Annotated in this window: 35 protein-coding genes (1 of these 35 running past the window's edge); 21 read left to right on the plus strand and 14 right to left on the minus strand. The window is 62.3% G+C overall.

The window, feature by feature from the left end; genetic code table 11:
* Window positions 1-99 precede the first annotated feature (99 nt).
* The 3 genes from JF545_RS02035 to JF545_RS02045 all read left to right on the plus strand — a co-directional run bounded on the left by JF545_RS02035 (window position 100) and on the right by JF545_RS02045 (window position 3,096).
* Window positions 100-807 (plus strand): GntR family transcriptional regulator, encoded by a 708-nt coding sequence (locus JF545_RS02035; RefSeq protein WP_315899971.1) that lies wholly within the window; start codon window positions 100-102, stop codon window positions 805-807.
* 147 nt (window positions 808-954) lie between these two features.
* Window positions 955-2,220: an ArgE/DapE family deacylase gene (locus JF545_RS02040; protein ID WP_206938066.1), complete on the plus strand. Its 1,266-nt coding sequence runs from the start codon at window positions 955-957 to the stop codon at window positions 2,218-2,220.
* Window positions 2,221-2,412: 192 nt separating this feature from the next.
* Entirely contained in the window at window positions 2,413-3,096 is a 684-nt protein-coding gene (locus tag JF545_RS02045; protein WP_206938068.1) for a lysozyme, read from the plus strand.
* A gap of 9 nt (window positions 3,097-3,105) precedes the next feature.
* Here the strand turns inward: JF545_RS02045 and JF545_RS02050 are convergent, their stop codons facing one another.
* Window positions 3,106-3,735, minus strand: a complete 630-nt coding sequence (locus tag JF545_RS02050) for a TetR/AcrR family transcriptional regulator (protein WP_206938071.1) — start codon at window positions 3,733-3,735, stop codon at window positions 3,106-3,108.
* A 420-nt stretch (window positions 3,736-4,155) separates the two neighbouring features.
* Here JF545_RS02050 and JF545_RS02055 point away from each other — a divergent pair, with 420 nt between their 5' ends.
* Complete coding sequence (locus JF545_RS02055) at window positions 4,156-5,274, plus strand: HlyD family secretion protein (RefSeq protein ID WP_206938072.1); 1,119 nt, start codon at window positions 4,156-4,158, stop codon at window positions 5,272-5,274.
* Window positions 5,271-6,830 (plus strand): DHA2 family efflux MFS transporter permease subunit, encoded by a 1,560-nt coding sequence (locus tag JF545_RS02060; protein ID WP_224852023.1) that lies wholly within the window; start codon window positions 5,271-5,273, stop codon window positions 6,828-6,830. Before JF545_RS02055 ends, JF545_RS02060 begins: the two co-directional genes overlap by 4 nt.
* A gap of 37 nt (window positions 6,831-6,867) precedes the next feature.
* On the opposite strand, the gene JF545_RS02065 is transcribed toward JF545_RS02060, so the two are convergent.
* Window positions 6,868-7,335 (minus strand): DUF3592 domain-containing protein, encoded by a 468-nt coding sequence (locus JF545_RS02065; RefSeq protein ID WP_206938074.1) that lies wholly within the window; start codon window positions 7,333-7,335, stop codon window positions 6,868-6,870.
* Between the two features lie 51 nt (window positions 7,336-7,386).
* On the opposite strand from JF545_RS02065, the gene JF545_RS02070 reads away from it, so the two are divergent.
* Both JF545_RS02070 and JF545_RS02075 read left to right on the plus strand, forming a co-directional pair.
* On the plus strand, window positions 7,387-7,848 hold the full coding sequence (locus JF545_RS02070) for a TerB family tellurite resistance protein (RefSeq protein ID WP_242520562.1): 462 nt from the start codon (window positions 7,387-7,389) through the stop codon (window positions 7,846-7,848).
* A gap of 246 nt (window positions 7,849-8,094) precedes the next feature.
* Window positions 8,095-9,423 carry an FAD-dependent oxidoreductase gene (locus tag JF545_RS02075; RefSeq protein ID WP_206939190.1) on the plus strand — a complete coding sequence of 443 codons (1,329 nt, stop codon included), beginning with the start codon at window positions 8,095-8,097 and terminating at the stop codon, window positions 9,421-9,423.
* A gap of 196 nt (window positions 9,424-9,619) precedes the next feature.
* On the opposite strand, the gene JF545_RS02080 is transcribed toward JF545_RS02075, so the two are convergent.
* Entirely contained in the window at window positions 9,620-10,150 is a 531-nt protein-coding gene (locus JF545_RS02080; RefSeq protein ID WP_347401298.1) for a hypothetical protein, read from the minus strand.
* 302 nt (window positions 10,151-10,452) lie between these two features.
* Between JF545_RS02080 and pyrC the strand changes: the two genes are divergently transcribed.
* From pyrC to JF545_RS02095, 3 genes are all read left to right on the plus strand, one after another.
* Window positions 10,453-11,493 carry a dihydroorotase gene (gene pyrC, locus JF545_RS02085; protein ID WP_206938083.1) on the plus strand — a complete coding sequence of 347 codons (1,041 nt, stop codon included), beginning with the start codon at window positions 10,453-10,455 and terminating at the stop codon, window positions 11,491-11,493.
* A 517-nt stretch (window positions 11,494-12,010) separates the two neighbouring features.
* Entirely contained in the window at window positions 12,011-31,000 is an 18,990-nt protein-coding gene (locus JF545_RS02090; RefSeq protein ID WP_206938101.1) for a VCBS domain-containing protein, read from the plus strand.
* A 182-nt stretch (window positions 31,001-31,182) separates the two neighbouring features.
* Window positions 31,183-31,515: a tryptophan synthase subunit beta like protein gene (locus JF545_RS02095; RefSeq protein ID WP_206938103.1), complete on the plus strand. Its 333-nt coding sequence runs from the start codon at window positions 31,183-31,185 to the stop codon at window positions 31,513-31,515.
* A 150-nt stretch (window positions 31,516-31,665) separates the two neighbouring features.
* Here the strand turns inward: JF545_RS02095 and JF545_RS02100 are convergent, their stop codons facing one another.
* The 5 genes from JF545_RS02100 to JF545_RS02120 are packed head-to-tail and all read right to left on the minus strand — an operon-like array spanning window position 31,666 to window position 37,655.
* Window positions 31,666-33,594 (minus strand): bifunctional diguanylate cyclase/phosphodiesterase, encoded by a 1,929-nt coding sequence (locus JF545_RS02100; RefSeq protein WP_206938112.1) that lies wholly within the window; start codon window positions 33,592-33,594, stop codon window positions 31,666-31,668.
* 45 nt (window positions 33,595-33,639) lie between these two features.
* Window positions 33,640-34,353: a transglutaminase-like cysteine peptidase gene (locus JF545_RS02105; protein WP_206938116.1), complete on the minus strand. Its 714-nt coding sequence runs from the start codon at window positions 34,351-34,353 to the stop codon at window positions 33,640-33,642.
* Between the two features lie 19 nt (window positions 34,354-34,372).
* Window positions 34,373-35,542 carry a cation diffusion facilitator family transporter gene (locus JF545_RS02110; RefSeq protein ID WP_347401299.1) on the minus strand — a complete coding sequence of 390 codons (1,170 nt, stop codon included), beginning with the start codon at window positions 35,540-35,542 and terminating at the stop codon, window positions 34,373-34,375.
* Window positions 35,539-36,708 carry a 1-acyl-sn-glycerol-3-phosphate acyltransferase gene (locus tag JF545_RS02115; protein WP_206938124.1) on the minus strand — a complete coding sequence of 390 codons (1,170 nt, stop codon included), beginning with the start codon at window positions 36,706-36,708 and terminating at the stop codon, window positions 35,539-35,541. The genes JF545_RS02110 and JF545_RS02115 overlap by 4 nt, the downstream gene beginning before the upstream one ends.
* The gene (locus JF545_RS02120; protein ID WP_206938126.1) at window positions 36,705-37,655 is read right to left on the minus strand and encodes a recombination-associated protein RdgC; all 951 of its coding nucleotides are present in this window, start codon (window positions 37,653-37,655) and stop codon (window positions 36,705-36,707) included. The genes JF545_RS02115 and JF545_RS02120 overlap by 4 nt, the downstream gene beginning before the upstream one ends.
* Window positions 37,656-37,971: 316 nt before the next feature.
* On the opposite strand from JF545_RS02120, the gene JF545_RS02125 reads away from it, so the two are divergent.
* The 8 genes from JF545_RS02125 to JF545_RS02160 all read left to right on the plus strand — a co-directional run bounded on the left by JF545_RS02125 (window position 37,972) and on the right by JF545_RS02160 (window position 50,314).
* The gene (locus JF545_RS02125; RefSeq protein WP_206938128.1) at window positions 37,972-38,394 is read left to right on the plus strand and encodes an acyl-CoA thioesterase; all 423 of its coding nucleotides are present in this window, start codon (window positions 37,972-37,974) and stop codon (window positions 38,392-38,394) included.
* 181 nt (window positions 38,395-38,575) lie between these two features.
* Window positions 38,576-41,362, plus strand: coding sequence for a DNA gyrase subunit A (gyrA, locus tag JF545_RS02130; RefSeq protein WP_206938130.1), 2,787 nt, complete (start codon window positions 38,576-38,578; stop codon window positions 41,360-41,362).
* Window positions 41,363-41,462: 100 nt separating this feature from the next.
* Window positions 41,463-42,566, plus strand: coding sequence for a 3-phosphoserine/phosphohydroxythreonine transaminase (gene serC / locus JF545_RS02135; RefSeq protein ID WP_206939192.1), 1,104 nt, complete (start codon window positions 41,463-41,465; stop codon window positions 42,564-42,566).
* 106 nt (window positions 42,567-42,672) lie between these two features.
* Window positions 42,673-43,767: a prephenate dehydratase gene (pheA, locus tag JF545_RS02140; protein WP_206938132.1), complete on the plus strand. Its 1,095-nt coding sequence runs from the start codon at window positions 42,673-42,675 to the stop codon at window positions 43,765-43,767.
* A 2-nt stretch (window positions 43,768-43,769) separates the two neighbouring features.
* On the plus strand, window positions 43,770-46,067 hold the full coding sequence (locus tag JF545_RS02145) for a bifunctional prephenate dehydrogenase/3-phosphoshikimate 1-carboxyvinyltransferase (protein WP_206938134.1): 2,298 nt from the start codon (window positions 43,770-43,772) through the stop codon (window positions 46,065-46,067).
* Entirely contained in the window at window positions 46,064-46,756 is a 693-nt protein-coding gene (gene cmk / locus JF545_RS02150) for a (d)CMP kinase (protein WP_206938136.1), read from the plus strand. The genes JF545_RS02145 and cmk overlap by 4 nt, the downstream gene beginning before the upstream one ends.
* Before the next feature lie 185 nt (window positions 46,757-46,941).
* Window positions 46,942-48,618, plus strand: coding sequence for a 30S ribosomal protein S1 (gene rpsA, locus JF545_RS02155; RefSeq protein ID WP_206938138.1), 1,677 nt, complete (start codon window positions 46,942-46,944; stop codon window positions 48,616-48,618).
* Window positions 48,619-49,936: 1,318 nt separating this feature from the next.
* Window positions 49,937-50,314, plus strand: a complete 378-nt coding sequence (locus JF545_RS02160; RefSeq protein ID WP_206938140.1) for a histone-like nucleoid-structuring protein, MvaT/MvaU family — start codon at window positions 49,937-49,939, stop codon at window positions 50,312-50,314.
* 840 nt (window positions 50,315-51,154) lie between these two features.
* Here JF545_RS02160 and JF545_RS02165 read toward each other — a convergent pair.
* Window positions 51,155-51,961, minus strand: a complete 807-nt coding sequence (locus tag JF545_RS02165; protein ID WP_206938142.1) for a helix-turn-helix transcriptional regulator — start codon at window positions 51,959-51,961, stop codon at window positions 51,155-51,157.
* Between the two features lie 359 nt (window positions 51,962-52,320).
* On the opposite strand from JF545_RS02165, the gene JF545_RS02170 reads away from it, so the two are divergent.
* On the plus strand, window positions 52,321-52,617 hold the full coding sequence (locus JF545_RS02170; protein ID WP_206938145.1) for a hypothetical protein: 297 nt from the start codon (window positions 52,321-52,323) through the stop codon (window positions 52,615-52,617).
* A 288-nt stretch (window positions 52,618-52,905) separates the two neighbouring features.
* Here the strand turns inward: JF545_RS02170 and JF545_RS02175 are convergent, their stop codons facing one another.
* From JF545_RS02175 to JF545_RS02190, 4 genes are all read right to left on the minus strand, one after another.
* Window positions 52,906-53,790, minus strand: coding sequence for a DNA replication terminus site-binding protein (locus tag JF545_RS02175; RefSeq protein ID WP_206938147.1), 885 nt, complete (start codon window positions 53,788-53,790; stop codon window positions 52,906-52,908).
* 4 nt (window positions 53,791-53,794) lie between these two features.
* Window positions 53,795-54,031 (minus strand): DNA gyrase inhibitor YacG, encoded by a 237-nt coding sequence (gene yacG, locus JF545_RS02180; protein WP_206938156.1) that lies wholly within the window; start codon window positions 54,029-54,031, stop codon window positions 53,795-53,797.
* 179 nt (window positions 54,032-54,210) lie between these two features.
* Entirely contained in the window at window positions 54,211-54,813 is a 603-nt protein-coding gene (gene coaE, locus JF545_RS02185) for a dephospho-CoA kinase (RefSeq protein WP_206938158.1), read from the minus strand.
* 48 nt (window positions 54,814-54,861) lie between these two features.
* Entirely contained in the window at window positions 54,862-55,701 is an 840-nt protein-coding gene (locus JF545_RS02190; protein WP_206938160.1) for a prepilin peptidase, read from the minus strand.
* A 181-nt stretch (window positions 55,702-55,882) separates the two neighbouring features.
* Here JF545_RS02190 and nagZ point away from each other — a divergent pair, with 181 nt between their 5' ends.
* Both nagZ and JF545_RS02200 read left to right on the plus strand, forming a co-directional pair.
* A complete protein-coding gene (gene nagZ, locus JF545_RS02195; protein WP_206938162.1) occupies window positions 55,883-56,896 on the plus strand; it encodes a beta-N-acetylhexosaminidase in 1,014 nt (337 codons plus the stop codon).
* 22 nt (window positions 56,897-56,918) lie between these two features.
* Window positions 56,919-57,497, plus strand: coding sequence for a hypoxanthine-guanine phosphoribosyltransferase (locus JF545_RS02200; RefSeq protein ID WP_206938164.1), 579 nt, complete (start codon window positions 56,919-56,921; stop codon window positions 57,495-57,497).
* A gap of 159 nt (window positions 57,498-57,656) precedes the next feature.
* Here the strand turns inward: JF545_RS02200 and JF545_RS02205 are convergent, their stop codons facing one another.
* Window positions 57,657-57,671, minus strand: partial view of an AMP-binding protein gene (locus tag JF545_RS02205; RefSeq protein WP_206938166.1) — the end only. The gene runs 1,695 nt beyond the window's last position; only the last 15 of its 1,710 coding nucleotides appear in the window; its start codon lies off the right edge, out of view — the gene reads right to left on this strand; its stop codon occupies window positions 57,657-57,659.

Below are 57,671 nucleotides of genomic sequence, written 5' to 3' on the forward strand. Positions count from 1 at the left end.
ACTGTTGTTGATGGTCGACTCCGTGCATACTGGATCGGTACGGTACCCGCTGTGCCAGCTTCCTGGGCCATGGCCCACGCTTCAACGCAAAGGATGACCATGCCTTCAGATGCCTACCCCGCCCCCTTCGTGATTCAACGCAACCTGGTGGATCAGGTGGTGGATTACCTGACCGAGTCGATTCTGGCGGCGCGCTTTGCGCCGGGGGAGCGACTGTCAGAAGCCGGACTGGCCAGCGAGCTGGGCATCAGTCGTGCGCCGGTGCGCGAGGCCGCCAGGTTGCTGGAAAGCCGCGGGCTGCTGGTGTCACGGCCACGACGTGGCTTCTTTGTGCGTAGTCTGGATGTGGCGGAGCTCAACGATGTCTTCGACCTGCGCATCGGTCTTGAGCGACACGCCTTCGAGCGGGTGATGCTGCGTTTTGATGAGGACATCGAGCAGAGCCTCAAGCAGCAGATCGAACGGTTGTGTGATGTCGCCTCGGGTCACGATGAGAGTGCCAAGATCGAGGAAGATATTGCCTTCCACCGGCGGGTTTTCGAGCTTGCCGGCAATCCCCGCCTGCTGCGTGCCTTTGACGACCTTAGCTTCGAGCTGCGGCTGTGTATCACGCTGATTACCCGCACCCACGACACCCCGGAGAGCATCGCCGCCTCGCACTGGCGCCTGCTGGATGCCCTACGCAGTGGCGACCCGGAGCGTTGCCGCGAAGAGGTCGACTATCACATTGGTGTAGCGCGTGATTCCGTGATCGAGCGTCTCGCCGACGGCCATAACAGCGCCAACCACCCAAACAACCACCAGTGAGATTGATGTAGATCAATCCCTGCTAATTCCGCGGTCCTACAGGCTTGTGCCCATCCTGCTCGAAAGTGCATAACTGGTGTGCGAGATGGATCATCGGCACCGGCCTGGCCGCTTCGACACTCATCTCAACCTTGGATATTTCCGCCAATGACAACGTCCCTACTGTCTGCTGAGGCGCTGGACGCCAACGAGCAGCGGCTGCTCGATGTGTGTGACGAACTGATGCCCGACACCCTGGCCCTGACGTCGGACCTGGTGCGCGAGTACAGCGTGCTGGGGGCTGAAACCGGTGTCTTGCAGGTGATGGAGCAGCACTTGCTGGGCATGGGCCTGACAGTAGAGCGGGTGCCGCTGCCGGATTCTCCGCCAGGCGCTGCTGACGATCGCTACAACCTGGTGTCGGTGATCAACGGTACATCGAATCGGCCGCACCTGATCTTCAACGGGCATCTGGACGTGGTCCCCGCGGAGCCTGTGTCGATGTGGACTAGGTCGCCGTGGGAGCCATGGCAGCAGGATGGTTGGCTCTACGGACGCGGCGCCGGTGACATGAAGGCGGGCATTGCCGCCATGGTCACCGCGGTGACCGCCATGCAGCGGGCAGGATTCGATATCCGCTTTCCGCTCACGCTGCAGACGGTCATCGAGGAAGAGTGTACCGGTCACGGGGCTCTGGCCTGCCTGGCGCGGGATGGACGGGGGGATTTCGCCCTGATTCCCGAACCCTTTGGCGCCACGCTGACCACTGCCCAGGTCGGGACCCTGTGGTTCAAGGTGACGCTGGAAGGGGTGCCGGCCCACGTGCTGGACACCTCTGCGGGCAGTAATGCGATCGAGGCCATCCAGGCGGTGATCGCGCCGCTCAAGGCGCTGGAAGCCGAGCTGAATGCCGGGCGCGAGGCACCCTATGACGCCGTCGAGCACCCGTTCAACTTGAATATTGGCCGCATCGAAGGCGGCAACTGGGCCTCCAGCGTGCCCTGTCATGCCACCCTGGAAGGGCGTATCGGTTTTCCGCCGGGGGTGGCAGCGGAGGAGATCATGGACAAGGTGCGCCAGTGCGTCGATGCCGCACGAGAGGGCATGGGGTCTGGGATTTCGGCACCGGAGGTCAGTTTTCACGGGTTCCGCTCCGAGGGGCACCAGGTCAACCTGGATCATCCGGGTGTGGCGCTGCTGGCGGACTGTCATCGGGCCCTGACCGGTGAAGCATTGCCGTCGGTGGCATTGACCTGCACCACCGACCTGAGAGCGTTGAACCGCTATGGTATCTCTGGCACGTGCTATGGCCCCGTGGCCGAGCGCATCCATGGCGTGGATGAGCGGGTGGATATTGCGTCCATTCGTCATACCCTGCGGGCCTATGCCTTGTTCCTGTATCGCTGGGGGCAAGCGGCCGATGGCGTTGCCTAGCCGAGATCCGTCGACCTGAGATCTCGCTGCGCGCACGCCCCTGCCGAGGCCAGTCGGGTTGATCTGGGGCGGGCACCGGACATATCGGTGCCGTGCCGTCACATAACCTTGTCCTGAGTCGGGATGGCTGACGTCGTTGACTGTCACCCTGCGGGACATGGCTTCACGGAATGAAGTGCGCAGGAGGATGCCATGGTCACCCAGGCAGGGAGTAGTGAAGGGCGCGAGCAGCAGGACGTCGCCTACACCGGTCGCCACGATGAGGCCGGTAGTGATGACAAGGAGGGCAGCCGTAGCTGGCCGCTATCACTGTATGACGAGCTGGCGGCGTACATTCAGCCGCCCCCCAGCAGGCTGAGCCCGCGTGGCCGGCGATGGTTGATCGACGCGGAAGGGTGTCGCCTGTTGCCCTATCACGACCTCACCGGTGAGACGATCGATGAGTGGCAGCCCGGCGCCACCATTGGCGTCGGCCACCTGATCGAGGAGGGGCAGTGGTCTCGGTTTGCTCGGGGGATTGATCTGAACTGGGCGGATTCGCTGCTGCGTCGAGATCTCCAGGACATCGAGCAGGGCGTGCTGGCGCGGCTGGAAGCGTGTCGCCCCTGGGTCGGGGCGGCGGGTTTGGGGCAGCATCAGTTCGATGCCATGGTGCTGCTGGCATTCAATATTGGCGTGGGCGCCTTCAGCCGGTCCTCCCTGGCCAGCATGCTGTGCGACCCGACTGCCGATACGCCCTATGCCACGCTTGAAGACGCCTGGCTTGCGTGGAATCGAGCAGGGGGTCAGGTGCTGGCTGGCCTCAAGCGTCGACGTGCCGGCGAATGGAAGATCTTCAGCGCCGCGGATTATGGACCGGCCATCGGTAACGATTGACCCCGGGACTTACTGCCCGCCGAGCCCGCCGAGGAACAGCTGGGTGCACAGGCGAGCGCGCTCGTCCCTGGCCTGGGCATCGAGCTGGGGCGGGCGACCCACCAGGGAGTCGAGCATCCACTCGCCCAGTACCATGCCGGTAAAGATGCCGGCGGCGGCGCGCGGGTCCTTGACCGTCAGTCGACCCCGCTGATGCTGGGCGTTGAGGTAGTCGGCCAGTTCGCGGCGGGTGCGGTCGGGGCCGTGGTCGAGAAATAGTGCGCCAAGATCCGGGGCGCGTTCGGCCTCGGCAGCGATGCCACGAATCAGGCGGATGTTGGCGGCGGGCAGGGCCAGGTCCATGAGGTCTCGGGCGAGTTCCGTCAGCACCTCTTCCGGCGGTCGCTCGCCGGCCTGACCCAGGCGACTCCACACGCTGGAGGCCTGGGCCTCCATCGACGCCACGAACAACCCTTCCTTGTTGCCGAACAGCTTGTAGAGCGTGCTCAGCGACCCTCCCGCTCGGGCCACGATATCGTTGACGCTGGCACCGGCGTATCCCTTTTCGAGAAAGACCTCCCTGGCGGCTGCCAGCAGGCGCTGTCTGCGGGCTTCTCCTCGGGGGGTAAAGCCCTGATGGGCTGAGTCGTTGGCCGACATCTGCTCGTCCTCTTGCTGATGGTCCCCCGCCGTCCGATGGCTGGGTTCTGCTTACGTTACCTGCTTGCCTATACCTGCTGACTTACATCGGCGTACTGATATCCGCTTCCTTTCCCCGTTTCGTGCTGCGGTACATGCCCCGGTGTTGCGGACCTCGCCCATGTTGCTGCTGTTGTTCATGTTACCGATGCCGATGCCGATGCTGGCGAATGGCCCAGCCACCGCAGACAGCAGCGGGGTGATCGACGCAAAAAGCACCGCGACGTAAAAGTGTAGCATGCGCTACACTAATGCGGTTCATGAATTTGCGCTGTCCAGGGCCGCGCCTTGCTGCCCCCTCCCGGTGCTTCGATGACGAAGCGCGTGGGTCGACACAGGCGGCAACCAGACAAGCGTAAGACAGGGTACGTGGGGGACGAGATGACGCGTGGCAAGAAGGCAATCGTGGCACTGGCCGGGCTGATGGCCTTGGTGGCGCTGATCTGGTGGGGCATGAGCTGGTGGTCGACGGGCCGTTACCTGGAAGAGACGGATAATGCCTATGTGCATGCGGATGCGGTCAGTCTGCGTGCTGAACTATCGGCGTTGATCCGGGAGCTGCCGGTGATGGATAACCAGCAGGTGCGCGCTGGTGATGTTCTGGTGAAGCTGGATGACACCGACGTCAAGCAGCAGCTGGCCCAGGCCCTGGCTGACCAGCAGGTGGCTCATTCCCAGCAGGTCCAGGCCAGCCGACAGATCGAACGACAGCGTGCGGCCATCGAAGAGGCGCAGGCCCAGGTGGTTTCTGCCGAGGCGCAGCATGCCCAGGCGCTTCGTCATCTGGAGCGATCGCGCTCGCTGGCGTCACGCCAGTACGCCTCGGAGCAGCAACAGCAGGACGACGAAGCCAGCGTCAACGTGGCCGCGGCCAACCTGGCGGCACGCCGGGCGGCACTGACCTCGGCCCAGCGACAGCTGGACGTTGCGCTGGCCGACGAACAGGCGGCGCAGGCGCGTGTCGTATCCGCACAGGCGGCAGTGGAGGTCGCCCGACACCAGCTGTCAAAGGCGACGCTGCGGGCCCCGCGCGATGGCGTTGTCGGTGCCATCACCGCGGAGGTCGGGGATCTGGCGCAGCCCTCGCTGACCCTGATGCACCTGGTGCCGGTCGAGTCGGCCTACGTGGTGGCGAACTTCAAGGAGACCCAGACGGAGCGCATGCGCATTGGTCAGCCGGTGCGACTGGTGGTCGATGCCTATCCCCAGGTCCACTTCGAGGGGGTGGTCGACAGCCTGGCGCCGGCGACGGGGTCCCAGTTCAGTCTGCTGCCCCAGGACAATGCCACCGGCAACTTCAACAAGATCGTGCAGCGGGTGCCGGTCAAGATTCGACTGACCGGGCCTGAACAGGCACTGGGCGTGCTGCGTGCGGGGTTGTCTGTGGTGCCTGAAGTCGACACCCGCTCCCTGGACGGTGATCCCTTGGGTGCGCGGCACCAGGCCGAGCGTGAGCAGACGCCGCCGGTAGCGGCGACGCTGGCAGGGCCAGGCGCGTGAGTCAGTCCCCAGCGCTTGCCTCCGCGGCGCCTTCGGGCGCCGATGAACTTCCCCCCTGGCCTCAGCGTATTGGCTTTATTGCAGCGGTATTCGGCATGTTCATGGCGATTCTGGATATCCAGATCGTGGCCAGCTCGCTGAACGAGATTCAAGCCGGCGTTGCCGCCAGCAGTGAGGAGATCTCCTGGGTCCAGACGTCCTACCTGATCGCCGAGATCATCATGATTCCGCTGTCCGGGATGCTGACCCGGATTCTCTCGACGCGGGTGGCCTTTGTGCTGTCCAGCGTTGGCTTCACCCTGGCAAGCCTGGGATGCGCGCTGGCGACCAGCATCGAACAGCTGGTCATCTTGCGGGCACTGCAGGGATTTCTTGGCGGGGCGATGATCCCGATCACTCACGCCATCAGCTTCTCGATCTTTCCGCGTCGGATGATGGGCGCCGTTCAGGCCGTGATCGGCATGGTGGTGACCATGGCGCCGTCGGTGGGTCCCACGGTGGGGGGCTACATCACCGAGATCGCCAGTTGGCATTGGCTGTTTCTGGCTAACGTGATTCCAGGTGTGCTGGTCAGTTGGGCGGCGTGGCGATTCTTGGATATCGACAAGGGCGACCGCAGCGCGGCCAGGCGTCTGGACGTGCTGGGGCTGGCGCTGATGGCGGTTTTTCTGGGGTGCCTTGAGTACGTGCTGGAAGAGGGCCCCGGGGATGACTGGTTCGATGATCACCTGATCCTGATGCTCTCGCTGACCTGCGGCCTGGCCGCCATCGGCTTCTTTGTGCGTACGCTGCGCCATCGGTATCCGATTGTGGGCCTGCACGCGTTTGCCAACCGCAACTTTGCGCTGGGCGCCGGCCAGGGATTTGTGATCGGCATCGCCCTGTACGGGCTGGTCTACCTGATGCCGCTGTTCTTTGGTTATGTGCGCGGCTTTTCCAGCCTGCAGATCGGTCAGGTCATGTTCGTGACCGGGGTGGCGATGTTCTTCACCGCACCCGTGGCCGGTCGGCTGTCCGGCAGCGTTGACCTGCGCGTGCTGATGTTTGTGGGCTTTGTGCTGGTGGGGGTGGGCTCGATCATGAACGCCTGCCTGACGTCAGAGTCCGGGTTCGAGCAGTTCTTCTGGCCCCAGATCGTGCGCGGGGTGGGGCTGATCCTGTGCATCATTCCGGCCTCGCGCATTGCGCTGGGGACCTTGCCGCGTGAAGAGGTGGGCAACGCCAGCGGGCTGTTCAACGTCATGCGCAACCTTGGTGGGGCGGTCGGTCTGGCGCTGATGGACACCGTTCGCGACATCCGCGAGGACTATCATTGGAGCCAGCTGATCGGTGCAGTAAATGAGGGGCGTGGTGTCGTGCTTGAGCGGTTGCAGGGATACGAGAGCTTGCTTGCCGGTCATGTGGCGGATCCGCAGCAGAGCGCGCTGGCGCTGGTCGGGCAGACGGTGGCGCGTGAAGCCCAGGTACTGGCGTTCAATGACATCTTCTTGTGGCTGGGTGCCCTCTACCTGCTTTGCGCGCCGGTGGTCCTGCTGGTTCGGCGGCCAGAAGCCTGAGCCGCCACTTGCGATCATTGCCTGGGACTTGCCAGGGTCAGGTCTTGGTCGTGTAAAGCGCGAAGGCGCCTAGGCTTGCCATCAGCAGGAATCCCGCCAGGCCCAGGCGTCCCCAGGGCAGGCTGGCCGTGCCCAGGTGGATGATGGTCGGGTCTCTAGGCGAGTAGCGCACCGTTATCTGACTGCCGACGGGGTAGGCGGCCAGATAGGCCTCGGCGTCCTCGCGGCGTTCGAAGGAGGGAACGCCATCAAAGCCACTGTTGTCGGAAGTTACAAGGCGACCCTCGAGTTGGCCTTCGACGGCCACGCGTGCCAGATATCGCTTGGCCTGTTCATCCCGCTCGCGCTGATGGCGCTGTGCTTCGGCCAGTCTGACGCCGGTGTCGGTGACGGTGACCTGGGCGCTGGGCCAGCGGTTGACGTCCCGCACCTTCCAGGCCCCGGCGCCTGCAACAATGGCGCCAATCAGGGCAGCGAGTGACACGATCAGCAGCGGATGAGGCATGGCGGTATCCTGCTAAGACATTGAGATGGTGGTACAGGCAAGGAGATAACGATGACGATGATGGCCTCCCTGAGGAATTGGATCAACGATGTGGCGCAGCCGGAACACGCCCAGGCAGACGTCGACCTGTCCTTGGCCACGGCGGTTCTGCTGTGTGAGGTGGTGCGGGCAGACTATCGCATGGATGACAGCGAGATCGCGCTGATGCGCGAGCAGCTGCAGCAGCGCTTCGAGCTGGACCCGGCAGCGTTGGACGAGCTGATGTCGTTGGCCCGCCAGGAGGCGGAAACGGCCGTTGACCATCACCGTTTTGTGCGTGAGCTGAGAGACCGAACCGGGTATCAGGAGCGGGTCGCCTTGGTGCAGCAGATGTGGGCGCTGGCCTTTGCCGATGGAGAGAAGGATGCCCTGGAAGAACATCGCATCCGTGCCCTGGCCGAGTTGCTGCATGTCAGCCACGGCGATTTCGTGCGCACCCGTATCGCCGAGGAAAATCGCGCCGCGGCGCGGTGATCAACGGACGGATGCCTGCATCAACCGAACCTGAGCAGCGACGGCATGGATAAGCTCAAGCGCGCTTGGTTTTTTCGTTTTCGGGGTCTCTCGCTTACGGGGTCTTTTGCTTTCAGGGTCCTTCGCTTTCAGGTCTGTAGCTCACAGGGTCTGTCGATAGCGTTATCGTCTGTCGGAGAAATTGTAGTGGGTGAGACTGGCTTTTGAGATAGGTACACTGGATCATCCTGTTGAACGCGATCAGGGATAGTAAAGTTTTCTGATTCAGCCAGTGCGAGTCGAGACAAGGAGACGCAGATGTCGCGCAAGATGGTGGTAGTGGGTGCTGGGATGGTGGGCGTGTCCGTTGCTTGGCATCTGAGTCAGCGAGGTCATCAGGTGACCCTGGTGGACCGTCGCGAGCCGGGGCGTGAGACGTCCTATGGCAATGCCGGCATCATCCAGCGCGAGGCGGTTCGGCCCTATGCGTTTCCTCGCGACCTCGGCACGCTGCTGCGGGTGGCTCCGAATCGGCAGATCGATATCCGCTACCGCCCTGGTGCGATGATGGCCAACGCGGGTACCTTGCTGAAGTACTGGCAGCATTCAGCGCCGGCGCGGTATGAGCGAATTGTGCCTGAGTATGCGTCCTTGATTTCAGGCTGTCTTGACGCCCATGCCGCCATGATTGCGGCATCGGGCGCTGAGGAGTTGATTCGTCGCGACGGTTGGCTGGAGGTGTATCGCAGCGAGGCCGAACTGACGGCGCGGCACGCCCAGGCTCAGGCCGATGCGCAGCGCTTCGGGATTCGCTTCAAGCGACTCGACAGCGCAGAGCTTGCCCAGCTGGAACCCGGCCTGGCGAGCGGCGCTGGCAACGACAGCGGCAAGGGGCTGGCCGGGGCCATTCACTGGCTGGACCCCTGGACGGTGGCCAGTCCGGGGGATCTGGTCGCTGCTTACGCACGGGCCTTTGTCGAGTCCGGGGGCGAGATCGTGCAGGCCAATGTGGACGCCGTGGAGCGCACTGGCCAAGCCTGGCGGGTGTCACTGGGTGGCGGTGCAGTCAGCCGCCAGCTGGACGCTGACGGTCTGGTCATGGCGCTGGGGCCTTGGACGCAGGAGTGGATGACGGCCTTGGGCTTGAGGATTCCGCTGTTCGTCAAGCGCGGTTACCACATGCACTATGCCCAGCCTGACGAGCGGGCGCTCGGTCACTGGGTCATGGACGCCGAGGTCGGCTATCTGCTGGCGCCGATGCGCCAGGGCGTGCGCTTGACCACCGGGGCCGAGCTGGAGCGGCTGGAGGCGCCGGCGCACCTTGACCAGCTGGAGGCGGCGGAGCGCAAGGCGAGGGAACTCTTCCCGCTGGGGCAGCGGCTGGAGTCCACGCCCTGGAAGGGTGCCAGGCCCTGCACGCCAGACATGAAGCCAGTGATTGGCCCGGTGCCGGGACAGGATGGCCTGTGGCTGGCCTGTGGTCATGGGCATCAGGGCTTCACGCTGGGCCCTGTTACCGGCAAGCTGCTGACCCAGCTGATCGAGGGGGAGCCGGCGGATATCGATATGACGCCCTTCAGGGTCGATCGTTTCTAAAACGCTGTCCCGTTCAGAATGCAAAAGGGCCACGATGTTCGTGGCCCTGTTTTCTTCTTACCGTTTCCTTCTCACCGCTTTCTTATCACCCCCGTTTCCTTCTCACCGCTTTGCGGTCTTTCGTCTGGCGCTCTCGCTTTCCAGGCAAAGCCCATAAGGGCTGCGTGAGGTGGCGTTGTCATGGTGAGGGGCGGGTTCAGCTGTTGTCTTTCTGCCGTTCGGTGGCTGTTGATTCGCCGGAAGTGGGGGGCAATGCGCTGGCGCTTGCAGCGCTCACGTCAGGGGGGCTGTCAGCGTCGTCATCGCTGCGCTCGCCACGGCGTTCAGCGATGGACCTGGCCAGCAGTTTCATCAGGAGGGTGACGAGAAAGACCAACCAGCTGGCGGTGGCCAGGACGTTGAACAGCAGCATCTTCTGCGCGCCGCTCAATGGCGTGATCAGGTGATCGATGACGATGGCAAACAGAAACGCCAGGTTCAGCGGTAGCGCCAGAATATGCATCCACATCTCGGTGCGCCGCTTGCGCACGTGATAGCGGCTCAGCATGACGCGCACCGGGCGATGCACAAAGCTCAGCAGGATCATGGTGCCTAGTATCAGCAGGGCAGCCAGTGCCGGCTCGGCGCTATCGATATGCAGTGATACGCTGATCGACCAATACAGCATCAACCACATCAGTCCCGCCAGGGTGGCGACCAGGTCGGCGTAGTGACGTACCTTGGGCATTGAGCTCTCGCTAGGGCTAGTCGGTAAAAACGGGGCGCAGGGGGTTCCTGGGTGACAGGCGAGGCCTATTTATTGGCCCTGAATGCCTCGTTCACTCTTCATGGCCACCTGGATGGCCACTGCCTTGTTCCGCGTCTTGTGTCGGCCTGTCCTGCCGGCGCCTTTCGCCTGTCAGGATAGTGCTCGCAGGAGACACTTGCGCATGATACGCGAAATATCGTGCTTTTGTGGCGATGAGCGGAGGTCGATCGCTTTGCGGTATACTGCGCCCGACCTTGAACCACTCGATGACAGGACAACAAGTGACTTCCATTACCTTGACCCGCCCGGATGACTGGCACCTTCACCTGCGCGATGGCGTCGCGCTTGAGTCAGTGGTAGGGGACACCGCGCGCCAGATGGGGCGTGCCATCATCATGCCCAACCTCAAGCCACCGGTGACAGTGCTGGAGCAGGCGCTGGCCTACCGCGAGCGTATTCTGGCGGCGTTGCCGCAAGGTAGCCAGTTCGAGCCGCTGATGACGCTGTATCTGACCGACCGTACCACGGCGGACGATATCGAGCAGGCCTGGGCTAGCGGCAAGGTACAGGCGGTCAAGCTGTATCCGGCAGGGGCCACCACCAATTCTGATTCCGGCGTGACCGATCTGAAGCATTGCGACGAAGCGGTGGCCACCATGGCTCGTCTGGGCATGCCGCTGCTGGTGCATGGCGAGGTGACGGACCACGAGATCGATATCTTTGACCGGGAGAAGGTCTTTATCGACCGGGTGATGAAGCCGCTGCTGTCACGCCACCCTGAGCTCAAGGTGGTGTTTGAGCACATTACTACCGCCGATGCGGCGAGCTTTGTGGCCCAGGCCCCGGCCAATGTGGGGGCAACCATCACCGCCCATCACTTGCTGTATAACCGCAACCACATGCTGGTGGGCGGGATTCGTCCTCACTATTACTGCCTGCCGATCCTCAAGCGTGAGCGTCACCGTGAGGCATTGATCGAGGCAGCGACTTCTGGCGACACCAGCTTCTTCCTGGGCACCGATAGCGCTCCTCACGCTCGCCACGACAAGGAGAGCGACTGCGGTTGCGCCGGCGCTTACACAGCGTTGACCGCGATCGAGCTGTACGCGACGGCATTCGAGCAGGCCGGAGCACTTGATCGCCTTGAGGGTTTTGCCAGTCACCACGGCCCGGATTTCTATGGGCTGCCACGCAACGTAGATCCCATTACCCTGGACAAGACCGAGTGGCAGGTGCCTGCCGAGCTGCCCTTCGGCGAAGGGAAGACCCTGGTGCCGCTGCGTGCCGGCGAAACCCTTGGATGGAAGATGCGGGAGCAGTGATCCTCCCGCTATCGTTGGCTTGGTGCTCGCGATGACGTGATCAGAAAACGACGGAACGCGCGGTACATCGCGTGTTCTGGCCAAAATGGCGCGCCCTCAGGGGCGCGCTTTTTTTATGCGCATAGTTTTCCCGCTAAGGCCTGGCATTCGAGCCGAAACAGGATCACGAGACATAAATTGTTGTACGTGGTGCGCTGCGTTGTACATGAAAAATGCAGCAGGCGACATCGCTGACGGTGGGGCAAGCCAACCAGCTAGTACCAGAGGTCGGGGGAGTTTTTGTGCAGTCTGGCTTTTCTCATGACGCAGATATTTTTGTAAGCACGCTAATAGGCGTGAAAAAGCAATAGCATAGGAGAAGAAAAAGGGGAAGACGGGGTGGTGGAGAAAAAGAGGTAGCTCATTGTCCTCTGGTACAGTATTGAGATATCTCGTGCGCATGTAATGTCGTATCTGCACAACTGTGTGCGTGTGCCAAAAATTATACAGCCCCCAAACGCTATAGAGAGACGCCCCTATGATCATTGCCACCGTCGTTCAGCTTGTTGGTCAAGCTTGGGCCCGTGACGCAGAAGGTAACCTGAGAGCCCTGGCAGAGGGTGACCAGCTTCGCGAGGGCGAGGTGGTGATTACCGGCAATGGGGCGCGCGTCAGGCTCGAACAGGTGGACGGTGCGCCCTTGGTCGAGATGGAGAGCAATGCTCAGATTCTGCTGACTCAAGATATCGCTGAAGGCAGTAGCGAAGGCGAGCAAGCGCCGGTACTCGAGGACCCTGACGTCGCCAGGGTGCTGGCGCTGCTGGAAGAAAGCGATGGGGATCTGCTGGATATCCTGGAAGCACCGGCTGCGGGGGCTGCTGGTGGCGCTGGGGTTGAAGGCGGGCATGATTTCGTGCGTCTGCTGCGTATTGTTGAGGAAGTGACGCCGCTGTCGTTCGAGTATGGCTACCAGCGAGTAGACGACGAGCTTCCTCAGCAGGAGGGCGGCGGTTCAGACGACGTTGATGAGCCGGTCACGTTGACTGGCTTGGACGGCCCGCAGGGGGGTACTGGCGGTGCAGTGGGCACTGGCGGCGCAGCCGTGGGCTTTGCATCCGCTGAGCAGACCGTCAGCGAGTCCGGGCTTGCCACAGGTAGCTCGCCCGCTACCGGCAGTATCGTCAGTGGCAGCTTTGGGGTCAGTGCGCCCGACGGTTTAACCTCCATCACGGTGGGCTCCAGTGGTCCGATCAGCCTGGACCGGCTGAATGGACTTGCCGGTAATCCGCTGGTCATCAATACCCCTCATGGCACCCTGACGCTGACCGGTTATACCGGAGGTGCCACGGGTGGCACCGTCAGCTATACCTTCGAGCTCACCACGCCGGTCGATAATGACAGCGCGGATGGTGCCACCGGTGACGGCCTTGTAGAGAGCATCGTGATCACTGCCACGGATACCGATGGCAGCACCACCAGCGGTTTTCTCGATATCGCGATTCTCGATGATGCTCCTCAGGCCTTCGACGATACCGCCGAGACCCAGGAAGACACCCCGATCACCTACAACGTGCTGGCTAACGACGTTGAAGGCGCGGACGGTGCAACACTGACCACTGCGACGTTGCGTGACCCGAGTCAGGGCAGCGTATCGATCAATGCCGCGGGTGACGTCACCTTTACCCCGGCGCCGGGCTTCGAAGGCGAAGCGCTGATCGACTACACCATCACCGACGCCGATGGTGACACCAGCGACGCGGTGTTCAGCGTCACGGTGGCGGAAGACTCCACCCCGACCATCAGCGTGCCGGATGACTCCCCGAGCACCGAAGGGGGCCAGTTCACCGTCAGTGAAGCGGGCCTGGCGGGCGGCAGCGCCGCGGGCGACGGCAGCCAGACCACCAGCGGCACGCTGCCTATCACTACCGGTGGTGACAGCCTGGCCTCGTTGGTCATCAACGGCGTTAACGTCACCGCTGGTGGCACCGTAGTGGGCGACTTCGGCACGCTGACCGTCAGCGTCTCCGACGCCGGCGACTACAGCTGGAGCTACACCCTCGACGACAGTACCCAGGATCACACCAGCCAGGGCACCGGAAGCGATGACCTGGCGGATCAGTTCGCGATCACGGCCACGGACAGCGACGGCGACGAAGCTTCCACCGACCTGACCATCCAGGTGCAGGACGACGTGCCGGTGGCGGTGAATGACAGCGCCAATACCGCGGAAGACACCCCGATCACCTATAACGTGCTGGCGAATGACACCCAGGGCGTAGATGGGGCAACGCTGACCGCAGCAACGTTGCGTGACCCGAGTCAGGGCAGCGTATCGATCAATGCCGCGGGGGATGTGACCTTTACCCCGGCACCGGGCTTCGAAGGCGAAGCGCTGATCGACTACACCATCACCGATGCCGATGGTGACACCAGCGACGCGGTGTTCAGCGTCACGGTGGCGGAAGACTCTACGCCGACCATCAGCGTGCCGGATGACTCCCCGAGCACCGAAGGCGGTCAGTTCACGGTCAGCGAGGCGGGCCTGGCGGGCGGCAGCGCTGCGGGCGACGGCAGCCAGACCACCAGCGGCACACTGCCCATCACTACCGGTGGTGACAGCCTGGCCTCGCTGGTCATCAACGGCGTCAACGTCACCGCTGGCGGCACCGTAGTGGGCGACTTCGGCACGCTGACCGTCAGCGTCTCCGACGCTGGTGACTACAGCTGGAGCTATACCCTCGACGGCAGCACCCAGGATCACACCAGCCAGGGCACCGGCAGCGATGACCTGGCAGATCAGTTCGCCATCACGGCGACTGACAGCGACGGCGACGAAGCCTCTACCGACCTGACCATCCAGGTGCAGGATGACGTACCGGTGGCGGTGAATGACACCGCCAATACCGCGGAAGACACCCCGATCACCTATAACGTGCTGGACAACGACACCCAGGGCGTAGATGGGGCAACGCTGACCTCAGCAACGTTGCGTGACCCGAGTCAGGGCAGCGTATCGATCAATGCCGCGGGGGATGTGACCTTTACCCCGGCACCGGGCTTCGAAGGCGAGGCGCTGATCGACTACACCATCACCGATGCCGATGGTGACACCAGCGACGCGGTGTTCAGCGTCACGGTGGCGGAAGACTCCACCCCGACCATCAGCGTGCCGGATGACTCCCCGAACACCGAAGGTGGCCAGTTCACCGTCAGTGAAGCGGGCCTGCCTGGCGGCAGCGCTGCGGGCGACGGTAGCCAGACCACCAGCGGCACGCTGCCCATCACCACCGGTGGTGACAGCTTGGCCTCGCTGGTGATCAACGGCGTTAACGTCACCGCTGGCGGCACCGTGGTAGGCGACTTCGGCACGCTGACCGTCAGCGTCTCCGACGCTGGCGACTACAGCTGGAGCTACACCCTCGACGGCAGCACCCAGGATCACACCAGCCAGGGCACCGGCAGCGATGACCTGGCGGATCAGTTCGCGATTACGGCGACAGACAGCGACGGCGATGATGCCTCCACCGACCTGACCATCCAGGTGCAGGACGACGTACCGGTGGCGGTGAATGACAGCGCCAATACCGCGGAAGACACCCCGATCACCTATAACGTGCTGGACAATGACACCCAGGGCGTGGATGGGGCGAATGTCTCTGCGGCGACCCTGCGCAATCCCAGCCAGGGCAGTGTGTCCTTCAACAGTGACACAGGTGAGGTGACCTTTACCCCGGCACCGGGCTTCGAAGGCGAAGCGCTGATCGACTACACCATCACCGACGCCGATGGTGATACCAGCGACGCGGTATTCAGCGTCACGGTGGCGGAAGACTCCACGCCCACCATCAGCGTGCCGGATGACTCCCCGAGCACCGAAGGCGGCCAGTTCACGGTCAGCGAAGCGGGCCTGCCTGGCGGCAGCGCCGCGGGCGACGGCAGCCAGACCACCAGTGGCACGCTGCCCATCACCACCGGTGGTGACAGCCTGGCCTCACTGGTCATCAACGGCGTTAACGTCACCGCTGGCGGCACCGTGGTAGGCGACTTCGGCACGCTGACCGTCAGCGTCTCCGACGCTGGCGACTACAGCTGGAGCTACACCCTCGACGGCAGCACCCAGGATCACACCAGCCAGGGCACCGGAAGCGATGACCTGGCGGATCAGTTCGCCATCACGGCCACTGACAGCGACGGCGATGATGCCTCCACCGACCTGACCATCCAGGTGCAGGACGACGTACCGGTGGCGGTGAATGACAGCGCCAGCGTGGCCGAGGACACTGCACAGGCCATCTCTGGCAACGTGCTGGCCAATGACACGACCGGTGCCGACAGTTCCACAGCGCAGCCTGCGACGGTCGCCCTGGATAGCCCCAGCGCCACAGGCGAGTTTGGCACCCTGACCCTGAACAGCGATGGCAGCTGGAGCTATACGCTCAACAACAGCGATGCTCGTGTGCAGGCGCTTAGCGGTGACGAAACGCTGACCGAGACCTTTGCCTACACCCTGACCGATGCCGACGGCGACACCTCCCCGGCGACGCTGACCATCACGGTCACCGCCACCGATGATGGCGTGAGCCTGAGCGGCTTGAAGGCCGAAGGTGGCGACGTCCAGGTCAGTGAAGCCAACCTGGCGGATGGCAGTGCCGCAGACAGCACTTCGCTGACCCGCGGCGGCAGCTTCACCTTCACCAGTGTGGATGGTGTGGCCAGCGTCCAGGTAGGAGATCAGTCACTGACGCTGAACCAGCTGCAAGGTCTGTCCACGACCAACCCGGTGGTGGTCGATACGGCCTATGGCAGCCTGTCCCTGACTGGCTTCGATGGAGATGCTGCCGGCGGCACGGTGAGCTACAGCTACACCCTGGATACCCGCGTCGACAACGATAGCCAGGACGGCGCCACCGATAGCGGCTTCACCGAAACGGTGGGGCTGGTGGTGACGGACGATAACGGTAGCGCGTCTAGCGGCAGTCTTCGTATTGCCATTGCGGATGATGCGCCGTCGGCGAGCGATGATAGTGCTAGCGTGGCCGAGGACACTGCACAGGCCATCTCTGGCAACGTGCTGGCCAATGACACGACCGGTGCTGACAGTTCCACTGCGCAGCCCGCGACGGTCGCCCTGGATAGCCCCAGCGCCACAGGCGAGTTTGGCACCCTGACCCTGAACAGCGATGGTAGCTGGAGCTATACGCTCAACAACAGCGATGCCCGTGTGCAGGCGCTTAGCGGCGATGAAACGCTGACCGAGACCTTTGCCTACACCCTGACCGATGCCGACGGCGACACCTCCCCGGCGACGCTGACCATCACGGTCACCGCTACCGATGACGGCGTGAGCCTGAGCGGCTTGGCGGCCGATGGTGGCGACGTCCAGGTCAGTGAAGCCAACCTGGCGGATGGCAGCGCGGCAGACAGCACTGCGCTGACCCGCGGCGGCAGCTTCACCTTCACCAGCGTGGATGGTGTGGCCAGCGTCCAGGTAGGAGATCAGTCACTGACGCTGAACCAGCTGCAAGGACTGTCCACGACCAACCCGGTGGTGATCGATACGGCCTATGGCAGCCTGTCCCTGACTGGCTTCGATGGAGATGCTGCCGGCGGCACGGTGAGCTACAGCTACACCCTGGATACCCGCGTCGACAACGATAGCCAGGACGGCGCCACCGGTAGCGGCTTCACCGAAACGGTGGGGCTGGTGGTGACGGACGATAACGGTACCCGTGGTCAGGCCAGTATCAGTATTGCTATCACCGATGATGGCCCGTCGCTGCAGATCGGCGACTCTACTGAGCCGGGTACCGCAACAGTGGTGGAAGGCCAGAGCGTCAATGGCAGCTGGACCACCGATGCCGGTGCCGATGGTGCCACCGTTACCGTGACCGTGGGAGGTGACTCCCTGGTTCTGGGTAGCGCAGCGGATGCCACGGTGTCCTTCGACCTGACCGAAGGCACTCTGACCGTTGGCCGCGATGGCAGCTGGACCTTCGAGGCCAACAACAACCTCGACCAGGCAGAGAACCCGTCGGTCAACTTCACCATCGAGACCGTCGATAGCGATGGTGATACCGCCTCCGACAGCCACACCGTCACCATCACCGACGGTACTGGCCCGACGGTCACCGTTACCGACAGCGATCCGGCGACCACCAATGCCGCCGTGTCCCTGGATGATGCTGACACTGAAGGCGACGCTTCCTCTACGGACGTGGCGAGCCTGACCTTTACGGCGGGCAGTGATGCGATTGCCAGCATCGGCTTTGGCAGCACAGATAATATTGATGTGGATGGCCTTAATGGCACCCTGACCTGGACACTGAACTCCGCCGGTCAGCTGGAAGGGCGCACCGAAGCCGGTGGCGAGCCGGCCATCACCCTGACGCTGAATAACAACGGCTCGGTCACGGCTGGCCAGTCTGCGGTAGTGACCGTGACGGCCACGCTGGCCGACAGTCTGGTCCACGCCGATGGCGTTGATGCACTGACCATCAGCGGGATCACCGTGGTCGGTACCGACACCGACGGCAGCAGCACCGAGGCAAGCGTCTCGGTCAGCGTCGCCGACGATCAGCCGACGCTGCAGATTGGCGACTCCACTGAGCCGGGTACCGCGACAGTCGTGGAAGGCCAGAGTGTCAATGGCAGCTGGACCACCGATGCCGGTGCTGATGGCGCCACCGTTACCGTCAGCGTGGGCAGCGAGACGCTGACGTTGGGCGACGCCGACAACGACGTCGTGACCTTCAATACCGCCGAGGGCGTGTTGACCGTTGGTCGCGATGGCAGCTGGACCTTCGAGGCGAACAACAACCTCGACCAGGCAGAGAACCCGTCGATCAACTTCACCATCGAGACCGTCGATAGCGATGGTGACACCGCTTCCGATAGCCACACCGTTACCATCACCGACGGCACTGGCCCGACGGTCACCGTCACCGACAGCGATCCGGCGAGCACCAACGCCGCCGTGTCCCTGGATGATGCCGAGACTGAAGGCGACGCGTCCTCAACGGACGTGGCCAGCCTGACCTTTACGGCGGGCAGTGATGCGATTGCCAGCATCGGCTTTGGCAGCACAGATAATATTGATGTTGATGGCCTTAATGGCACCCTGACCTGGACGCTGAACTCCGCCGGTCAGCTGGAAGGGCGTACCGAAGCCGGTGGCGAACCGGCCATCACCCTGACGCTGAACAACAATGGCTCGGTTACGGCTGGCCAGTCCGCGGTAGTGACCGTGACCGCGACTCTGGCGGACAGCCTGGCCCACGCCGATGGCGTCGATGCACTGACCATCAGCGGCATCACCGTGGTCGGCACCGACACCGACGGCACCAGCACGTCTGCCAATGTGGGCGTGACGGTGGCCGACGATCAGCCGACGCTGCAGATCGGTGACTCTACTGAGCCGGGTACCGCGACAGTGGTGGAAGGCCAGAGCGTCAACGGCAGCTGGACCACCGATGCCGGTGCCGATGGCGCCACCGTTACCGTCAGCGTGGGTGGAGACTCTCAGGTTCTGGGTAGCGCAGCGGATGCCACGGTGTCCTTCGACCTGACCGAGGGCACTCTGACCGTCGGCCGCGATGGCAGCTGGACCTTCGAGGCCAACAACAACCTCGACCAGGCCGAGAGCCCGTCGGTCAACTTCACCATCTCCACGGTTGATACCGATGGTGATACCGCGTCCGACAGCCACACCGTCACCATCACCGACGGTACTGGCCCGACGGTCACCGTTACCGACAGCGATCCGGCGACCACCAATGCCGCCGTGTCCCTGGATGATGCTGACACTGAAGGCGACGCTTCCTCGACGGACGTGGCTAGCCTGACCTTTACCGCGGGCAGTGATGCCATTGCCTCCATCGGTTTTGGCAGCACAGATAATATTGATGTGGATGGCTTGAATGGCACCCTGACCTGGACCCTGAACTCTGCCGGTCAGCTGGAAGGGCGCACCGAAGCCGGTGGCGAACCCGCTATCACCCTGACGCTGAATAACAACGGCTCGGTCACGGCTGGTCAGTCCGCGGTAGTGACCGTGACCGCCACTCTGGCCGACAGCCTGGCCCACGCTGATGGCGTCGATGCACTGACCATCAGCGGAATCACCGTGGTCGGTACTGACACCGACGGCACCAGCACATCTGCCAATGTGGGCGTGACGGTGGCCGACGATCAGCCGACGCTGCAGATCGGTGACTCCACTGAGCCGGGTACCGCGACAGTGGTGGAAGGCCAGAGCGTCAATGGCAGCTGGACCACCGACGCCGGTGCCGACGGTGCCACCGTTACCGTAAGCGTGGGCAGCGAGACGCTGACGTTGGGCGACGCCGACAACGACGTCGTGACCTTCAATACCGCCGAAGGCGTGTTGACCGTCGGCCGCGATGGCAGCTGGACCTTCGAGGCCAACAACAACCTCGACCAGGCCGAGAGCCCGTCGGTCAACTTCACCATTGAGACCGTCGATAGCGATGGTGATACCGCCTCCGACAGCCACACCGTCACCATCACCGATGGTACCGGCCCGACGGTCACCGTCACCGACAGCGATCCGGCGAGCACCAATGCTGCCGTGTCCCTGGATGATGCCGAGACCGAAGGTGACGCTTCCTCAACGGACGTGGCCAGCCTGACCTTTACGGCGGGCAGCGATGCGATTGCCAGCATCGGCTTTGGCGATACCGGCGCTATCAGCGTCGACGGCCTGGATGGCACCCTGACCTGGACCCTGGACTCCGCCGGTCAGCTGGAAGGGCGTTCCGAGGCCGGTGGCGAGCCGGCCATCACTCTGACGCTGAATAACAATGGCTCTGTCGCCGCAGGCCAGTCCGCGGTAGTGACCGTGACCGCGACTCTGGCGGACAGCCTGGCCCACGCCGATGGCGTTGATGCACTGACCATCAGCGGCATCACCGTGGTCGGCACCGACACCGACGGCAGCAGCACCGAGGCAAGCGTCTCGGTCAGCGTGGCTGACGATCAGCCGACGCTGCAGATCGGCGACTCCACTGAGCCTGGCACCGCGACAGTGGTGGAAGGCCAGAGCGTCAACGGCAGCTGGACCACCGATGCCGGTGCCGATGGCGCCACCGTTACCGTCAGCGTGGGTAGCGAGACGCTGACGCTGGGCGATGGCGATGCTGACGTCGTGATCTTCACCACTGCCGAAGGCGTGTTGACCGTCGGTCGCGATGGCAGCTGGACCTTCGAGGCCAACAACAACCTTGACCAGGCCGAGAGCCCGTCGATCAACTTCACTATCGAGACCGTCGATAGCGATGGTGACACCGCTTCCGATAGCCACACCGTCAACGTCACCGACGGTACTGGCCCGACGGTCACCGTCACCAGTGGGGACGATGATCCGGCAACCGAGAGCCTGGATCTTACGCTGGACGAAGTGGGTACCATCGGCGGCGCAGAGCAGGACTCTGGTGTGTTGACCTTCACTGCAGGCAGCGACAACCTGACCAGTTTCAGGTTTGCCAATATTGCAACAGACGGCAGCGTGTCAGGCATTACCACCGCTGGGCTGGAGCCAGGGCAGACGCTGGTATGGACAGCGAATGCGAATGGCCAGCTCGAAGGCCGCTTGGGTGGTAGCACTGCTGTCGCGGTGACCCTGTCCCTTGCTGCTCCAGCGTCTGTCGAAGCGGGTGAGGACGGTATCGTGCGGGTTACCGCTGAACTCAGCGAGGCCCTCCCGCATGAGGTGGCCGATGCGCTGGCGAACTCGCTTTCTATTAGCGGCATCGGAGTTGTTGCGACCGAGGCTGACGGTGATAGTGCCACGGCCCAGGTGACCGTCAACGTCGTTGACTCTGCACCGCAGGCTGTGGCCGACGTGAACGCCATCACCGAAGACACCGCGTCCGTCTCTGGCAACGTCATTGACGGTGCTGCAGATGATGCCGGTGCCGACACCCTGGGCGCCGATGCCACCACGGTCACCGCGGTGACCAGCGACAACGCCAGCGGCAACACCGCCACCACCAATGCGGATGGTGAACTGGTGTTTCAGGGCGAGTACGGCACCCTGACCATCGCACCGGATGGCAGCTACAGCTACGCGTTGGATAACACCAACCCGGCGGTACAGGGGCTGGACGGCAGCGAGTCGGTCACCGAGGTGTTCACCTACACCCTGACCGACGCCGACAGCGACGCCAGCAGTACCACTCTGACCCTGACCATCAACGGCCAGGAAGATGACCTGCCCACCATTACCGTGACCGACAGCGACGGGAACGTGACCGGCGCCGACAACAGCGTGGAGGAGGACAGCGGCGATACCGTGACCGGCACCTTTACCGTGGGCGGCAGTGCGGGTGTGGCCAGCGTGACCATCGGCGGTGTGGAGCTGGTGGGAGCGGACTTCACCACTCCGGTGAGCATCCCCAACACCGGTGGCCAGGGCAGCCTGACCATCACCGGCTTTAACGCCGCGACGGGTGAGTTCAGCTACAGCTACACCGAGACCGGGGGGCCGGCAGAGCACAACGCGACCAATGACAATATCGTCGACAGCTTCGCGATTGTGGTGACTGACAACGAAGGCGACACCGCTAGCGACAGCCTGGATATCCAGATCCTGGATACCGCACCGCAGGCCGTGGCCGACGTGAACGCCATTACCGAAGACACGGCCTCCGTGTCGGGCAACGTCATTGACGGCGCTGCAGATGATGCCGGTGCCGACACCCTGGGAGCCGATGCCGCCACGGTCACCGCGGTGACCAGCGACAACGCCAGCGGCAACACCGCCACCACCAATGCGGATGGTGAGCTGGTGATCCAGGGCGAGTACGGCACCCTGACCATCGCACCCAATGGCAGCTACAGCTACGCGTTGGACAACACCAACCCGGCCGTCCAGGGGCTGGACGGCAGCGAGTCGGTCACCGAGGTGTTCACCTACACCCTGACCGACGCCGACAGCGACGCCAGCAGTACCACTCTGACCCTGACCATCAACGGCCAGGAAGATGACCTGCCCACCATCACCGTGACCGACAGCGACGGTAACGTGACCGGCGCCGACAACAGCGTGGAAGAGGACAGCGGTGAGACCGTCACCGGCACCTTCACCGTGGGCGGCAGTGCAGGCATTGCGGGCGTGACGGTGGCAGGCGTTGATGTCACTGGCGCCACCCAGGCGAACCCTGTGGTCATCACCACAGGCACCCAGGGAACCCTGACTATCACCGGCTTCGATGCCGCGACGGGCGAGTTCAGCTACAGCTACACCGAGACCGGGGGTCCGGCAGAGCACAACGCGGCCAACGACAATATCGTCGACAGCTTCGCGATCGTGGTGACCGACAACGAAGGTGATACCGCCAGCGACAGCCTGGATATCCAGATCCTGGATACCGCACCGCAGGCCGTGGCCGACGTTAACGCCATTACCGAAGACACCGCGTCCGTCTCTGGCAACGTCATTGACGGTGCTTCAGATGATGCCGGTGCCGACACCCTGGGGGCCGATGCCACCACGGTCACCGCGGTGACCAGCGACAACGCCAGCGGCAACACCGCCACCACCAATGCGGATGGTCAGCTGGTGATCCAGGGCGAGTACGGCACCCTGACCATCGCACCCGATGGCAGCTATAGCTACGCGCTGGATAACACCAACCCGGCGGTACAGGGGCTGGACGGCAGCGAGTCGGTCACCGAGGTGTTCACCTACACCCTGACCGACGTGGATAGCGACGCCAGTAGCACCACCCTGACCCTGACCATCAACGGCCAGGAAGATGACCTGCCCACCATCACCGTGACCGACAGCGACGGGAACGTGACCGGCGCCGACAACAGCGTGGAAGAGGACAGCGGTGAGACCGTCACCGGCACCTTCACCGTGGGCGGCAGTGCAGGCATTGCGGGTGTGACGGTGGCAGGCGTTGATGTCACCGGCGCCACCCAGGCGAACCCTGTGATCATCACCACGGGCACCCAGGGAACCCTGACCATCACCGGCTTCGATGCCACGACGGGCGAGTTCAGCTACAGCTACACCGAGACCGGGGGTCCGGCCGAGCACAACGCGGCCAACGACAATATCGTCGACAGCTTCGCGATTGTGGTGACCGACAACGAAGGTGATACCGCCAGCGACAGCCTGGATATCCAGATCCTGGATACCGCACCGCAGGCCGTGGCTGACGTGAACGCCATCACCGAAGACACCGCGTCCGTCTCTGGCAACGTCATTGACGGTGCTGCAGATGCTGCCGGTGCCGACACCCTGGGAGCCGATGCCACCACGGTCACCGCGGTGACCAGCGGCAACGCCAGCGGCAACACCGCCACCACCAATGGGGATGGTGAGCTGGTGATCCAGGGCGAGTACGGCACCCTGACCATCGCGCCCAATGGCAGCTACAGCTACGCGCTGGACAACACCAACCCGGCCGTTCAGGGGCTGGACGGCAGCGAGTCGGTGACCGAGGTGTTTACCTACACCCTGACCGACGCCGACAGCGACGCCAGCAGTACGACCCTGACCCTGACCATCAACGGCCAGGAAGATGACCTGCCCACCATCACCGTGACCGACAGTGACGGGAACGTGACCGGTGCCGACAACAGCGTGGAAGAGGACAGCGGCGAGACCGTCACCGGCACCTTCACCGTGGGCGGCAGCGCGGGTGTGGCCAGCGTGACCATCGGCGGTGTGGAGCTGGTGGGAGCGGACTTCACCACTCCGGTGAGCATCCCCAACAACGGTGGACAGGGCAGCCTGACCATCACCGGCTTCGATGCCGCGACAGGCGAGTTCAGCTACAGCTACACCGAGACCGGGGGTCCGGCAGAGCACAACGCGGCCAACGACAATATCGTCGACAGCTTCGCGATCGTGGTGACCGACAACGAAGGCGATACCGCCAGCGACAGCCTGGATATCCAGATCCTGGATACCGCACCGCAGGCCGTGGCCGACGTTAACGCCATCACCGAAGACACCGCCTCCGTCTCTGGCAACGTCATTGACGGTGCTGCCGATGATGCCGGTGCCGACACCCTGGGAGCCGATAGCACCACGGTCACCGCGGTGACCAGCGACAACGCCAGCGGCAACACCGCCACCACCAATGGGGATGGTGAGCTGGTGATCCAGGGCGAGTACGGCACCCTGACCATCGCGCCCAATGGCAGCTACAGCTACGCGCTGGACAACACCAACCCGGCCGTTCAGGGGCTGGACGGCAGCGAGTCGGTGACCGAGGTGTTTACCTACACCCTGACCGACGCCGACAGCGACGCCAGCAGTACGACCCTGACCCTGACCATCAACGGCCAGGAAGATGACCTGCCCACCATCACCGTGACCGACAGTGACGGGAACGTGACCGGTGCCGACAACAGCGTGGAAGAGGACAGCGGCGAGACCGTCACCGGCACCTTCACCGTGGGCGGCAGCGCGGGCATTGCGGGTGTGACGGTGGCAGGCGTTGATGTCACTGGCGCCACCCAGGCGAACCCTGTGGTCATCACCACGGGCACCCAGGGAACCCTGAGCATCACCGGCTTCGATGCCGCGACAGGCGAGTTCAGCTACAGCTACACCGAGACCGGGGGTCCGGCCGAGCACAACGCGGCTAACGACAATATCGTCGACAGCTTCGCGATCGTGGTGACCGACAACGAAGGTGATACCGCCAGCGATAGTCTGGATATCCAGATCCTGGATACCGCGCCGCAGGCCGTAGCCGACGTGAACGCCATCACCGAAGACACCGCGTCCGTGTCGGGCAACGTGGTGTCTGACGGAACTGGTGCGGACACCCTGGGAGCCGATGCCACCACGGTCACCGCGGTGACCAGCGACAACGCCAGCGGCAACACCGCCACCACCAATGCGGATGGTGAACTGGTGATTCAGGGCGAGTACGGCACCCTGACCATCGCACCCGATGGTAGCTATAGCTACGCGTTGGATAACACCAACCCGGCCGTCCAGGGGCTGGACGGCAGCGAGTCGGTGACCGAGGTGTTTACCTACACCCTGACCGATGCGGACAGTGACGCCAGCAGCACCACCCTGACCCTGACCATCAACGGCCAGGAAGATGACCTGCCCACCATCACCGTGACCGACAGCGACGGGAACGTGACCGGCGCCGACAACAGCGTGGAAGAGGACAGCGGCGAGACCGTCACCGGCACCTTCACCGTGGGCGGCAGCGCGGGCATTGCGGGTGTGACGGTGGCTGGCATTGATGTCACCGGTGCCACCCAGGCGAACCCTGTGGTCATCACCACGGGCACCCAGGGAACCCTGACCATCACCGGCTTTAACGCCGCGACGGGTGAGTTCAGCTACAGCTACACCGAGACCGGGGGGCCGGCCGAGCACAACGCGGCCAACGACAATATCGTCGACAGCTTCGCGATTGTGGTGACCGACAACGAAGGCGATACCGCCAGCGATAGCCTGGATATCCAGATCCTGGATACCGCGCCTGTTGCTGCCGATGATCGCGTCGACGGTGTGCAGTCCTCGCAGGTTGTGTCGAAAGACGCCACCGAAGGGCTGCTGTCCAATGATGATCAGGGAGCGGATGGCGCCAGAGTGACGGCGGTAGACCTTTCCTCGCTGCAAGGTAGCCTCGAGTGGAACGCCGACGGCAGCTTCGTCTACACCGCGACGGAGTCAGGCAGCTACACCGAAGTGGTGCGCTACACCATTACGGACGCCGATGGTGATACCAGCGAAGCTACGCTGACCATCCAGGTTGAGAATGGTGTGCCGAGCACCCAGCCCAGCAACGTGCAGGTCAATGAAGCAGGCCTGGACGGCGGCTCCCAGGCGGGGAATGGCTCGGCGACGGTCACCGGGCAGCTGGTCGCGACGGATCCCCAGAGCGACACGCTGACCTTCAAGGCGGAGACCATCAAAGGGGAGTACGGAGACATCGTGATCCGTGCCGATGGCTCATTCACCTACACCTTGACCAAGCCAGTGACGTCCTCCGACAACCCGGTGGACGATGCAGAGAGCTTCACCTACACCGTCACCGACAGCCAGGGCAACTCGGCAACTGGCACCATCACCGTAGATGTGATTGATGACGTACCGCAGGCCGTCAATGACACACCGGCCGCGCTGCAGTCAGGCACATCGCTGACGACCACGGCCGACAATGGCCTGCTGGCCAACGACGTGCAGGGCGCAGATGGTGCCGAGGTGGTGTCGATCGATACCAGCGGACTGCGTGGCGAGCTGACGTGGAATGCCGACGGTAGCTATACCTACACCGCGGAAGCCAACGCCAGCTATGAAGAAGTGGTGACCTACGTGATTCGTGACGCCGACGGCGACACGAGTCAGACCAACGTCAAGTTTGTGGTGACGGATGGTTCCCCGACCGCCAATCAAGCAACAGCAACGGTCAGCGAGGCCGGTCTTGCCGCTGGTAGCGACGCCGGCAGCGGCAGTCACAGCGTTTCCGGGCAGCTGAGTGCAACCGATGCCCAGGGAGATGACCTGAGCTACACCGAAGCGCGGATCGAGGGGGATCATGGCGTACTGGTGATCAGCAGCGATGGTTCCTTTACCTATACGTTGAGCAGCGCTGTGACCGGGAGCCAGGCGGACAATGGCGGCAACACGCTGACCGCCCAGGAGACCTTCACCTACAGCGTGACCGATGCCCACGGCAATACCGCCAGTGCCAGCATCAGCATCAACATTGTGGATGACGTGCCGCAGGCGGTGGATGACACGGCCGCCACGGCTGAGGACACCGCGGTCACCGTTGATGTGCTGGCCAATGACATGGGCGGAGCCGATGGTGCTGTGCTGCAGTCGGCTGCACTGGCGCCTGGACACGAGTCTGCCGGTCGGGTGACGGTGAACAGTAGCACCGGAGAACTGACCTTCACGCCAGGACCTGGGGTCGAGGGAACCGTCGTCATTCGCTACACCATCGTCGACGCCGATGGAGATACCAGCGAGGCCACCTTGACCGTCAATGTGGCTGCGGATTCTCGACCCGAGGGGGCTATCGACAAGGCGCTGCTCGATGAAGACGGATTGCCGGGCGGTATCGCTGGCGGCGTCGGTGACCTGGCGGGTGAGGCCACAGTGGTCAGCGGTACATTGGGATATTCCTTCGGCGCGGACGGTGCTGCCAGCCAGAACGCCTTTGCCTGGAGCCTGTCGGGACTGCCGAACGTATCCTCTGGCGGGGAGCCGGTCAGCTATGGCCTGAGCAACGATGGACGTACGCTCACAGGCCGTGATGCCTCCGGAGCTCTGGTGCTGAGCGTGGCGCTGACGGACGTCGCCAGCGGTGCCTACGAAGTGACCCTGCATCAGCCGCTGGATCACCCTGACAGTGAGAGTGAGGATGTCCTGGCGTTCAAGATCGGCTACAGCGTCACCGACGGTGACGGCAGCTCTGCCGATGGGGCGCTCCAGGTGCTGATCAATGACGACAGCCCTGAGGCGTTCACGGCGCAGACCGCTACCCTGAGGGATGGCGGCGGTGGCAGCATCGACTTTGCCGACGCCGCAGGGGCAGATGGCGTATCCAATGTGGTGTTTGCCGGCATGGATGGCCAGGTCGCCACGGACACCGATGGTCACCCGCTGTACTTCGAAGGTGAAGCCTTGACCTATCGCATGTCCGCTGACGGTTCTCAGCTTGACGCTGTGACGGCGGATGGCACCGTCGGCTTCAGCGTGGTGCTGGACGCTGCGGGCGACAGCTACCGTCTCGAGGTCAGCGATGGCGACGTCAGCAACGGGCGCACCGAACGAGCGGAAGTGTCGGATCTGGATCTCTCGGGTGTCGTGCGCTACCACGGCGCCAACTATCAGGATCTAGAAACTGACAACGATGTCCTGTACTCGACGCCCAATGGCGTCGGCATCGTGCCGCTTGAGGGCGGAATTGGTGTGGCCGGCGGCCTCAGTACGGGGATCGAACTCAATGAGGCTATTCGCATCAGCTTCCTGGACAGCCTGGCATTCTCGGATGTGGGAGAGCCGAGCTGGCAAGGGCATGAGCGCGTAGCTGAAGTGCGCCAGACCATCCACGTCGATGGGGATAATGCGAAGGCCGTGGTGACCGTCGCTGCCATCGACTATGTGGCAGACGGTGCGGGCGGTGGCTCACCGGCCCAAGGGGCGAGCAGTGACTTCCGTCTGACTGTGGACGATGTGCGCATCGTCGACCACACTGGCACCGATGTGACCAGCCAGGTTGGCATCACCGTCGACGGTGCGGGCCGACTGGTGCTGGATGGCATGCAGGATGGCTGGTCATTCGTGCTGAGCCCGGAAGGCGGCATGGAGGGCATCGAAGTCACCGGCGGTGGCACGGTACCGTTCGTGCTGGGCGATATGGACTATCGCCTGGGCGAGGCAAGCAATGCCTTTGATATCGAGCTTGGGTTGTCGGGCATCGACGGTGATGGAGACACCGCCAGCGGTAGTCTGACCCTCGAAGTCAGCGCTCCGGATCAGCTGTTTGTCGGTGATAATTCCGACAACAGCGTGACCGGTGGCGGTGGCAGCGATGTCATGATCGGCGACGGCGGAGGCAAGTTCACCGTCATCAACCCGGCCCAGAACTACAACGTTTCGTTGATCCTCGACAGCTCCGGCAGCATGAGCGCTGACTCGGGCACGCAGGGCCTGTCGCGCATGGCGTTGGCCAAGCAGGCCCTGGCCAACCTGGTGGAGCAGCTGGCGGACTTTGACGGCATCATCAATCTGCAGGTGGTCGACTTTGATACTGGGGCGCGGTTTACCCAGACCCTGGATCTTGGCTCGTCAGAGAGCGAAGTGGACCGTATCGTCGACTACATCAATAGTGTCGACGGTTCGCGCAACTCGGGAGGTGGTACCAACTACGAGGCGGCCTTCGAGGCCTCCAAGGGATGGCTCGAGGAGCAATCCGCGGCGAATGGCTACGACAACCTGACGTACTTCCTGACCGATGGTTTGCCCACCTTCTACGTCACCGATAGCGGTGGTACCGGGGGTAACGGAAGGGATACCGGCTTCAACGAGGTCAACAACGCTCTGGAAGCCTTCGAGGGCCTGTCCGCCATCAGTCGCGTCGAGGCCATCGGTATCGGTTCGGGTATCAACGAGGACGTGCTGCGCTTCTTTGATAACACCGATGTGACGGGCGTCAGCCAGGTGATTCCTTACTCCTCGGCCTCCTTCAGCGGAAGCCGCGGCTTGGTGGACTTCTCTGGTAGCGATAGCCCGTTGGATACGCAGACGGGCTGGACGAAGTCCGGCGACAGCACGGGTGGTCTGGCGGTGGGCGGTGGATCGTTGTATTTGGTCGACTATCGTCCTGGCTCAACGACAGGCGCGGCCGTGGCTACCAGTCAATCCTTCACTCTGGAGGCTCCAGAAAACGGCTACTCGACGTTGCAGTTCAGGTACCAGACTGATGACTACGGGAACAGCGATTATTTCCGCTATTTTGTCGAGAAGTCTGACGGGCAGGGCGGTTGGACCACAGTGGCTTCAGGTCGACCCGGAGAAAGTCAGTCCTGGAGAACTTTTGAGACGGAACCGCTTGATAGTGGCGTCTATCGCATCGTGCTGGACGTGATCAACGGCTCCGGTGGGTACGATAGCATCACGGTGGATGACATCACCATCAGGGATTATGAGTACCCGACAGCTCCGGTGGGCGAGGCCTCCATCGTCAACACCGCTGAAGAACTGGAAGCGGTACTCAACGGCGGGTCGTCCTTCGACAAGCTGGCGGCCCTTGGTGATGACACGCTCGATGGCACGGACCGTGCCGACATCATCTTTGGTGACACCGTCAACACCGACCACCTGGAGTGGACCGATGGTAGCGGCAAGGTGTTTGCTGCCGGTGAACATGATGGTCTGGGCTTCTCGGGTCTGTTCGAGTTCCTGAAATGGTCCGAAAACGGCGGTAGCGATCCTGATCAGGATCAGATCATGGATTACATTCGCAGCAACTATGAGGCGTTGCTCGATAGCGGCCGCAAGGATGGTGGCGCCGACACCCTGAAAGGCGGTGACGGTGACGACGTGCTGATCGGCGGGGGCGGCAATGACACCCTGCACGGTGAGGATGGCGATGACCTGCTGCTGGGTGGTGCGGGTGACGACCTGCTGCTGGGTGGACTCGGTGCCGACACCTTCGCCTGGGTCCTGGGTGACCAGGGCGAGGCAGGCGCCGCCGCCGATGACGTGATCGCGGACTTCCATGTCGCGGCGGCGGGCACGGCGCCTGGCACCGATCCGGAGGCCGATGTGCTGGATCTGAGCGATCTGTTGCAAGGCTTCGATGCAAGTGATGATCAGCAGTCGCTGAACGACTTCATCCACGCTGAGCAGGACGGTGATGACGTGGTGCTGTACATCAAGAGCGATGGTGGGCTGGCTGGCGATAATGCCAATGCCGATCAGTTGATTACCCTGGAAGGGGCGAGCATGTCAGGGCAGTCGGGCGAGGACTTCTTGACCCAGCTGCTGAACCAGGGACAGCTGGACGTCTGATCACGCCAGTGGGCGGGAGACGACGGGGTAGTCAACAGTCGTCAGTAGTTGCAGGTCGAGGGGGCCCCATCCGTGGGGCCCTAACGAGAATCGAGCAGCGCCCCTGCAGAGTGAGGTCAGGTGCTGGGGCACAAGAGAAAGTTGATATATGCTCGATCAACGAAGAACAGGGAGAAAGCGGCATGTACGTCCAGCGTGACGGGGAAGGTAAGCTTGTCTGCGTGAGCCGAGAGCCAACGGCTATCTGCGACGAGTTCATGGCACCAGATGACCAGGAGTTGCTGGCATTCCTGTCTGACGGCAGCCCGCGCCATGAGCAGTCGCAGTTTCACGCGTCTGATCTGGCGTTTGTGCGGGTACTTGAGGATGTGTTGGACCTGCTGATGGACAAGGGAGTGATCAGTTTTACCGATCTCCCTGAGGCGGCGCGTCGCAAGATCATGGATCGCCAGTCACTGCGTCGTCGCTACAACGACGTGGACCTGGTGGGCGGCGATGACGACCCTCTGATTTAACAGCGCGGTACGCAACAACAAGGCCACCTTTTCAGGTGGCCTTGTTGTTGCTGCCTAGTGGTTTGGTGCGCTCTGGTGGCTTTGTGCGGTCCGTTTGTCAGAGCTAGGCCTGCGTGTAGGCAGGCCTTTGATGGCGCTGCGACGAGCCGTCTAGCGCCCTGACGCCGCATCCGCACGGGCCGAGACGGCGGGACCGGTCACGCCGTCGAGGCCTAGCTCGAACAGGGTCTCGATGTCCTCGTCTTCATCGATACCTTCAGCAATCGCCTTGATCGCCAGCGAATGACACAGCGTTGCCATGCCCCTGAGGATGGTCTGCTGCTCTGGACGGTGGGAGACACCTCGACACAGGGTGGCATCGATCTTGATGTAGGACAGGCCAAGATCGCGCAGGTCACCGAGCTGGCGGAAGGCGGCACCGACGTGTTCCATGCCCAGGTGGCAGCCGAAGGGCGCCAGCGACTGGCACAGGTAGCGGAAGCTCTCCAGGTCGGCCCTGGCAATGGATTCTGGCACCTCGATCCACAGGAAGGGAGCCGAGTCTGGGCGTGCACTCAGTCGTTGCTGCAGGGCAATGACCACGTTGGGTTGGGTGATGGCGGCGTGGGACAGGTTGATGCCGAGCGGCTGACGGTGGTGATGAATGGTCTCAAGCGCAGTATCGATGACCCGGATATCCAGGCTGTCATGCAGACGCAGACGTGCGATCCAGGGCATGAAGGTGCCCGCCTGGCGCCACTCGCCCTTGATATTGAGGCGCGCCGGCGCTTCGTGGTGAAGCAGGCTGCCCTGGCGATCCAGTACCGGGTACTGGCCCAGCAGGACGCCGTGCTCCATGGCCTCGACCAGGGCGGAACGCCATTCGGCGCGGCTATGGTAGAGAGCGGCCTGTTCTGCGTGGCGGCAGGTTTCAATGGCCTGGCCGGGGCGTGTTTCGGCCATGGACAAGGCGCCGTCCAATGCCGACATCAGCGTGGTGCGGCTTTGACCATGATGATAGGTGCCGAGAGCAGCGGGCAGACGCAGCACCGGTGAATTCTGTTCGGCCAGAGCGGAGAGGTTGTCGCTCAGGCGCTCGCGTGCCCAGGCTTCATCGACGTTGCCGCACAGCAGTAGGGCAAAATCGCTGCCATTGAGGCGGCCCACATAACCTTCACCATGGGCATCGGCGATGGCCGTCAGGCGCTGGCACAGGTCGCTGAGCACGGCGTTGGTGTGCAGGTGGCCGCGGCGCTCGTTGAGCGCGGCCAGGTCGGTGGCACGAATCAGTGCAATGATGCCGTAGCTGGACTCGCCGTCCTGCTCCAGGCTGTAGCTGAGCCGGTCGATAAAGGCGTCGCGGGTCAGGGCGCCGGTGATGGCATCGTGCAGCAGTTGCCGCCGCAGTCGATCGATCTGTTCACTTTCACGCTCCAGCATCTCACGCACGCTTTCCGACAGCCGGTTCATCGCTTCCGACACCTCGCGCAGTTCCAGCGTGCGCGGTAGCGGAGCAATAGTGAAGCGGCGCTCGCCAATGTCGTGAGCCTGACGCGTGACGGTCTTGAGCGGTCGGCTGATGTGACGCACCAGCATATAGGCGATCAGTAGACTCAGTGCACCGGCGGCGACGAACCAGCCGGCCATGCGCAGCGTGCTTTGCCACAGCGATTGATAGGCGAAGGCGTGGGTGCTGTCCACCTCCAGGGTGCCGAGCAGGGTCCAGCCGTCCTGAACCGCGGCGGTGCCGCTGGGCACATCGAAGGAGATCAGCTGGCGGAACCAGCCGGGAACGCTATGGTCTTCCGCCACTTCCGAGACGCGCTGAATGATCGGCCGTCCTTCGCCGTCGACCAGCTGCAGCTTGCGGTAGTAACCGGTATCGAACTGCGCCGAGATCATCAGTTCAATGCCCACAAGATCCTGATTGGGAGCATTGCTCATGGCCTGTGCCAGCACATTGGCATTGTCGGTATTCTTGATCTCGAGCTCTTGTTCGATATAGGCACGACTGCCGGTCACCGCCACCAGCAGGCTGCCGCCCAGAGCGATCAGCAGGATGACGATGATGGCGAGCCAGAGTTGTTTGATCAACGACATGGCGGCGTCTCTAGATAAGCGTGAAGCGGAAGATAGGGCATGGGGTTATTGAATCCCTTGTCGGCGCATGCGATCAATCGCATTACGCCAGCGCGAAAGTCGGGCCAGGGGGTCGGCGCGCGACTGCGTGGAGCCTCCTGCCCACAGGCCACTACTATTGAAGCTGAATAGCGGGTCCAGGTCGGTTCGCAGGCTCGCGCGAGAAACGCTGGCGGCGATGTTGTCGAGGATAAGCGGCTCGGCGCTTGGTGTCTCGTAGTACCCCAGGACCATATGGGCCTGGGTAATCTGGCTACGTCCTAGCCTGGCACGTACGTAGATCATGCGCAGTTTGCTGACCGGGATGCCCAGCTCCTTGAGCGTGACGTACTTGGCAATGGAATAGTCTTCGCAGTCGCCGGCACCGCGTCCAAGAGACTCGAGCGGGGTGGCCCAGTAGTCACTCTGGCGCCAGATGGTGCGGTCCTCGAGCCAGCGAACCTTGCGATTGAAGAAGTCGTTGACCTCGCGCAGCTGAGTCGCGATATCGGCAGCCCTGAGTCGGTTGATCAGGCTTAGCCACTCCTCCAGCACCTGCACCCCTTGAGCGCCAAATTCTGCGCTCATGGCCGAGCGCATTCTGGCGTGGTCCAGAGCGGCACCTGCTGGCTCAGCTGTCGACAGCAGTCCACCGCCAAGCAGGCTCGCAGTGCCCAGTCCCAGCCAGCGCAGCACGCTGCGGCGGGATACAGAGGCGTCGGTCGACGCGGGTGAGGTCATGACAGGGTCCGGGTCGTGGTCAGGCCTTTCCTGGGCCTTGCCACAGCGTCAGCTGTCCCACCCAGGGGAGAGGGGCTAGGTCTCGGCATAATTCGTGAGCTAACTCATCAAGGTCGTCATGATGGATCTGAGAGTCAACGTACAACGAAATATCTACCCGGTCATCCAAATAGTGCAGGTTCAGCGCGAGACGTCGGCGCCAGGCGGGATGTTTTGCCCATCTTTGATCAAGGATTTGCTCGATCTCTGCCCGTAGCGGCAGGCCTGGTCGCAAACTGTGCGCAATCAGGCCTTCATCGTCCTCTGGATCAATATGGAAGGTCACGTCCTTCAATCGGTGCGAGGACTGGCGCAGCTCACGGCTGACGGCGTTACCGATCTCATGGGCCTCCGACACCGTGACCCTGGGAGCCACGACAATGTGCAGGTCGAGCACCACGTCGCTGCCCAGTCGGCGAGTGCGCAGGTCGTGAACGCTCGTGACCCCTGGCACAGATTCGGCCAGCCGACGCAGCTGCCGTTCATCTTCGGCCGGAAGTGCGGTATCGATCAATTCCCGGGAGGATTGCCACATCAGTCGTCCCCCCACCCAGCCGACCATCAGGCCGACCAGGATGGCGGCTGCGGCGTCCATCCAGCCCACACCGAACTGTCCGCCAATCAGACCGACCAGCACGACCAGGGTGGACAGGGCATCGGTGCGCGAGTGCCAGGCGTTGGCCTCGAGCAGTGCCGAGTCCAGCCGCCGTGCCGCGTGCAGCGAATAGTGGAAGATCGCTTCCTTGGCGATCAGCGATACCACCGCGATACCAATGGCCATGGCCCCTGGTGCGGTGGAGAGCTGGTCGTCGAGCAGGCGCTCGACGCTGGAGGCGGCGATCGCACCGGCGACGAAAATCAGCACACCGCCCAGCCATAGCGTCGCCAGTGTCTCGATGCGGCCGTGGCCATAGGGGTGATCACGGTCCGGCGCCTGCCGCCCGTAGTGGGTGGCTGCCAGCACGAACACATCGGTCACGATATCGGAGAAGGAGTGGATGCCGTCGGCGATCAGCGCAGCAGAGCCGACGATCATCCCGGTGATCAGCTTCATGACGCCGACCACCAGGTCCACGCCGGCGCCAATCAGGGTGACGCCCTGAGCCGTCCAGTAAAAACGACGGGGTGCCGGCGAGGAGGGGGTGCTCACGGCGCGATCTCTCGCCCCGCGCAGTTGATGACCGGATTGGCGTACTGTGCCAGCCACCAGGGTTTGAGGTCGTCGGGCACCTGCGCCAATCGCTGTGCAAAGCGCTCCCGGTCGGCGTCGGTGACCTCGGAGAAGTCGAGCAGGTCCGGGTGCGTGCCCAGGGCCTCGAGCGCCAGGTAATGACTGGGAAACAGGTGGTAGTCGCCCAGCACCTGGCGATCGATCTCAGCTGCCACGGCCTCGGGGGTGTCGAAGCTGCGGTCGATGGGCGTCCCGAAGCGCAGGTGAACGCGGCCTTTGTGACCAGTGATGCCCGCCACGATCGAGCTGATATCCTCGAATTCGCTCTTGTTGTAGCCGCCATCCTCGCTGACGGCTTTCAGTTCTCTGGCCTTCTGGATATCGCAAGGGTCGTATTCGTAGCTGATGGCCACCGGGACCAGGCGCAGCGCCTCGACGCCTTCGCCCAGGGGGGCATGACGATTGTCGGCGCGATGGGCCATGGTCATCATCTTGATAATGGCCGGATCGGTACGGTCGATACCGTCCTTGGCGCGGCCCTCGCGCTGGGCCATCCAGATCGAGTGGTTGTCGTCCTGAATCGAGTGGCGAATGTAGCTCGAGAGCTGAAGGTAGGCCTGCAGCATGGCGCGCTTGCCGCGGGCGCTGCGAGGCACGATGAAGCTCTTGTTCAGGCGCATCAGGTCGGTGACATAAGGCTTCTTGAGCAGGTTGTCACCGATGGCGATGCGCACCGTATTGCGGTTGGCCAGGTACAGGGCATAGTTGACGAAGGCCGGATCCAGCGAGATGTCGCGATGGTTACCGATGAACAGATAGGCCGTGTCGGCGTCCAGCGCGTCGAGGCCATCCACGCGGAAGTCGTCGGTGGAGGTGCGCAGCATGCGCTGCATGTAGCTGGCGATGCGCTGCTGGAATTGCGCGACGCTGGTCACATCGCGGGTCTCACGCTTGATCGCCCAGCTGGCCAGGGCGCGGGAGACGCGAGGCATCAGCCGCGAGAGGCGCGGCAGGCGATAACGCGTCAACGCGGTCAACAGCTCAGGGTCTTCTGACAGGCGTGCAAGCGTCGCCGCCACCTCGTCATCCTGATAAGGGCGTATGTCGTGCCAGGGATCCTGCCCGGCCTCAGCATTCGAAGTCATGTTGTCGTCGCAGTCAGGTCAGTAGCCGTAACGGAGTTGCTCTGGGCTTCACCGCCCAGCCAGTCGATCAGGCGATCCACGCTGTCACCCAGCGTTTGTGCCATCAGAATAAAGTCGGTTTCCATCCGCAGAACGGCATCGTCACCGTCATCGGCCTGGTTGGCTTCATCAATCAAGGCATCATCAAAGGCCAGCGACTTGACGGCCAGGTCGTCATGCAGCACGAAGCGCAGACGTCCCTCCATGGCCAGTGCCAGCTTGCTGGCCTGGCGCCCACCTTCCAGCAGCTGCTGGATGTCGTCACCGTCCAGATCCACCTGGCGTGCCTTGAGTACGCCATCGTCGCCCTTGGCCTTCAGCTCCACCTGATCACCCAACAGCATATCGGCGGGACGCGATGAGGCGTCATTGAGCCAGGTGGTCATGGCGCGAATCGGCAGGGTCTGGGCCGCTAGCGGCGTCACCTTGAGGCTTCCCAGGGTTTCGCGCAACAGGTCCAACAGCTCTTCTGCACGCTTGCGGCTGGAGCTGTTGACCGCAATCAGGTTGCGCCGGGTGTCCCACCAAAGGTCAGTCTTCTGGCTGCGGACGAAGGCGCGGGGCAGCAGCTCTTCGTAGACCTGCTCCTTGATCGCCTGTTTTTCCTGGCGGCGCAGCTTGCGGCTCTCCTGGGCTTCGATGACCTCGACCCGCTCCTCGACCTCTTCCTTCACGACCGAGGCCGGCAGAATGCGCTCCTGGCGCAGGGCGGTCATCAGCCGCTGGCCTTGCAATTCGTGCAGGTAGCGATCACTGCCACGACCGGCGGGGGCTGTCCAGCCGCTGCGGCGAGCCTCGCTGCTGCCGAGCGGACGAAAAGCCTGTTCAGCGAGGGCTGTTTCCAGCTGCTCGCTGTCCAGTGTGCTGGCGTCGTGCAGACGATAGAGGTGCAAGTGCTTGAACCACATGAAGCAATTCTCGGGTCGAAAAGGAGGCACATTATGGCGAATGGTGTTCTCGGGTGCCAGTGACCCGCTCAGGTCGGTCGCGATTGCGCCAACGCTGGCGGCCTAGGGTGAAAATGATGCAGCGGTGAGGCCTGTATCGAAGGCAAGCGTAGCAGCGAAGCGCCGCTTCGCCTCTGCCTCTTTGGGGGCGGTATTGCCAGCAGGCTCGACAGCGCTCAGTATCAAACAGTAGTTTGAATGTTGGGTGTCGGCGTCTTGTTATCGACGTTGAGGTATCGACACCCTCTTTGAGCGGAACATCGACAAGGAGAGCAGCATGCAGGACAAGATCGGCAAGGTGACGGTGGCCGTGCGTGGCTACCACCTGGACGGCTATGGCCACGTCAATCACGCCCGTTACCTGGAGTTCATGGAGGAGGGGCGCTGGGACTATTTCGACCGTCATCCGGCGTTGATGTCGCGCCTGGCGACCGGTGACATCGCCTTCGTTGCGGTGAATCTGAACGTCGACTACCGCGAAGCGGCGGTGACGGGGGATCGCCTCGAGGTGGCAACCCGCCTGTCGGTGCTGGGTGGGCGCAGTGCCAAGATGCACCATGAGATCCTGCGACAGCGGGATGGTGCCACGGTGGTCCGCGCTGAGCTGACCTTTGTTCTGCTCGATGTGGCCAGCAACAAGGCAATGACCATCGATGGAGAGCTGCGTGATGCCCTGGCGGCGCTGGTGGTGGTGGACTGACACTGCCTGCTGCGCCATTGGCGTCTGCGAGCCGCTGAAGAAATGATGACAAGTGCCTGGAAGCAATGACAGACGCTGCGCTATAGCCACCAAGGGTGGTATGCTACGTGGCTGTATTTGTGCGCCTTGTCACGGCTGCGTGACGCGCCTACCTGTTGCTGTGCAAAGGACTTGACGACCCATGGGTGACATCGCCAGAGAGATTCTGCCAGTCAATATCGAGGACGAGCTGAAGCAGTCGTACCTCGATTACGCGATGAGCGTGATCATCGGCCGAGCGCTGCCGGACGTGCGCGATGGCCTGAAGCCGGTTCATCGGCGTGTGCTGTTTGCGATGCACGAGCTGGGTAACGACTGGAACAAGCCGTACAAGAAGTCTGCCCGTGTGGTGGGTGACGTCATCGGTAAATACCACCCCCACGGCGACAGTGCGGTGTACGACACCATCGTGCGCATGGCGCAGGACTTTTCCATGCGCCATGTGCTCGTCGATGGCCAGGGCAACTTCGGTTCCATCGATGGCGACAATGCCGCCGCGATGCGTTACACCGAGGTTCGCATGGCCAAGCTGGCCCATGAGCTGCTGGCTGACCTCGAGAAGGATACCGTCGACTGGGTCGACAACTACGACGGCACCGAGCGTATTCCCGACGTGCTGCCGACCAAGGTGCCCAACCTGCTGGTCAATGGTTCGTCCGGTATCGCGGTGGGCATGGCGACCAACATCCCGCCCCACAACATGAACGAGATCATCAACGCCTGTCTGGCGCTGGTCGACGACTACACCCTGAGCGTCGATGATCTGATGGAGCATGTGCCGGGGCCCGATTTCCCTACCGGCGGCATCATCAATGGCCGCGCCGGTATTCTCGAGGCCTATCGTACCGGCCGCGGGCGCATCTATATCCGTGCCAAGCACACCATCGAGCATGACGACAAGAGTGGTCGTGACCACATCATCGTCACCGAACTGCCTTACCAGGTGAACAAGGCGCGTCTGATCGAAAAGATCGCCGAGCTGGTCAAGGACAAGAAGATCGACGGTATCGCCGAGCTGCGTGACGAGTCCGACAAGGACGGCTTGCGCGTGGTGATCGAGGTCAAGCGCGGCGAGAGCGGCGAGGTAGTGGTGAACAACCTGTTCGCCCAGACTCAGCTGCAGAACGTTTTCGGCATCAACATGGTGGCGCTGGAAGACGGCGAGCCGAAGACCATGAACCTCAAGGAGGTTCTGGAAGCCTTCATTCGTCATCGGCGTGAAGTGGTGACCCGCCGGACCCTGTTCGAGCTGAAGAAGGCCCGCGAGCGCGGCCACATCCTCGAGGGCCTGGCGGTTGCCATCTCCAACATCGATGAAGTGATCGAGCTGATCAAGGCTTCGCCCAACGCTGCCGAAGCCAAGGAAAAGCTGCTGTCGAAATCCTGGCAGCCCGGCCAGGTGACCGGCATGCTCGAGCGCGCCGGCGCCACGTCGTGCAAGCCCGAAGATCTGGAAGAAGGCTTTGGTCTCAACACGGTAGGTACCGAGTACCGCCTGTCGCCGGCTCAGGCCCAGGCGATTCTCGAGCTGCGTCTGCATCGTCTGACCGGTCTCGAGACGGAAAAGCTGCTGGACGAGTACCTGTCGATCCTCGAGAAGATTGCGGAGCTGATGGCCATTCTGGCTTCCGCGGATCGTCTGCTGGAGGTGATTCGCGAAGAACTGATCGCCGTGCGTGACCAGTTCGGCGATGAGCGTCGCACCGACATCCAGGCCAGCCACCTTGATCTGTCGATCGAGGACCTGATTGCCGAGGAAGACATGGTGGTGACCGTGTCTCGTTCGGGCTACGCCAAGACCCAGCCGTTGTCCGACTACCAGGCCCAGCGTCGCGGCGGACGCGGCAAGTCGGCCACGGCCATGAAGGACGAGGACGTCATCGAGCACCTGCTGGTGGCGTCGACCCATGACACGGTGCTGCTGTTCTCTAACCGCGGCAAGGTGTACTGGCTCAAGGTCTACGAAATGCCGGCCGCCAGCCGAGGCTCCCGTGGCAAGCCGTTGGTCAACCTGCTGCCGCTGGACGAGGGCGAGGCGATCAACGCCATCATGCCGGTGAAGGATTACGATCCGAACTGCTACATCTTCTTCGCCACGGCTCGCGGTACGGTCAAGCGCACCAGCCTGGAGCAGTTCTCGCGCCCGCGCAGCGTCGGTTTGATTGCCATCGACCTCGAGGAGGGCGATCGTCTGGTCGGCGCCGCCATTACCTCGGGCAGCGACCATGCCATGCTGCTGTCGTCCAACGGCAAGGCGATCCGCTTCGAGGAGTCCCAGGTGCGTGCCATGGGACGTACCGCACGTGGGGTGCGCGGCATGCGCCTGCTCGATGATGCGGAAGTGATCAGCCTGATCATTCCCCAGAGCCTGGAAATCGATGCGGACGCCGAGGGCGGAGAGCACGGTGAGGCCAGCGACGTCGAGAGCGTGGGTGATGATGGTCAGATCTATATCCTGACCGCCAGTGAAAACGGTTACGGCAAGCGCACCCGTCTCGAGGAGTTCCCCCTGCGCGGTCGCGGTGGTCAGGGCGTTATCGCCATGCAGACCAGCGCACGTAACGGCGCCATGGTAGCCGCCATGCAGGTGCTGTCCTCCGACGAGATGATGCTGATCACCGACCGCGGCACGCTGGTGCGTACTCGGGTCGAGGAAGTCTCGATCAGCTCACGTAACACGCAAGGGGTGACGCTGATTCGTCTCGGCGATGCCGAATCCCTGGTCAAGACCGTGCGTATTCAAGAGCTCGAGGGCGAGGACGCCGAAGACCTCGATGACGAGTCTGCGTCCCCCGAGAGCGCGGCAGAGGAGAGTACTGCAGAAGAGAGCACTGCAGAAGAGGGCGCTGCAGAGGGACGCACTTCAGAGGAAGGTTCTGGAGAGAACGGCCCCTCTGACGACAGCGCTGCCGATAACAATAACGACTGATCCCGGGATGGCGCGGCGCCCATAGCGGGTGCCGCCCCCCGCCCTGTGACAGGTCGGCGCCTGCGGGCGCCTCCCCATGACGATCGATCGCCAGGACACCATGACACGCCACTATAATTTCTGTGCGGGCCCAGCCGCCCTGCCTACCGCGGTACTTGAGCGCGCCCAGCGCGAGATGCTGGACTATCAGGGGCGCGGCCTCTCGGTGATGGAAATGAGTCACCGTTCCAGCGAGTACGTTGCCATCGCTGAGCAGGCCGAGGCGGACCTGCGCGAGCTGCTGGCCGTCCCCGACAACTACCGCGTGCTGTTTACTCAGGGCGGAGCGACCCAGCAGTTTGCCGCGGTACCTTACAACCTGCTGGGCCACGGCGGCCAGGCCAACTTCCTCGAGACCGGTATCTGGGGCAAGAAGGCCATCAAGGAGGCGCAACACCTGTTCGGTCGCGCCCACATCGCCGCCTCCAGCGCGTCAAATGGGCATGTGGAGGCGCCTCGCGATAGTGATATCGCGCTGTCTGATGATGCCGCTTACCTGCATGTGACGCCCAACGAGACCATCGGTGGCCTGGCGCTGGACTATCTGCCCAGCGCCCGTCGCGCAGATGGAGTCGAGGTGCCGCTGGTGGCCGACCTGTCGTCCACGATCCTGTCGGGGCCTTTGGATGTGTCGCGCTACGGCGTCATCTACGCAGGTGCCCAGAAGAACATTGGGCCCGCTGGCCTGGTGCTGGTGATCGTGCGTGATGATCTGCTGGACCGGGCGGTGGACAGCATGCCAAGCCTGTTCAGCTATCGTGCCCTGGCTGAGGCCGGTTCGATGATCAACACCCCGGCCACCTACAGCTGGTATCTGGCGGGGCTGGTGTTTGACTGGCTCAAGCGGGACATCGGTGGGGTAGACGCTATGGCTCAGATCAATGCGCGCAAGGCCGGCAAGCTTTACGCCGCCATCGATGCCAGTGACTTCTATTCCAATCCCATCGCCAAGCGCAACCGGTCTCAGATGAATGTGCCCTTCGTGCTGGCGGACAGCGCCCTGGAGGGCGATTTCCTGCGCGAAGCGGACGCGGCGGGCCTGCTCAACCTGAAAGGGCACCGCAGTGTGGGTGGCATGCGTGCGAGTCTGTACAACGCCGTGCCGGAAGCCGCAGTGGATGCGCTGGTGGCCTTCATGAGCGATTTCGAGACGCGGCGCGGCTAGGCAGCAGGGCAGCGATACGACATGTGTCGCGGCCCGCGCTAGGTTGGATCAGCCGTCCTATGCCACATGCCCGTACCTGCGGCAGGGCGTGACAAGGAGACACATGATGAGTGATTCGAAAGAATCGGGACTCGCGTCGCTGCGTCAGCGCATCGACCATATCGATACTGAGATTCTGCGCCTGATCAGCGAGCGTGCCGAGTGCGCGCGCCAGGTAGCCGAGACCAAGGCCGCCAGTGACCCACAGGCGGTGTTTTATCGTCCTGAGCGTGAAGCCCAGGTTCTGCGCCGGGTCATGGAGCTGAACCAGGGGCCGCTGGACAGCGAGGAAATGGCCAGACTGTTTCGCGAGATCATGTCCGCGTGCCTGGCACTGGAGCAGCCGATCAAGGTGGCCTACCTGGGTCCCGAGGGGACCTTTACCCAGCAGGCGGCGCTCAAGCACTTTGGCGACAGCGCCGTGAGTCTGCCGATGGCGGCGATTGATGAAGTCTTCCGCGAGGTGGAAGCGGGCGCGGTCAACTATGGCGTGGTGCCGGTGGAAAACTCTACCGAAGGGGTGATCAACCACACGCTGGACTCGTTCATCGACTCTGGTCTGCGTATCAGTGGTGAGGTGGTGCTGCGCATCCATCATCATCTGCTGGTCGCGGACACCACGCTGAAGGACAAGGTCTCTCGGATCTACTCCCATCCGCAGTCCTTCGCCCAGTGTCGCAAGTGGCTCGATGCCCACTATCCTCACGCCGAGCGCGTGCCGGTGTCATCGAATGCCGAGGCCGCTCGCCTGGTCAAGAGCGAGTGGCATAGTGCGGCCATTGCGGGAGACATGGCCGCCAAGCTTTACGGCCTGACGCACGTCGCCGAGAAAATCGAGGATCGCCCGGATAACTCCACGCGCTTCTTGATCATCGGCAATCAGGATGTGCCGATGTCCGGTGTCGACAAGACATCGCTGGTGGTGGCGACCCGCAACCAGCCCGGGGCATTGCACGACCTGCTGGAACCTTTCCATCGCCACCAGATCGATCTGACTCGTCTGGAGACGCGCCCCTCCCGCACTGGCGCCTGGAACTATGTGTTCTTCATCGATTTCAGCGGACATGTGGAAGAGCCGAGGGTGTCGGCGCTACTGGAGGAAGTGCGCCTGCGCGTGTCCGAGGTGAAGGTGCTGGGGTCCTACCCCCAGGGGGTTCTGTAGGCATGGGGAGTAGTGGTTCACCTTTGCCATCTTCATCGCGTATCGTCATCGTAGGTCTTGGATTGATTGGCGGCTCCCTGGCCGCCGCCCTGCGCCAGGCAGGCGTCGGTCAGGCTGACGGCAGTACCCTGTTGGCGTGTGATTGCGACGAGCGGGAGGTCGCGCTTGGCGTCAAGATGGGCCTGATTGATGCGGGAGGCCCATCTCTCGAGTCGGTGATCGACGGGGCGACCCTGGTGATCCTGGCGGTGCCGGTGATGGCCATGGGCAAGGTCATGGCGGAGCTGCAGGCGCTGCGGCATCGGGCCGCGGACGACCTGGTGATCACCGACGTAGGCAGCACCAAGGGCGCCATCGCCGAGGCCGCGGTGGCGGCATTTGGCGAGTTGCCGCCGCGCTTCGTCCTGGGACACCCGATTGCGGGTTCGGAGAAGAGCGGCGTGGCGGCGGCCAACCCGGATCTGTACCAGGCCCACAAGGTGATCCTGACGCCCATGGCCGATACCGACCACGAGGCGCTGATGCGGGTTCGCAGCCTGTGGCAGCTGACGGGGGCCGAGGTGCTGGAGATGGACATCGCGCGTCACGACCAGGTGCTTGCTCGCACCAGCCATCTGCCCCATCTGCTGGCGTTCTCCCTGGTCGACACGCTGGCACGCCAGGACGAGCGCCTCGAGATCTTTCGCTATGCCGCCGGTGGCTTTCGCGATTTTACCCGGATCGCCGGCAGCGACCCTGTGATGTGGCGTGATGTCTTTCAGGCTAATCGCGGCGCCGTGCTTGAGGCGCTGGATGACTTCGAGGCCGGACTCGCACAGTTACGTGAGGCGGTGGAGCGCGGTGATGGGGATCATCTGCTGGGGACCTTTGATAGGGCCAGCCACGCGCGCCACTATTTTGATACCTTGCTCAACCAGACCAGTTATCAGGCGGAATATCAGATGCAAGAAACAGCCATGCTGCGCTATCGGGTAGCCCCCGGTGGTAGCGTTACCGGTCGCATTCGCGTGCCTGGTGACAAGTCGGTGTCACATCGTTCCATCATGCTGGGTGCCCTGTCTGAAGGGGTGACCGAGGTGTCCGGTTTCCTCGAGGGCGAGGACAGCCTTGCCACCTTGCAGGCGTTCCGCGAGATGGGCGTGGCCATCGAAGGGCCTCATCATGGGCGAGTCACCATTCATGGCGTCGGCATGCACGGCCTGAAGAAGCCGGCGGGCCCTCTCTATGTGGGCAATGCCGGCACCGCCATGCGCCTGTTTGCGGGTCTCTTGGCCGGCCAGGCATTTGATACCGAGTTGACCGGCGATACCTCGCTGACACGTCGTCCGATGGGGCGTGTGGCAGACCCTCTGCGTCAGATGGGGGCCGTCATCGACACCGCCGAGGGCGGTCGTCCGCCGCTCAAGATCAAGGGTGGTCAGGCGCTCAAGGGAATCCATTACGACATGCCCATGGCCAGCGCCCAGGTCAAGTCGTGCCTGCTCTTGGCGGGCATGTTTGCCGAAGGCGAAACCCGTGTGCGTGAGCCGGCGCCGACCCGGGATCATACCGAGCGCATGCTCAACGGCTTTGGCTACGACGTGCAGCGAGACGGCGACACCTGCTGGCTGCAGGGGGGCGGTCACCTGACTGCGGGTCCCATCGACGTGCCGTCCGATATCTCTTCGGCGACCTTCTTTCTGGTAGCGGCAGCCATCACGCCTGGCTCTGACCTGGTGCTGGAACATGTCGGTATCAACCCGACCCGGATTGGCGTGATCAACATCCTGCTGGCCATGGGGGCGGACCTGCGCCTCGACAATCAGCGTGAGGTGGGCGGTGAGCCGGTCGCTGATCTGCATATCCGCTATCGGCCTCTCACCGGCATCGATATTCCGGTGGACCAGGTGCCGCTGGCCATCGACGAGTTTCCTGCGCTGTTCATCGCGGCCGCCAATGCCCAGGGCGTCACGCGCCTGCGTGGGGCTGAGGAGCTGCGCGTCAAGGAGTCTGACCGCCTGCAGTCCATGGCCGATGGCATGAGCGCGCTGGGTATCGAGAATACCCTCTACGATGATGGCATCGACATCGTCGGCAAGGGCGGCGACGGCGCCAATTACGCTGGCGGCACGGTGGAGAGTCATGAAGATCACCGCATCGCCATGGCGTTCACCATCGCGGCGCTGCGGGCCAGTGCGCCGATCGAGGTCAACGATTGCGCCAACGTGGCGACGTCATTCCCCGGCTTCGTGGAGCTTGCCCGCGGTGTCGGTCTTCAGCTCGATGAGCTGCGTGAAGAGGCGCGTGAGGAGGGGGCATGAGCCAGATCGAACACGCTGACGTCCCGGTATTGACCATTGATGGTCCTGGTGGGGCGGGCAAGGGTACGATCAGCCGCCTGATCGCCGAGCGGCTGGGCTGGCATCTGCTGGACAGCGGCTGTCTGTATCGCCTGACGGCCCTGTCAGCCCTTCAGCGGGGTATTGCGCTGGATGACGAGGGTCAGCTGGAGCGGCTGGCGCGTCAGCTCGATGTGGTGTTTCGGGCGACGGATGGTGAGGTCATCGTCGAGCTGGAAGGCGTGGATGTGACCCGGGAAATTCGCACCGAGCAGGTCGGTAACAGTGCCTCTCTGGTGGCCGCTCTGCCCGCGGTGCGCCAGGCGCTGCTCAAGCGTCAGCGGGACTTCCGCAAGGCCCCTGGGCTGGTGGCCGACGGTCGCGACATGGGCACCGTGGTGTTCACCGCTGCGCCACTGAAGATTTTCCTCACCGCAAGCGCAGAGGAGAGGGCGCGACGGCGCCATCTCCAGTTGCGGGAGGCAGGCGTCGATGCTAGTCTATCGAGTCTTTTGAAGGAGATTCAGGCGCGAGACGACCGCGATACGAATCGCAGTGTCGCCCCGCTGGTGCCGGCCGATGATGCCATCGAGCTGGACACGACAAGCCTGAGCATACCGGAAGTGGTGGATCGGCTGACCCAGCTCTTGTCCCGAAAGGGTCTGTGCTGAGACTTCTGAACTCCCTTGCGGCGTCCCCGGCAAGATGTCACGACGTGCTCGAGTGCATGAAACGGAAAACTCGTTCAGGTCTAACCAGTGTCAACATCCCCGGGGGTTTTTGAATATGGCCCGCACTTGCTGGTGGTGCGGAGAAGCGGCCCTGCCGCACTCAACGTTGATCACGTAGGAACATCATGAGCGAAAGCTTTGCTGAACTGTTTGAACAGTCTCTCCAGGACATCAACATGGAGCCGGGCGCGATCGTCGCGGCGACTGTCGTCGACATCGAAGGTGACTGGGTCACCGTCAATGCCGGCCTGAAGTCCGAAGGTCAGATCCCTGCCGCGCAATTCCGCGACGACAGCGGCGAGCTGACCATTGCCGTTGGTGACGAGGTCCACGTGGCCCTCGAAGCCGTGGAAGACGGCTTCGGTGAAACCCGCCTGTCCCGCGAGAAGGCCAAGCGCGCCGAAGCGTGGAAGGTGCTGGAAGCTGCCTTCGAGAAGGAAGAGATCGTCAAGGGCGTGATCAACGGCAAGGTCAAGGGCGGCTTCACTGTCGACGTCGACTCCATCCGTGCCTTCCTGCCGGGCTCCCTGGTCGACGTTCGTCCGGTGCGCGACACCACGCACCTGGAAAACAAAGAGCTGGACTTCAAGGTCATCAAGCTCGATCCGAAGCGCAACAACGTTGTCGTTTCTCGCCGCGCCGTGCTCGAAGCCGAGAACAGTGCCGAGCGTGAAGCTCTGCTGGCGACCCTGCAGGAAGGTCAGCAGATCATCGGTATCGTCAAGAACCTGACCGACTACGGTGCCTTCGTTGATCTGGGCGGCGTTGACGGCCTGCTCCACATCACCGATATGGCGTGGAAGCGTATCAAGCATCCGAGCGAAATCGTTGCTGTTGGCGACGAGATCAGCGTCAAGGTGCTCAAGTTTGACCGTGAGCGCAACCGCGTTTCTCTGGGTCTCAAGCAGCTGGGCGAAGATCCCTGGGTCAACATCAAGGATCGTTACCCGGAAGGCACCAAGGTGCACGCTCGCGTCACCAACCTCACCGACTACGGCTGCTTCGCCGAGCTGGAAGAGGGTGTCGAAGGTCTGGTTCACGTCTCTGAAATGGACTGGACCAACAAGAACATCCATCCGTCCAAAGTGGTTCAGGTCGGTGACGATGTCGACGTCATGGTGCTGGACATCGACGAAGAGCGTCGTCGTATTTCCCTGGGTATCAAGCAGTGCACTGCCAACCCGTGGGAAACCTTCAACGCCCAGTTCAACAAGGGCGACCGCGTTGCGGGTACCATCAAGTCCATCACCGACTTCGGTATCTTCATCGGTCTGGACGGTGGCATCGACGGCCTGGTTCACCTGTCCGACATCTCCTGGACCGAGACTGGCGAAGAAGCCGTGCGCTCCTTCAAGAAGGGCGACGAAGCGGAAGCCGTCATTCTGTCTATCGATCCGGAGCGTGAGCGCATCTCCCTGGGTATCAAGCAGCTCGATACCGATCCGGTTGCCGAGTTCCTGTCTGTGAACGACAAGGGCACTGTGGTCACTGGTCGCGTTGTTGAAGTTGATGCCAAGGAAGCTCACGTCGAGCTGGCTACCGACGTCATCGCCGTGCTGAAAGCCTCTGAAATCAGCGCTGACCGCGTCGAAGATGCACGCAACGTGCTGAACGAAGGCGACAGCGTCGAGGCCCGCATCGTCGGCGTCGATCGCAAGAACCGCCAGATCGCCCTGTCCGTCAAGGCCAAGGATCAGGACGACACGCGTCGCAACATGACCAAGCTGCGCGAGCAGGAAGTCGAGACCGGTGGCCCGACCACCATCGGCGACCTCATCAAGCAGCAGATGGGTCAGGACTAAGTCGCCCCTCGACTCACGTCGAGCACGACAAGGTTCAAGGCGCCTCCTTCGGGAGGCGCTTTTTTTGTCTCATCATTTTTACATGCACCGCTCGCTTGGGGCCTCGCATATAAGGTGACGGCACAATACCAAGTGCACCGACGGAGACATTGGGCGGGTACTTAGCAACCCCGACACGGCGAAGCGAATAGACGGAGTGATACTGGACGTGGGTTCCAAGGCGTCAAGCCGATCTTGCTAGTTGTAAATATATGTCAGATTGGCGACGCCTCGGCCGGGCAAGACGCCCTTCCTGCAAAGACGCTTCTCATAGCAAGACAACCTTCATAGCGAGAAGATCTTCATGAACAAAGACCCTTCAGGGAAAGATAGCGCTTTATAAAAGCGCTATCTCCTTTGAATGGGTGTCCTCCGCGAAAACCCTATGCAAACCCCCGTGCAAACCGAGAGGGCGGGGCATAGCGGTCACACCACCATATGCTGAAAGAGGTTGTCAGGGAGAATGAGAGAGCCATCTCTGTGATACCGGCCACGCCTTGCTGGTGAATGCTTCACCAGATCTTGTTCGCCGTAACATGGAGGCGCGCTCTTCGTGGCATCTAGATGCCGAGCGTACCCGAAAATAGCGAGCGCCTGGCAATAGACGGTGCCTCGCAATAGAGGATGCCTGGCGATAGATCGTTCTGAGCGGTAGAGAGCTCCTGGTGATAGATCGTTCTGGGCGGTAGAGACTGCCTGGTAATAGATCATCCAGAGCCGTAGAGAGCCTTTGTCAGCTTGGTGCTCCAGTGCCGTGGGTAGCGTCAAGGAGGGTGGGATAGCCGTGTGTCTGTGCATTCAGGGATATGGCGGGAGCCCATAGTAGGCTCACTGCGGTAGGGCGCTGCTGTTGTCGTGTGGCGAAGGCGATAACGGCAGGGCAACAGTTAATACTGTTTACTTTGTGAGACAAGGGTGTTGAATGTCGCGCCTGTATCGATATGGCGACATATTGTTCCACGCACCGTTGCCAAATATGCCTCAATTATATTAGTAAAATCTTTAATGGCTATTTCCTTTTTTTGTTCACGTTGTCATATGTTCGCTCAAGCCAAGTATTCCATTCCGCTTGCCAGATAGTGGGACAGAAGGCGGGGCTGGACAGCGTTAGCGATGGGGGTTAGGTTAATTATTGTCCGATCTTGCCCCTACATTGCCGTAGTGTATCTATCATTGTGGTGTCTCGACCTAGTGTGCGTTGTTAAAGATGGTTGTCACACAGAGATGCAAGAGTGATAATACCGCGGCATCCGAAAGCAACTACTACAGGTTTACGCCAATGTCTTCATTGTTGAATGACTACATGCAGATGGAGCAGCAGCTGCAGCAGCTCCAGCAGCGACTCGATCAACTGCAGAATGACGATCGTCTCAAGTCAGAGCTCGAGTTCAAGGGAAAGCTCGAAGAACTGATGAAAGAGTTCGATAAGAGTTCCTCCGACGTTATTGCTATCCTTCAGCCGAAGCCCGCTGCCGCTGGCAAGGCTGCTGCACCCGCCGCTGGTGGTCGCCGCAAGCGCAAGCTGAAGATCTACAAGAACCCGAATACCGGCGAAGTGGTGGAAACTCGTGGTGGTAACCACAAGACACTGAAAGCCTGGAAGGAAGAGCACGGCAACGATACCGTCGAATCCTGGCTGGTTCGTGTTGAAGGCTAACGCCAGCGCTTTGTGACGGAACGGTGATACGGCATTTGATGTAGCGTAGCTCCCGTCATGATCGCTCGCCCGGGTAGGGAACGGTGAAATGTCACCGTCATCCTGCTCGGGCGATGTCGTTTTAACGCCGGTAGGGCGAGGCTTGGTGTGTCCTTTAGGCGTTTACTTGATATCGCCTCGCCACCGTCAGGGCACATAGCCCACCAGCGTCACTTGGTTGATACTGTCGCCGGCACCCGGGGGGGGGGCTCTCACATCCCGCAGGGTTCTTGTAGAGTCTGATGACGAGGGTGGTATAGAGGGTGGCTGCCCCCGAGATGTGGCCCCTGTGGCGTCCAGGCAGGGCAGCCAAGGCTGTGTCCATTGTGTTCTTGGATGTATCGCTCTATGTCATGGCGTGACATTGCGCTGACAGCATATAGGCGTGGCCGTGCAGCAGGTCAGCCTGATCGCCGTAGCACGATGCCTGCTGTCCGTTGCCTGGGGGAAAGGTCAGGGGTGCAACTGATACAGAGGGGACAGTCGCCTTGGATGTCTTGAAGGTCGTTATCCGGGCAGTCGTCCTGGCTAGCGCCAAGGCTATTGTTGGGGCAGTGGCTCGGGTTGTAGAGTGGCGTAGATTGCTGCAAGCGCCTCGTATTCCCCGCTGTCTGCTTGTGGGTAGCCCCTTGTGGGTAGCCCCTTGTGAGTAGCCGCGTGTGGTAAAGGCAGCGTACAGCCCTCAGTAGTGGCTGACGGTGGCAGCGACGGCGTGAAATTCTGGTATGATGACCGCAGAAAAAAAAGTGGCCACGGAGGTGGCCACTTCAAGGGAAGGCATGAATATTGGTTCGCGGAAGGTCAGTCTTCCTCGAGTAGCGGCAATCTCAGTTCCAGCCCATACTTGCCTTTGACCAGTTGCGGTGCCTCACCGCTGAGGTAGACCCCGTGTTCAGACAGTCCTCTGCAGGCCATGAACAGCATTGCACTGGTGAGGTGTGAACTGTCCTCAAGGGTGATGCAGGCATGACGCTGCGCCGGCAACATGACGAGTCGGAAGGGCAGCGGTAGCGCCAGGCGGTGGGCATGTTCCTCGTCGACATGGACCCCAAGGTCGATACGCGGGGATTCACTGGCCAGCGGATGGTCATGCAGGATGGCGATTGGCGCTGCGTTGGTGAGGCGTGCCGGCAGATCGTAGGCGCCTTCTGCATTGCGTTGCCAGTTATCCAGGTTCTCGATGATTTCTGGCGGCTGATACAGACGGGTGACCGCGGCGCGGCGCAGAGGCAGGTCTGCCATCTTGACCGAGAAGTGAGGCAGGTTGTGGCGCTGGCGGTAGAGTTCCAGGCGCTGATTCTGACGATATTCGCGGGGGGCGACGCGATAGCGGCGCTGGAAGGCGCGAGTAAACGCCGAGTGGTTGCGATATCCGCAGCGCCTGGCGATATCATGGACGCCGTGTGGCGTGTGGATCAGGAGCCTGGCGGCTTTTTCCAGTCGCAGCATGTCGCGATAGGCGCTGGGCGAGATGCCAAATGACTGGCGGAAGCGCCTGCGCACCTGAGATGAGGAGTACCCCATACGGGTGGCGAGGTCTTCAATACTGAGCTGGCTGTCCAAGGTCTCCTGGAGCCAGATTTCGGCGCGCATCATCTCGTTGAACATGGTCATGCCTCCCTGAACCATCGCGATGGACCTGACCCCTTGCTGGGTCCTCGGAGGACGAATCCGAGCGTCTGTCCCGTGGTCATTGTTACCGGGACATCCATCTGTCCCGAAATATAATGATGAAAGTTTGTTGCGTTAAGATACATCCTGTTACGTAGTTATGCAGTCTAGCTACTTTGGTTGGCAAGTGCAATGTGCCGTTTTGATTGTTTGTGCACAAAAATCCTGTGCCATTTGAGCAGTTAAGATGCTGTTATTGAGGAAGAAATCGCGATTTCTTGGTCCTTTTTTGATACGCTGGTTTGCCAGCATGCTCGATTCGGCTTATCCCTGTTGATGTTAACGACTGGTAACAAATGAAATCTCAGAGTTCCCCCAAGCCTATGGACGAACGCGAAAAACTGCGCCGCTTTCGTGAATTGGATGATGCCTTCGCGGAAGCGCTTCGCAGCCTGGACAACCCGAGCAAGGCCGCCGAGATTCCCACCGGACCGCCTGTGCGCACCATTGACAGCGTCGAGGAAGAGGAGCGTCGGCAGCGTGAAGAAGACTTCGAGCGTCGCCTGCATGCGTTGATTCAGGAATACGCCCAGAGTCCGGAAACGGTCTCCGAACTCGTTACGTTGCTGCACTCCATGGGGCGTGTGGCCTGATAGCGCTGCCTGCCGGTGATAGCCTTAGTCGGGCCATCGTTCACCTGGGGCGTTGCGGTAGTGACGCACGAAATTACACTTTGTGACATGATGGCCTGACTGTGCTGTTTCTGCAGTCGTCTTGGGCGACGACCCCTTGCTGGATATTCCGCAAAAGACTGTCAGTGATATCGCACGTCTAGGGCGCACTGACGCCGCCAAGGGGAGTATCGACCCTGACTGGCCTGGCGTCTGTCGCCTTGCTGGCGTACAGGCAGTGGTTGCTGGCGGCACGGAGTGCTGGTGCGATCAACGGTAGCGGTAGGCTCTTAGACTCGGCAGAAAAGGTGTGTCTTCGAGGCGTTCGTCACTGCGCCGGGCGCGCTGACGCTCCAGTGGCGGGGCAAGCGGAGGCAGGTTGTGTCGTGGAAGGTGCTGCTGCGGCAGGAAAAGCGGTAGGGCGACATTCATGGCTCGCCGCATGCGGCCGTCAGTCAGTGGCTCGTGATAGAAGAGATTGGCGCGCATCAGCGGCGCCTGGCGTTGCACCTGTGCCAGCATCTCGCTTGAGGGAATACCCGCTAAACGCTTCAGTTGTATGCGGATATGGGCCGCCTCGCTGTCGAGTGCCAGCAGTTTCTGTTCCGCATCGGCCACACTGATCCGCTTGATCGACCTGCCGCTGCTGTACCATGCCAACCGCACGCGATCCACGGAGGCCTCGGCCACGGGGACGTGGCGCCATGCCTGTTTCAGGTGAAGACGGGCAAGGCCGGCACCGCCTAGATGCTGGTTGAGGTCGGGATGTCGCTGGGGCAGCCGAGCCTTGATCTCTGCCATCAACTGCGGCGAGTGCTGACGAATCTCTGCCAGTTGGTGGGACAAATCACTCTTGGCCTCATTCAATCGTTGCGCAGCGGCGTAGGTGGCGTCGTCGCAGCAGACCAGTCCAACGTGGCTTTGGGTGACTCGGCCATCCTGGCCGTCGACATACCATAGGTCGAGCAAGGACTGGCGAAGCCACTCAGGATCCACCTTATCCCTGCCAAATGCCCATCCGCCGAGCCCGGACGCCGCCCAGGCATCGGCGACCTGATGCGCCCTGTCTACCAGGCGATCAAAGGCCTGATCGAGTGCCGCGAGCCATTGATAGGACGGCGCTGAGGCTGACGTGTCGTGCCCATCGCGTGGCATTGGCTCAGTCCTGCTGGTACAGGTCGCGTTCTGCCCGCGCAACCCATTCGTCAATACTGGTTTCGTCCATCGCGGGCTCTCCCGCAATACGGTGGCTGCCGTCGGCCCATGCGCCCAGATCGAGCAGCCGGCAGCGTTTGCTGCAGAAAGGCCGAAACTCGTTGTCGCTGGTCCAAAGCACCTCTTTGCGGCACTGGGGGCAAGCGACCTTGAGTGGCCCCTGGGATGCCGTTTGGGACATGTTGGGTCTCCTTGTGTCAGGTGGTGGGGCTTGGCACCGTCTTCAGCGGTGCTCGCCATATGTCTCGGAATGCGGTTGGGGCGTGAGTCTGGAGCTGCGAATGGCTATGCGCCAGTACTATTCACCAATGCTATTCACCAGTGCTATTCACCAGTGCTATTCGCTGAGCATCAGTTGTATCAGCTACCCGCCATGGCACGATAGCGTTCATCCAGCGCTTTGACCGCGTCGACTAGTGCGCTGAGATCCCCTTCGTTGACGAGGACGTCATCGGCGAGAGAGAGGCGTTTTTCCCGCGGCATTTGTGAACCCAGAATAGCCTTCGCCTGGTCAGCATCGATCTTGTCGCGGGCCATGGCGCGTTCCATCTGGACGTCCTCGGCCACGTCGACCACAAGCTTGCGCTGGACCATGTCGGCTTGACCGGACTCAAACAACAGCGGAGAAACCAGCAGCACGTAGGGGCTGTCCTGCTGTTGCAGCAGGGCCAGTCGTGTGGTCAGCCGTTCTCTGATCCGTGGGTGGGTGGTGGCTTCGAGCCAGCGACGTTCCTTTTCGTTGGCAAAGACGATGTCACGCAGTGCGCTGCGGTCGAGACGACCTTCACGGTTGAGGATGGTGTCACCGTAGCGATCGACGATGGCCTTCAAGGCCGGTTCACCGGGGGCCACCACTTCACGCGCAATGTCATCGGCGTCGACCCACCTGACACCAAGCTCGCCGAACAGTCTTGCGACAGTCGATTTTCCTGAGGCGATACCGCCCGTCAATCCAATGATCATGCCGCCATTACTCCATTGTTGCCTTTGTGACGACCCTCATGGGTCGCATCATGCGCCAAGCATGGCCTTGTACGTCAATAGCATTTCTTCGCCCGCCAGTAAGGCCAGGCCGCCAGCGATGACCAGGGAGGGCCCGAAGGGCAGCGCCTGTCCTTTGAGATGTGGTCTTTGCCACTGTACCAGCAAGCCCGAAATCACGCCCACTACCGCGGCGACAAGAACGACCAGGGGCAGCAGCTGCCAGCCCAGCCAGGCACCGAGGGCGGCGAGCAGCTTGATGTCGCCACGCCCCATGCCTTCACGCTGGGTGATGGCGTTGAAGATCGCACCTACGGCCCACAGCACGCCATAGCCTGCCACCACCGCGATGACCGCGTCTGCCAAATGCGCGGGGCTGAATAGTAGCTGGTAGAGCAAACCTGCCCATAGTAGCGGAAGGGTCAGTGCGTCCGGCAGCAGCTGGGTGCGCAGATCTATGACGGCCAGTGCCAGCAGGGTCAGGCATGCTGCGAAGATCCATAGCGCGCTCCATTGCAGTCCGAACAGCTTAAGGCAGGTCAGCGCCAGGATGGCGCTGGTCAGTTCGACCAGCGGATACTGGACGCTGATACGTCCCTTGCATTCAGCGCATCGACCGCGGCGCTTGATCCAGCCCACCAGGGGCAGATTGTCGTGCCATGCGATGGGATGTCCGCAGCGGGGACAGCATGAGCCGGGGCGGGCCAGCGAGATGGGAGCCTCGATGTCATCCTCAAGCTCCAGAGCGGCACGTGCCTCGGTGCGCCACTGCTGCATCAGCATGACGGGCAGGCGGACGATGACGACGTTCAGGAAGCTGCCCAGGCAAAGTCCCAGGGTGATGACAATGATGGTGGTTATGACATCCATAGGCAGCAGTGCGGCTCCAGCAGCAGGTAAATCGAGAGAACGGACCCTGAGGTCCGCGGGTGCTATTCTATCGTCGCTGCCATGGGTTGTCTGTGGTCGTGCCTGGCATTGCGCTGTCGGGGTGTCACGACGTAGCCCATTGGTCTAGAATCGTTCCCTTTTTTCCGACCAGGTAAGCGACATGACCCAGACATTCGGACCTGTGATGCTGGATCTCGATGGCCTCGAGCTGTCGGCCGAAGAGCGCGAACTGCTTCTGCATCCCGCCCTTGGCGGAGTCATCCTGTTTGGCCGCAACACCCATGATGCCGATCAAGTCAGGGCGCTGTGCCGGTCGATCCGAGAGCTGCGTCCCGGCCTTCTGCTGGGGATCGACCAAGAGGGTGGCCGCGTGCAGCGGCTCAAGGAAGGGGTGACGCGCTTGCCGCCCATGTCCCGGCTGGGTCAGGAATACCGCAGCGCGCCTGAGGTGACCTTGCGCCTGTGCCAGGATGCCGGCTGGTTGCTTGGCATGGAGATGGCGGCCTGTGGGCTGGATCTCAGCTTTGCTCCGGTGCTGGATGTCGATGTAGGCCTCTCGTCGGTGATTGGTGACCGCAGCTTCGATGCAGATCCCGAGGTGGTGGCGCGGCTCGGTGGTGCCTTTATCGAAGGGCTGCACGAGGCGGGCATGGCGGCCGTCGGCAAGCATTTTCCCGGGCACGGTGGGGTCAAGGCGGATACCCATCACGAGGTCGCCCGGGACGAGCGGAGTCTCGATCAGCTGCGTCAGCACGACCTGGTGCCCTTCGAGCGTCTGGCCGGCAAGCTGGATGGCATGATGCCGGCTCACGTGGTCTATCCGGCGTTCGACCCTCGTCCGGCGGGCTTTTCGCCCTCCTGGCTGGGGATGCTGAGGGAGACCCTGGGCTTCAAGGGCACCATCTTCTCCGATGACTTGACCATGGCAGGGGCGCAGGTCGCCGGTGGCCCCGCTGAGCGCGCCAAGGCTGCTCTGGAGGCCGGTTGCGACATGGTGCTGGTATGCAATGACCGTCCAGCTGCCACGGCGGTGCTTGATGCCTGTGTCGATCAGGCGCCGCGCAGGGCCTCGCGTCTTCGCTATGCCCGAGCCCGCCCCGACCTTGATGCCCTGTCTGCCTTGTCGCGCTGGCGCCGTGTCCACGCGCGCCTGGCGGCGATGACTTCTGATTGATGAATGAAACGAGCTGACTGATATGCCGAAACTTGATCCTGCCCATAGCGCCTCACGTGATGACATGCGTGAGGTAATGGACACCGCCGACTGCCTGATCAGTCATGATGAGGTAGAGCGTGCGTTGGACCGCATGGCGGAAGAGATCACCCGGGACCTGGGTGACAAGCTGCCGGTGTTTTACTGCGTGATGAACGGTGGCTTGATCACCACGGGACATCTGTTGCCCCGGCTCGGGTTCCCGCTGGAGGTGGACTACCTGCACGCCACGCGTTATCGCGGCAAGACCCGCGGCGGAGAGCTGTTCTGGCGAGTGTCGCCAGAGATCCCCATGGCCGGCCGTGATGTGGTGATTGTCGATGACATTCTCGACGAGGGCGCGACCCTGGCGGCCATTCTGGACTATTGCCGTGAGGCAGGGGCCAAAAGCGTGTCTACAGCCGTGCTGGTGGACAAAAGCCACGATCGCAAGGCGGTGCCGGGCCTCAAGGCAGATTACTGCAGTCTGGAAGTGGCCGACCGCTACGTGTTCGGCTTCGGCATGGACTTCAAGGGCTACTGGCGCAACGCGCCGGGGATTTTTGCTCCCAAGGGCATGTAGACCCGCCTGCAGATATCCAGGCCAGGCCCGCCCGCCTGGCCAGACAAAAGGCGTCCCATTGATGGGGACGCCTTTTTTGCGGCTGGGTCTCAGCGATTGAGTATCAGTGCTTGAGTGTCAGCGCTTGAGTTTCAGGGAGTGGCCCACGAGCCAGGGGGCTTACAACCCTAGTTC

This window comes from Halomonas litopenaei (assembly GCF_017303055.1).
Lineage (GTDB): Bacteria > Pseudomonadota > Gammaproteobacteria > Pseudomonadales > Halomonadaceae > Halomonas > Halomonas litopenaei_A.

What these genes read in the sequence shown, in the direction of transcription:
- JF545_RS02115 (WP_206938124.1), bottom strand. Translation starts at nt 36,708, where the DNA reads ATGACTTCGAATGCTGAGGCCGGGCAGGATCCCTGGCACGACATACGC.
- gyrA (WP_206938130.1), top strand. Translation starts at nt 38,576, where the DNA reads ATGGGTGACATCGCCAGAGAGATTCTGCCAGTCAATATCGAGGACGAG.
- JF545_RS02145 (WP_206938134.1), top strand. Translation starts at nt 43,770, where the DNA reads ATGGGGAGTAGTGGTTCACCTTTGCCATCTTCATCGCGTATCGTCATC.
- JF545_RS02100 (WP_206938112.1), bottom strand. Translation starts at nt 33,594, where the DNA reads ATGTCGTTGATCAAACAACTCTGGCTCGCCATCATCGTCATCCTGCTG.
- JF545_RS02055 (WP_206938072.1), top strand. Translation starts at nt 4,156, where the DNA reads ATGACGCGTGGCAAGAAGGCAATCGTGGCACTGGCCGGGCTGATGGCC.
- JF545_RS02120 (WP_206938126.1), bottom strand. Translation starts at nt 37,655, where the DNA reads ATGTGGTTCAAGCACTTGCACCTCTATCGTCTGCACGACGCCAGCACA.
- JF545_RS02090 (WP_206938101.1), top strand. Translation starts at nt 12,011, where the DNA reads ATGATCATTGCCACCGTCGTTCAGCTTGTTGGTCAAGCTTGGGCCCGT.
- JF545_RS02200 (WP_206938164.1), top strand. Translation starts at nt 56,919, where the DNA reads ATGCCGAAACTTGATCCTGCCCATAGCGCCTCACGTGATGACATGCGT.
- rpsA (WP_206938138.1), top strand. Translation starts at nt 46,942, where the DNA reads ATGAGCGAAAGCTTTGCTGAACTGTTTGAACAGTCTCTCCAGGACATC.
- JF545_RS02125 (WP_206938128.1), top strand. Translation starts at nt 37,972, where the DNA reads ATGCAGGACAAGATCGGCAAGGTGACGGTGGCCGTGCGTGGCTACCAC.
- JF545_RS02045 (WP_206938068.1), top strand. Translation starts at nt 2,413, where the DNA reads ATGGTCACCCAGGCAGGGAGTAGTGAAGGGCGCGAGCAGCAGGACGTC.
- coaE (WP_206938158.1), bottom strand. Translation starts at nt 54,813, where the DNA reads ATGATCATTGGATTGACGGGCGGTATCGCCTCAGGAAAATCGACTGTC.
- JF545_RS02040 (WP_206938066.1), top strand. Translation starts at nt 955, where the DNA reads ATGACAACGTCCCTACTGTCTGCTGAGGCGCTGGACGCCAACGAGCAG.
- JF545_RS02035 (WP_315899971.1), top strand. Translation starts at nt 100, where the DNA reads ATGCCTTCAGATGCCTACCCCGCCCCCTTCGTGATTCAACGCAACCTG.
- JF545_RS02080 (WP_347401298.1), bottom strand. Translation starts at nt 10,150, where the DNA reads ATGCCCAAGGTACGTCACTACGCCGACCTGGTCGCCACCCTGGCGGGA.
- JF545_RS02065 (WP_206938074.1), bottom strand. Translation starts at nt 7,335, where the DNA reads ATGCCTCATCCGCTGCTGATCGTGTCACTCGCTGCCCTGATTGGCGCC.
- nagZ (WP_206938162.1), top strand. Translation starts at nt 55,883, where the DNA reads ATGACCCAGACATTCGGACCTGTGATGCTGGATCTCGATGGCCTCGAG.
- yacG (WP_206938156.1), bottom strand. Translation starts at nt 54,031, where the DNA reads ATGTCCCAAACGGCATCCCAGGGGCCACTCAAGGTCGCTTGCCCCCAG.
- JF545_RS02095 (WP_206938103.1), top strand. Translation starts at nt 31,183, where the DNA reads ATGTACGTCCAGCGTGACGGGGAAGGTAAGCTTGTCTGCGTGAGCCGA.
- JF545_RS02170 (WP_206938145.1), top strand. Translation starts at nt 52,321, where the DNA reads ATGAAATCTCAGAGTTCCCCCAAGCCTATGGACGAACGCGAAAAACTG.
- JF545_RS02105 (WP_206938116.1), bottom strand. Translation starts at nt 34,353, where the DNA reads ATGACCTCACCCGCGTCGACCGACGCCTCTGTATCCCGCCGCAGCGTG.
- cmk (WP_206938136.1), top strand. Translation starts at nt 46,064, where the DNA reads ATGAGCCAGATCGAACACGCTGACGTCCCGGTATTGACCATTGATGGT.
- pheA (WP_206938132.1), top strand. Translation starts at nt 42,673, where the DNA reads ATGAGTGATTCGAAAGAATCGGGACTCGCGTCGCTGCGTCAGCGCATC.
- JF545_RS02160 (WP_206938140.1), top strand. Translation starts at nt 49,937, where the DNA reads ATGTCTTCATTGTTGAATGACTACATGCAGATGGAGCAGCAGCTGCAG.
- serC (WP_206939192.1), top strand. Translation starts at nt 41,463, where the DNA reads ATGACACGCCACTATAATTTCTGTGCGGGCCCAGCCGCCCTGCCTACC.
- JF545_RS02050 (WP_206938071.1), bottom strand. Translation starts at nt 3,735, where the DNA reads ATGTCGGCCAACGACTCAGCCCATCAGGGCTTTACCCCCCGAGGAGAA.
- JF545_RS02165 (WP_206938142.1), bottom strand. Translation starts at nt 51,961, where the DNA reads ATGTTCAACGAGATGATGCGCGCCGAAATCTGGCTCCAGGAGACCTTG.
- JF545_RS02190 (WP_206938160.1), bottom strand. Translation starts at nt 55,701, where the DNA reads ATGGATGTCATAACCACCATCATTGTCATCACCCTGGGACTTTGCCTG.
- JF545_RS02070 (WP_242520562.1), top strand. Translation starts at nt 7,387, where the DNA reads ATGACGATGATGGCCTCCCTGAGGAATTGGATCAACGATGTGGCGCAG.
- JF545_RS02175 (WP_206938147.1), bottom strand. Translation starts at nt 53,790, where the DNA reads ATGCCACGCGATGGGCACGACACGTCAGCCTCAGCGCCGTCCTATCAA.